Genomic DNA, 57,406 nt, shown 5'->3' with positions numbered 1-57,406 from the left:
CTCGTCCTCGCCCGGAATGGCCATGGCAATCTGGCCTTCAAGGTAGAAATGATCCTGCCCGCCGATCTCGACATGACCAGCCACCTTGCGCGGTGCTGCAGCGAGCCCAGCTTCCACGTCGCCGCGCTCAAGCTTGAGCGGTTCGGCAACCAGCTTACCACCGGCTTGCTGCGCCTCGCGAACGGTGTTGATGAAGGGGAGATCCTTGTATTCTACCTTGGCGAGGTGTGCCGCCCGACGCGCCTGGCCGCGCGTTTCGGCGAGGACCGCAAACAGCGGTTGGCCCCAGAAATGCACCTTGCCCACGGCAAAGATCGGCTCGTCATGCTTGTGGCTGGGGCTGACGTCGTTTTCTCCGGGAATGTCCTCGGCGGTGAGGATGCCGATGACGCCCGGCGCGGCGCGAACAGCGGAAAAGTCGATCCCCACGATCTCGGCATGCGCTCTTGCCGAGAGCGCTAGATAGGCGTGCATGGTGCTCGCCGGCTCGATCATGTCGTCGATATATTCGGCGACCCCGGCAACGTGTTTGGGCCCGCTATCATGCGGGATCGTGGTGTGGAGCGTTTGGAGGGTAATGGGCGGCTGGTGCTTGTTCATTCTGCAGCCTCCGATTCCTGAGACCTCATGGTGAGCTTGCCGAACCACAAGGTCGAGAACGCCAGTGTTGCGACGATATCGTCCTTCTGCGGGCTCAGGATGAGGTCTACTGAGCGAGACATTTTCATCAGGCTACCTCTCGCTTGAGCCGCTGCCCCTGCCCGACCGTTTCTAGATAGAACCGCTTGAGCAGGTTCTGCGCCGTCAGGAGACGGTATTCGGCCGAAGCGCGCATGTCGGAGATGGGCTGGTAATCCTCGGCAAAGGCTGCAATGGCGGCCTCTATCGTTGCTTGTATCCAGGGCTGCCCAACCAGGACCGCCTCAACCGCCCTGGCCCGCTTGGGCGTTGCCGCCATTCCGCCAAAGGCGATCCGCGCCGTGTCGACATTCCCGGCATCGTCTACAGATATCCTAAAGGCCCCGCACAGTGTCGATATATCCTCCTCGCGCCGCTTGGAAATCTTGTAGACGGCAAACTTCTCGCCAGCGGGCAAAAGAGGAATGGTGACGCTTTCCACGAACTCGCCGGGCTGGCGGTCCTGCTTGCCATAGGCGAGGAAATAGTCTTCCAGCTTGATCTCGCGACGATGCTCGCCTCGCCGCAAATGCAGCTTGGCGCCAAGCACGATCAATGGCGGTGGCGTATCCCCAATAGGCGAGCCATTGGCGATATTGCCACCGATGGTTCCCATGTTGCGGATCTGCTCGCCGGCGAGGCGGTTCCACAACTCGGCCATCGCAGGGAAATGCGTCGTGAGCGTCGGCAGCGCTTCCGAATAGGACACGCCGGCATAGAATTGCACTTCGCCGTCGTTCTCGGCAATGCGGCGCAGCTCGGGCAAATGGCCGATAAAGATCACCGGGCTGATCGTGCGCATGAACTTGGTGACCCACAGCCCCACATCGGTGGACCCGGCCACGATCGTCGCTTGTGGATTGGCTTCGTAAACGCGGGCGAAATCATCCAGGTTCGCCGGCACGATGATCTGGTCGCTGATTTCGACGCGCCGCCCATCGGTGATCGCCTTGATCTTTCCCTTGAGCGCAATGCGTTCGGCCCATAGCGGATCAGCCTGTGGCTGACCATAGGTGCCCATTGCCTTGCCCGCGCGAATGATCGGGGCATAGCCCGTGCAGCGGCAAAGATTGCCCTGAAGGGCCTTTTCGATCGCGGTTTGACTGGGCTCAGGGTTTCTCATCCAGAGCCCATAAAGGCTCATCACGAACCCTGGGGTGCAGAAGCCGCATTGCGAGCCATGGTGATCCACCATGGCCTGCTGCACGGGATGCAGGATCCCGTCCTTCCCGCGCAAATGCTCGATGGTGACGACGTGTGTGCCATGCAGGCTCCCCACGAAGCGGATGCAGGCTGTAACGGAGTCGTAGATGATCTCGTCGTCCATCAATCGCCCGACCAGAACGGTGCAGGCGCCGCAATCGCCCTCGGCGCAACCTTCCTTGGACCCGCGCAGGCGCCGCTCAAGGCGCAGCCAATCAAGCAGGGTCGTATCGGCCTTGATATCGGTAAGGGTGATTTCCTCGTCGTTGAGGATGAAGCGAATTGCGTTGGAAACTTCGGTCATGCCCTAGCTCCCCCGATAGGTGGAATAGGCAAAGGGGCTGACAAGGAGCGGCACATGATAGTGCTTGTCTTCAGCTATAGTGAAGCGGATCGGCACGACATCGAGAAACTGCGCTTCAAGCTCTACGCCCAACCGCTCGAAATACTGCCCCACGTGAAAATGGATCTCGAACTCGCCATGCTGGAATTGCCCTTCATCGAGCAGCGGCTGGTCCACCCTCCCGTCGGCGTTTGTATAGCTATCGGTGATATGGTGCGTGTGGTCGCCATGCACGAACAGCAATTCGATCCGCATGCCCCGTGCCGGCTTGCCGTGCATCGTATCGAGGACGTGGGTGGTGAGGCGCGCGCCTGCCGCCATTCGTAGCTGCTCCGTGTATTTGTCCCCCATTTGGAGACTAGCGCATCACGGCTGGAGCGCAATGCTCATTTTTTACCAAATGGTCCATTTTTGTGCATCTTGATCGCACTGCCTCTCTCCATAATATGGCGCGATCGCCAAACCCAAGGGAAAACCTGATGCGCTACCCCCGCGACATGCACGGCTACGGCCCAACGCCGCCCCATGCGAACTGGCCCGGCGGCGCCCATGTGGCGGTGCAGTTCGTGCTCAACTACGAAGAGGGTGGCGAGAACAACATCCTGCATGGCGATGCGGCGTCGGAAGCCTTCCTGGTGGATGTTCTGGGCGCAGCGCCCTGGCCGGGCCAGCGCCACGCCAATGTGGAATCCATGTATGAGTACGGGGCGCGCGCGGGCTTCTGGCGACTGCATCGGCTGTTCACCCAAAGCGAAGTGCCGGTAACGGTTTATGCCGTGGCGACAGCCCTGATGCGGGCGCCCGCGCAGCTGGCGGCCATGCAGGACGCTGGCTGGGAAATCGCGAGCCATGGCCTCAAGTGGGTGCAGCACAAGGACATGCCGCCCGAGGAGGAGCGCGCCCAGATCGCCGAGGCTATCCGCCTCCACACCATTGCCACAGGCGAGCGGCCACGCGGCTGGTACACCGGACGCTCATCGCTCAACACGATCGAGCTGGTCTGCGAAGCCGGGGGGTTCAGCTATATCTCGGACTCCTATGACGACGACCTGCCCTATTGGCGCGTCCACAACGGCCAGCCAAACCTCATCATTCCCTATTCGCTGTCCACCAATGACATGCGCTTTGTCACCGGACCCGGCTTCGACAATGGGGAAGAATATTTCCAGTTTCTGAAGGACAGCTTCGATTGCCTTTATGCCGAAGGGCAGGCCGGCGCGCCCAAGATGATGTCACTAGGTCTTCATTGCCGCCTGGTGGGCCAGCCAGGCCGCTTTCAGGGGCTCAAGAAGTTCGTCGAGTACATCAAGGGTTTCGAGAAGGTCTGGATTCCCACGCGCCTGCAGATTGCCGAGCATTGGGCACGCGAGCACCCATACAGAGCGCCGGAGGTGCGCCCACATTTGCTAGGCAAGGAAGAGTTTGTCCATCGTTATGGCTCGATCTTCGAGCATTCCCCCTGGATCGCCGAGCGCGCCTGGGAAGGGGAACTGGGCCCGGCCAACGACACTGCCGTGGGTCTCCACTTTGCCCTGCGCACCCAGTTCCGCATGGCCAGCGACGAGGAACGCCTGGGCGTGCTGCGCGCCCATCCTGATCTTGCCGGCAAACTCGCCGCCGCCAAGCGCCTGACCGAAGCCTCCACGGCGGAACAAGCCTCGGCTGGCCTGGATGCGCTGACCGACAGGGAGCGAGATCAGTTCGAAAAGCTCAATACAGCCTATGTGGAAAAATTCGGCTTCCCCTTCATCATCGCCGTGCGCGACAACACCAAGGCCTCGATCCTCCAGGCCTTCGAAACGCGGCTCGGCAATTCGGCTGACGAGGAATTGGCCACCGCCAGTGCGCAGGTGGAGCGGATCGCCCTTCTGCGGCTACAGGTTTTGCTGGACTAGGCTGTTCCCACTCGCCAAAATGGTCACCTTCGGGCTAGACTCGAAGGTTCTCCCCTTCACCAGTAGCAGGATAGAGCAGAGCCCTCGGGTCAAGCCCGAGGGTGACTTGTTGTGCTTGTGGCGATCATACATACATGTCCTGCCGCAGATTGATCCCGTGCTCGACATAAACCTTCATGGCGCACAGCATCTGCGTCCAGCCTGAGCAATTCCCTACGCATCCCTTGAAGCCGCCGGGCGTATCGTGCCACCCCGTTTCGTGGATGGACACCAGCGTCCGGCCATCCTCGAGCGGGCTGAAGGTCATGGTGACCGTGGTCTGATAGCCCACGCCCTCCATCTTGCCCTCCCCTTCATTGGCTTCCCAGCGCAACACAATCTTTCGATCCTGCTCTACCTCGACCACATCGACCGGGAAGGCACCGGGAAAATCGGCAAAATCCCAAGTCACAACGGACCCGGTTTCGAGCCGCCCCTTGGCGCCTCCCGTTGTGAAATAGCTAGACAGCTTGGCCGGATCGGCCACCGCTTCGAAAACCTCATGCACCGGCTTGGCGATCCGTCCGCTCACCGTGAACTCATATGCCATTTGCATCTCCCTTGCGCTTGACCCCTTCAGCCATATGTTATAAGATCATAACATGTCAAGCGATGATCAAGACGACCTCGTGTTCAAGGCCCTGAGCCACCGCTCCCGCCGCCAATTGCTGGACCTCCTCAAAGGCGAACCGCGCACCACGGGCATGCTGTGCGCCCTCCTGCCCGAGCTTGATCGTTGCACCGTGATGCAGCATCTGAGCGTTCTGGAGCAGGCCGGACTGATCATCGTTGAACGGCGCGGACGCGAGCGTTGGAACCATCTCGACGCCCTGCCCATCCAGGCCATTCACGAGCGCTGGATCGGCCCCTATGCAGCCTATGCCTCCATGATGCTGAGCAAGCTCAAGCGCGAGGTAGAAAAAGCGCCAGAACACTAGCTTCTCGAATCGCTTTTGCGGCTCCGATGAACTGCGCTATCTCTGCAGCAGTTCATGCTCTGCGCGTCAGGAGACCGATGTCCAACTCCCTCTATGCCCGCCCCGCTGCCGGTCTGCCCGGGCAGATGCAGCTCCACACTGGTCGCGCTGTATTTACCGAGGCTTACGCCTTGATCCCGCGCGGCGTGATGACCGACATCGTCACCAGTTATTTGCCCCATTGGAACCAGACCCGCGCCTGGGTCATCGCGCGTCCCATGTCGGGCTTTGCCGAGACCTTTTCGCAGTACATCGTGGAAGTAGCGCCCGGCGGCGGCAGCATGCGACCCGAGCCTGATGCGGGCGCCGAAGGGGTTTTGTTTGTTGTGGAGGGGCAGGCAACGCTGACCCTCGAAGGACAAACTCACCTGCTGCACGAAGGCGGCTATGCCTTCCTGCCGCCTGGTTCGGGCTGGAGCCTTCACAACAAGAGCACGGCGCCGGTGCGCTTCCACTGGGTGCGCAAACGCTACGAGGCCGCCGAGGGCATCGCTGCGCCCACCGCCTTCGTCACCAATGAACAGGACCAGCCCATACGCTGGATGCCGGGCACATCGGACCGCTGGGGCACGACGCGCTTTGTGGAGCCTGACGACCTCAGGCACGACATGCACGTAAACATCGTCACGCTTGAGCCCGGCGCCGTGATCCCTTTCGAGGAAACCCACGTCATGGAGCATGGCCTTTACGTGCTCGAGGGCAAGGCTGTTTATCGCCTCAATCGGGACTGGGTCGAAGTGGAGCCGGGCGATTTCATGTGGCTGCGCGCCTTCTGCCCCCAGGCTTGTTACGCCGGGCCGGAGCGGTTTCGCTACCTGCTCTACAAGGACGTCAACCGCCACATGAAATTCCTGCCATGAGCACGATCCTGATTGAGCCGTTGACCCCCGAGGCCTTTGCTCCATTTGGGCAGGTCATCCAGATGGAAGGCGCGCACCATTACCCTATCAACAACGGCATGACCGAGCGCTACCATGATCTGGCCAAGGTCGAATTGGGCGGCGTGCATGCCAGGCCCCTCATCTCCATTTTCCGCGGTCAGCCCTATGAACTTCCCTTGACACTCAAACTGGTCGAGCGTCATCCCCTGGGCAGTCAGGCTTTCTACCCCCTCAGCAACCTGCCGTTCCTGGTGACCGTGGCGTCCGACCTCTCCGGCGTTCCCGAAACCCCACGGGCCTTCCTCACCGCGCCGCGCCAGGGGGTCAACATCGCCATGAACATTTGGCACGGCGTGCTCACGCCCCTGCACGAGGTCAGCGACTTCCTGGTGGTCGATCGCGGAGGCGACGGCAACAATCTTGAAGAGCATCATTTCGACGTGCCTCACATCGTCATGATGCAGTAATCACTGCCGAACGGCCGACTCGCCTCCGTCATCAAGCTGCGCTATCCTCCTCTTGCGGCAGGAGGAAACCCATGTTCACCAGATTGGTGTTGGCAGCCATTGCCGTATTCACTTTCGCCGCTCCCGCTCTGGCGGCGGACGTCACCTTCCGTGGCGAGGTCCACTATGACGAGCGCCGTAGCGTGCCGCCCGAAGCGAAGCTGTGGGTGAGCCTTGTCTCCTTGCCGAGCGGCGCCACCATCGCCAGCGCTTCCGCACCGATCGGCAAGGCCGCTCAACCCGCACTTGCCTACACGCTAAACGTTCGCAGCAAGATTGTGGAGCAAGGCGGATCATTCGGTTTGCTGGCGCAGATCCGCTCAGGATACCGTGTCATCTTCCGCAGCCAAAGCCCCGTGCCGGTAAACCTCACCGAACTCAAAGACACGCCGCTCACCGTGCGCTACTCACCCGATCCTGCGCCGACTGCACAATTGGGCGCGGAGATCGTCCCGCCTCTTCTTGATACGCTCTGGACCGTTGCCAGCATTGGGGGCACGCCTGTTCTGGACGAAACCAAGGTCACCTTCGCCATAGCGGCCGATTATCGCGCGGGCGGCCATGGCGGGTGCAACAACTACTTCACCGAAGCCAGCTTTGCCGACCAGCCACTGAGTTTCGGGCCCGTGGTCGGCACCCGGATGGCTTGCGCCGACAATGTCATGAAACAGGAAACGGCACTCTTTGCTGCGTTGGAAACGACAGCCAATTATCGGCAGACCGGCGACTCCCTTCAACTGCTCGACGCTGCCGGCATTGCCTTGATCGAACTTGTGCGCAGCCGCTGACCTATTGTTTGCTTTCTGGCATCGCGCCGCCTCCCGTTCGCAACATGGCAGCCTTGCTGAACCAATACCCGACCCACGCGTTGAGCGTCTGGAATTAGTCCAAGCGCAGGTCTCCCGATGTCCGAAATCGATGCCGTTTCCTCCCACGCCATACCGCAATTGGCGATCTTCACCGATTTCGACGGCACATTGGTGGAACTGGCAGAAAGACCCGACGATATCGAAGTGCCGCAAAGCCTTGCAGCCGAACTCGAACGGGCAGCGCGTGAATTGGACTCGGCTTTTGCCGTCATCACGGGCCGGGAGATCGCCGATATCGACCGCTTCTTGGCGCCGCTTCACCTGCCGGTTGCCGGTGCCCATGGCACGCAGCGACGCCGCGCCGATGGCTTCGTCGAAACCATTGATCCTGCCGTCATGCAGGGCGCCGAGGCAATTGCCCACAGCATCGAGCACGTGGTTCATGCTCATCCTGGCCTCATCATGGAAGCCAAGGAAGGCGCCGTCGCTCTCCATTTCCGCCAAGCCCCGGAGCTTGAAGAAACTGCCCGCTCGGCCATGGAGGAAGCGCTCAACAATGTTGCCGATTTCACCCTTGTGCCCGGCAAGATGGTGTTCGAAGCTCGTCCGAGCGGCGTAAACAAGGGCGACGCCTTGCGTGCCTTCATGCGCGAAGAACCGTTCCTGGGTCGCACGCCGATCTTTATTGGCGACGACACCACCGATGAAGACGCCTTTATTGCCGCGCAGGAATTGGGCGGCGTCGGCATCAAGCTCGGCGAAGGCGACACGGCTGCGCGCATGCGCATTGCCAATGTCGCGTCCGTACATGCCTTGATCAAGGGCTTGGGAGATATTGCAGCACGCGATCGCGAGCTGGCACAAACACACTAGCAAAAAGCCGGGGGGCATATTCAGTTGAGCAGGCTAATCGTTGTATCGAACCGCACGCCAGGCAAGGGTCCAGCGGCGGGCGGCTTGGCCGTCGCCCTGCGCAAGACCCTGGCCGAGCGCGAAGGCTTTTGGTTCGGCTGGTCTGGCAAGCTCGTGGAAACACCGGCCAAGGAAGCGCGCTTCGACGACGTCGATGGCCTGTCCGTTGCCCAGATCGATCTCAACCGCGATGATCATCAGGCCTATTATGCCGGCTTCTCCAATTCCATCCTCTGGCCTTCCTTTCATCTTCGGCTCGATCTCGCGACCATCGAGGGGCATTGGTATGAAGGCTATCGGCGTGTAAACGCGCAATTCGCCCGCTCCCTCCTGCCCCTGATCAAGCCTGGCGACATCATCTGGGTGCATGACTACCACCTGATCCCGCTCGCAAGTGAGCTGCGCGCTTTGGGCGTGCGCAACCGCATCGGCTTCTATCTCCATATCCCCTTCCCCACGCTAGATGCGCTTTATGCCATCCCAAACCATCAGCAACTGATGCAGGATCTGTCGCGCTATGATCTGATCGGCATGCAGGCGCAGCGCGATATCTCTGCGTTCAACGAGTTTGTCGAACACCACTCGCCGCCCGATCTCGCCGGCAATGAACCCCAGTTCATCGATTTTGGCCGCACTGAAGTAGCCGCTTTCCCCATCGGCTCGGATCCCGAAGCCTTTGCGAAACTGGCGGTGAGCTCCGCGGCGACCAAAATGATCAAGCGGATGGAGCCGGTTCTGGGCAAGCAAACCTTGATCCTTGGTGTGGACCGGCTCGATTATTCCAAGGGACTGCCGCAGCGCGTGGAAGCCTATGAAAAGCTCCTCGCCAATGATGCGCGCTTCCGGCGCAATGTTCATATGCTGCAGGTCGCGCCACCTTCGCGTGACAGCATCAAGGAATACCAGGAAATCAGCGAAACGCTGGACGCCATGTGTGGTCGCGTAATGGGTCGCTTTGCCGAGCCCGACTGGTCGCCCCTGACCTATGTCAAGCGTGCCTACGGCCAGGCAAGCCTCGCAGGGCTCTATCGGCTGGCCAAGGTGGGGCTCGTTACGCCCCTGCGCGACGGCATGAATCTGGTTGCGCATGAATATGTCGGCTCGCAGGATCCGAAGGACCCTGGCGTTCTGGTGCTGTCGCGCTTTGCTGGCGCAGCGGAGATTTTCGATACTGCCCTTCTGGTCAATCCCTTCGACACCGACGAGACCGCCGAAGCCCTGCGCATGGCGCTCGACATGCCGCTCGATGAGCGCATTTCACGCTGGCAGTCGCTGATGGAGGCTGCGCGCAAGCACAGCGTGGAAAATTGGTCCAAGAGCTTCCTTGATCGCCTGACCCCATCCACTCCTCCTAAAGCGAGTACCAGGGATTTTCTTTATCTCGCCTCGGTCGCCTAGCTGATCCAGGGGCTGCCCGCCCCCGAAAGCAAGGCAACCACTAGCGCATTGGTGGGGGTGGGAATTGCGTGCTTTTGGCCCAGGCGCACAATGACCCCGTTGCGAGCATCAAGTTCCATGGAGCGGCCGGCCAATCGATCGGCATACATGGAATTACCCGCGCCTTCCGGTGCCTTTCGAGCACCCTCTACCACCGCCTCCACGATGGCGTCATCGAGATAGGCTCCCTCTGCGCGCCCCACATGAACGCATTCGGTAACAAGACCCCGCACCATCGCCTCGATCTCCGCCGACCAGACTGGCCCCGTCGACCGCATCAGCAGGGTGGAAACCGCCCCTGCGCAGTTAAGGCACAGCTTGCGCCAGGCTCGCGTTGTCCAGTCCCGGACGGCAGAAACATCGACGGGGCAATGGGTGAAGAGCGCTACGAAATCAGCGCCATTCTGCCCTTCCGGCACCACGATCCAGCCTAGCCGCTGCTGAACCATCTCTCCCGGTGCCAGGCGTGAAGCGGGAATATCCGCAATGGCCGGCACGATCACCGCCTCGGGCAAGAGGCTAGCAAAGCGCGCCACATGCTCCACCCCGTTCTGCAAGACAGCGACGCGGGTTTGGGCACCCACAAGTGCCTGCAACCAGGGCTCAAGGGAGGGCACATCATAGGTTTTGGTGGCGACAATGACCCAGTCCACTGCCTGCACTGCGTTTGCCGACGTGGCGATCGCAGGAATTGCAGTCAGCTCGCCAACAGGCGTTTGCACACGCAAGGATTGAAACGGCGTACGTACGCAAAGCGTGATGTCATGGCCGGGATTTTGCGCCAACCACGCCGCGATCGTGCCGCCCAGCGCTCCCGGTCCGATGATCGCGATAGATGCCATGCACTCCCCCAAACAAAAAGGCGGCCACCAGGGCCGCCTTTTTCTTATCGTGCAAACAAGGCCTAGGCTACGCGACCGCGCTGCCGATCGGCATTGGACCGCCCGCCGGTGCGCAACGCATCCTTTTGCGCCTTGCCCCAGCGCTGCTTGGGCTTGCCTGCGCCGTCAGCGACCTTGGGCGCCATGGGCTTACCGGTTTCCAGATCCCGGCGAACGCCGCGCGGGGCCTGACCTTCCGGACGGGTCCGCCCTTCAGCAGCTGGACGCGTGCGTGGCGCATCCGATGGCTGATGGTGCGGCTGGCTCTTGGGCGCGCCTTCCTTGCCGAACTCTGCAAAAGGTCGGCGCTCGGCAGGCGAGCGACGATCAACTTGCGTGCGCGGATTCTTGGCCGAGCGCGGGCCTGGGCGGCCATTGCCGGACTTCTTGTAAGCCGAGCGCGGCGCTTCAACCACGCCCGTGTCGTTGGCTAGGTGCAGATCGCCCGACACTGGGAGGGTGCGCCGGATCAGCCGTTCCACATCGCGCAGCTTGCCACGCTCCGTGCCATCGCACAGCGTAATGGCAAAGCCCGAAGCGCCGTTACGGCCGGTTCGGCCGATACGATGCACATAGTTTTCCGGATCGTCCGGCAGTTCATAGTTCACCACATGGGTGATGCCGGGCACGTCGATGCCGCGCGCCGCAATATCGGTAGCCACCAGGATCCGCACATCGCCCGTGGCAAAGCCCTTGAGCGCCGCCTGACGCGCATTCTGCGACTTGTTGCCGTGGATAGCAGCAGCCTTGTGGCCGTCGATCTCGAGGTTCTTGGCAACGCGATCGGCACCGTGCTTGGTGCGCGCAAAGATGATCACGCGCTCCATCTTTTCGGTTTCGCTGGCCAGCAATTCATTGAGCACGCCGCGCTTGGCCTTCGCGCCCGACAGGATCACGCGCTGGTCGATCTTGACCACGGTGGAACCAGCGACGGACGCATCCACGCGCACGGGCTCGTTAAGAAGGCTTTTGGCGAGATCAGCGACTTCAGGCGCCATCGTAGCCGAGAACATCATGGTCTGGCGCTTGAAGCCGATTGCCTTGGCAATGGCACGCACCGGAGCAATAAAGCCCATGTCGAGCATGCGGTCCGCTTCATCGAGCACGAGCCAGCGCGTTTCGTTGAGGCGGATCTTGCCGTCGTCCATCAGATCCTTGAGACGGCCGGGCGTTGCGACAGTGATGTCGACGCCACGCTCAAGCTTTTTGACCTGATGATAGCGCGAGACGCCGCCCAGGAGCAGGACCGTATCGAGCTTCATCTTGGAGCCGGCAAATTTGCGAATGGCTTCGTCGATCTGCACGGCCAGTTCGCGCGTAGGCGCCAAAATCAGCGCCCGCGTGGTCAGCGGCCGGGGACGACCGGTGAGGCCCAGAATGCCGGCCAGGATCGGCAGGCCAAAGGCTGCGGTCTTGCCCGAGCCGGTCTGGGCAATGCCCATCATATCGCGACCTTCCATCAGCTTTGGAATAGCCTGCGACTGAATCTTGGTGGGCTCGGTGAACCCGCCAGCGGTGAGGCTGTCGGTAAGGACAGAGGGAAGACCAAGAGAGATAAAATTGTTCAAGTTCAGTTCTTTCTGCGCCCAAAGGCGCTGCGACGCGCGCAGGACGATGCAGCGCGCATGACGCCGACCCAAACGCGGGCGAGCGCATCAACAGGTGCAATCGGGCGATAAAAGGGATATCGCGCGGGTGCTGGCTTGAACCTGGACAACAGTTTCCAGGCTGACTTCGCCGCTCACCGCTTGGGATAAGAAGAGAAGTCCGTCACCAAAGTCCTGGCGCCAGCGGATCCCCAAAAGGTCCATGCGCCGGTGACGATGCCCCTATGTGGGCGAGCTTCGGCAGTTTTGCAAGGTAAATCCGGAAGGCCGAGTGCATGAGGGGGATGCATCTGTCACCAACCACAAGACGTCACCCTTGGGCTTGACCCGAGGGCTCTGCACTTAACAGCGCTGGTTGAAAGTGGAGACCTCTGGGGTCAAGCCCGAGGTTGATGACCTATGGCTGGAACGCAATAGCTAGCTCAGCCGTCAAATCCCCCCATACCAGTCATAACCCGTATCTTCCCAATACCCGCCCCTGCCGCGGCCGAACCCCTCAAGGCTATCCACCAATTCCACCGTATGAAGATATTTGGGCTGTTTATACCCCAGCGCCCGCTCGATCCGCAGCCGGACCGGCGCTCCATTGGCGACCGGCAGCGGCTGGTCATTGAGCCCATAGCTCAGGATGGACTGGGGGTGATAGGCATCCACCAGATCCGAGCTGGTATAATACAGGATGTCGCCCGATATCGTGCGCTGGATATTGTCGAAGCAATGGTAGACAGCATAGCGCGCACCCGGCTTCACCCTGGCCATGTCAAGGATCGGCCCCAAAGGCGTGCCCGTCCATTTGGCGATGCAGCTCCACCCTTCCACGCAATCGTGGCGAGTGATCTGGGAGCGCGCTGGCATATTGCGCAGTTCATCTAGCGAAAAGCTCACTTCCCGCTCCACCATGCCCTTGACGGTAAAGCGATAGGGAACGAAGTCCTGCGCCCGCAGGAACTGGTATTCAGGCGTAGTGGGATCGGTTGAGCCATTGGGTCGCTGCCCCTGGCGGATCTCGCTGGCGGAATATTCCCGCGCCAGCGTCTGCTCGCCAATCAGCGCCCGCTGCGCCTGGTAGGTCAGCACATTGGCCCGTTCCACCACCTGCCGGATAGGGTTGCTCTGGTCGGCCAGGAAGTTGAACTGGTCACACCCGGCGAGAACGAGGCCAGACCCGGCCACCACTGAGCTGCGAAGAAAATTGCGACGCGTAATAAGCTTGCTCATGGCTTGTCTCCCTCTCCGGTCGGCGTTCCCGGGCTCGCCCGATACCAGCCGGTGATCATGGAACGCAGCTCGTTGATCGGCCCGGCGGCAATCACCATGAGAACGTGGACGACAAAGAAAGCGACCAACAGCAGCATGACGATGAAGTGGATCGTCCGCGCCGTTTGCCGACCGCCAAACAGATCCAGCATCCAGGGTGCCGAAGCATTTACACCCGGGCTCATGGTCAAGCCGGTCAGCACGATCAGCGGAAAAAGAACAAAGAAGACCACGAAATAGCTAAGCTTTTGCAGTGGTCCATAACTGCGCCCGTGCTTGAGGCGAAAGCGCGCGTGAGCCGCGATATCGCTCGGCAGCGCCTTGAGATCGGCAGGACGCGGAACGACATCCCGCCGCAAATGCCCATTGACCAGGCTTGCCACGAACCACACCAGCATGGTCCCCACAAACACCCAGGCAAAAAAGAAGTGGACCACCCGCCCGGTTGCTAAGTCGCGGTATCCCGGGATCGTGAGCGCGCCTGGAAAGGCGGTGAACACCGGGCGCTCCTTAGGCCCGCTGACCCCAAGCACGCCCGTCGTGTCGAATGTTTGCCCAAACAGCGTGATCCTGCCGCGCGGCCCGGCATCGGTGTTGAAGGCGCCTATTCGAAGAATGGAATTATCGTACTCGAACCCGGACTCCTGTCCGAGGTAGAGCGCAGGGTGGGCATTGAATATCTGCAGCCCCGTCAGCAGCAAAAAGAACAGGCAAATCACCCAGAGCCAATGGGTAATCCGCGTCCAGATCGACTGCCGGTAGATCAGCGGCCCCTGGCTGCCCGGCAGGCTCTTGATATCCGTCATTGCTTCTTCCGCCCTGCGATACCGCACTGTTCCAAGCTACGGTATCGCGAGCAGGAATGGCTCACCATCACCGATATATTATTGCCGGTGATGGCTGAGCATGCCGGCGCTACTCGTCGCGCGCGGCCCAGTTGATCCCCCGGCGCAGGATCGTTGCCATTTCGCGGTTCTCGAATTCCTTGGCCTGGTGGCCCAGCGTTGAGTGGAACACCCGCCCCTTGCCATGCTGGCGCTTCCAAACCACTGGCATCTTCACGCCGTTGATCCAGGAGGCATGCTCGCCGGTAAAGGTCGTGGTCGCCAGCACATGGTTGGATGGGTCCACATGCATGTAATATTGCTCGGACGTATAGGGGAACGACTTGATCCCCGCCATGACCGGATCGAGCGGATCAGCGACATCGACCGTGTAATCGATGATATTGCCGGGATGCGCCACCCATTGGCCGCCCACCATGAACTGGTAATCCACCGAGTCGCGGAACGCATCGCTCATGCCGCCATGGTGACCGGCAAGACCTACGCCGTTCTCCACCGCCTTGGTGAGGTTTTCGACCTCGGCTTTTTCGATCTTGCTCATCGTAAAGATCGGAACGATCAAGGACAGATCATGGATGGACGGATCAGCAAATGCGCTGGTTTCGGTCGCCATGCGCACAGAAAAGCCATCCTCGTGCAGCCAGCGGCGATAAATGGCGGCGCATTCTTCTGGGTCATGCCCCGACCAGCCGCCATAAACAATCAATGCACTTTTCAAGGCTCAAACCCCCCGCAAATCAAACGGGCGGAGATTACCCGTTTGTGCCGCCAAGGGAACCCCGGCGATGCAATTAAGCCCAAAAGCCGTCTCGCGGATCATCAATCGTCTCCAGGCATGGGCAAGAGCCCGACGCGGCGCTTTTCACTGCAACAAAGAACTGGTTAACTGCCCTTGTTCTCTGCCGGCTGCTGCCGGTCAAAAGACCTGGCGGCGCAAACAACCAAGACGACCAGCACAAGGGATAAAGGGATGAAAAGTCTTCTTCTGGGCGCCACCGCGCTGACGCTTTGCGCCGCGATGTCGAGCGCGGCCTATGCCGAGTTCACGCTCAACATCCTCCACATCAATGATTTCCATTCCCGCTTCGATCCAATTACCGGGACCGACAGCAATTGCGATGCCGAAACGGATGCAGCCGGCGAGTGTTTCGGCGGCATTGCGCGCCTGAAAACCATTATTGACGACACGCGCGCCAAATATGAAGCGGGCAATTCCCTGCTCCTGTCGGCTGGCGACAATTTCCAGGGCTCGCTCTATTACACCACCTACAAGTCCAAGGTCGTTTCCGACTTCTTCAACCAGATGGGCTTCGATGTCGTCGCCACCGGAAATCACGAATTCGATGACGGTCCCGAAGAATTCATGAAGTTCATTGAAGCGGCCGAATTCCCCATCATCGGCGGCAATTTTGACGTCTCCCGCGATCCAAACCTCAAGGGCAAGATCAAGGGCTCCATCGTGGTGGAAGTCGGCGGCGAAAAGATCGGCATTATCGGCGCCACCACCGAGGATACGCCTGACATCGCCTCGCCGGGCCCCCATGTGGAATTCACCGATGTGATTCAATATGTGCGCGGCGCCTCCGAAGCGCTCGAGGCCGCTGGCGTCAACAAGATCATCCTCCTTTCCCACATTGGCTACACGGTGGATCTGGAAGTCGCCGCGGCGCTGCCGCTCGTTGACGTGATCGTGGGTGGCCATAGCCACACTCTGCTTTCCAACACAGCAGAAGGCGCCGCCGGCCCCTATCCCACCATGGTCACCAATCCCGATGGAATTGAAGTGCCCGTGGTCCAGGCCAATCAATATGGCAAATATCTCGGCGATATCGCCATCACCTGGGACGACAATGGCGTGGTGACATCGGCGGAAGGCGAACCCTTCCTGATCGACGCCTCCGTCGAGGGCAACGAAGGCTTCAAGGGCCAACTCGCTGAACTTGCTGCCCCTATCGAAGAGGCCATGGGTGAAGTGATCGGCACCACCACGGCTGCAATCGACGGTTCGCGCGAAACCTGCCGCGCCGTGGAATGCCAGATGGGCAATCTCGTTGCCGAAGCCATGCTGGCCCGCGCCAAGGACCAGGGCGCAACCATTGCCATCCAGAACGGTGGTGGCCTGCGCGCTTCGATCGACGCGGGCGAAATCACCAAGGGCGAAGTGATCACCGTCCTGCCCTTCTCCAACACGCTGGCAACCGTGCAGATCTCGGGTGCCGACGTCATCGAAGCGCTGGAAAACGGCGTCAGCGATGTGGAAAATGCCGCCGGCCGCTTCCCGCAGGTGGCGGGGCTGAAATACTCCTACACGCTTTCCAAGCCCGCCGGTGAACGCGTCAGCGACGTCATGGTCGGCTCTGGCGACAGCTTCGAGCCTATCGACCAAGAGGCCACCTACACCATCGTCACCAACAACTACAATCGCGGCGGCGGCGACGGCTACGAGACTTTCGCCAGCGGCGAAAACGCCTACGACTTTGGCCCGCCGCTCGAGGAAGTGCTGGCCGATTATATTGCGAGCATGGGCGGCGAATACACGCCCTTCACGGATGGCCGTATCACCGTAATCGAGTAATCGACAAAGGGCGCCCACCGGGCGCCCTTTTCCCATCCACTATCACCAGACGACCTCATGGTGAGCCCGTCGAACCATGCGGCTGGACAAATGGAGGTCTGCGCTAAACTAAGCCCGGCTTCTCGCCATCTGGCCCCAGGCGAGCAGGATGATGACCGCGCCCACAATCGACGCAATGAACCCCGCCCCGTCACCGGCCTCGTACCAACCCACCGCCTGCCCCAGCCAGGTTGCGAGCACCGAGCCAACAATGCCCAGTACGGTCGTGAGGATGAATCCGCTCGGCTTGTGCTTGCCCGGCGTAATCCACTTGGCAATAAGCCCCGCAAAGAACCCGATAATAATGGCCCAGACGATACCCATGGCGTGACGCTCCTTTTCGCTAGGCCATAGATTGCTACGGCAGGAGGCTCTTGCAAGGTCTTGCGCCACCAACACGAAGCCAGTCGCGCAACAAAAAGGCCCGCATTGCTTCGAGCCTCTTCAAACCCGGCTCAAACCGCGTGTTCGAGCCCGTCGCGATCCGTTACCAGTGACAGGTCCAGCACTTTCTGGATATTGGTGGCGTGCCGGAAGCTGGGCTCCAGATTCTTTCCAGCGCGAAAGGCCTCCACAAAGCGCATGTAATTGGTTGGCACCGGATCCACCGGAACCTCCGTCCATGTGCCGGTTTCCGCATCAGCTCCGAGGCAGGTGCGCAACTGCGACCAATCATGGCGATGCTGCACCTCGACCGAGCCCAGCTCGCCATAAACCCGCAGCCGCAACTCGTTGAAGTGCCCCGTTGCCCAGCGCGTCGCGTGGATCACGCCCAGGGCGCCATTCTCAAGCTGCGCCGTCATGGCAAAGCTGTCATTGGCGTCGAGTTCATATTCCCCGATCCGGTTATTCTCCGCCTTCTCGAAGGTATGAAGCCGACAGAACACCTTGGAAAAGTCGCTCCCCGCGCCATAGGCGGCAAAATCGAGAATATGCACGCCGATGTCGCCCAGCACGCCATTTGAGCCATGCTTTTTGCTCAGGCGCCAAAGCCATTGCGATTCCGTGCGCCAATCGCCCCAAGCCTTGCTCACCAGCCAGCTCTGCAGATAGCTCGCCTCGAAATGCTTGACCTTGCCCACCTGCCCCGACTGCACGATCTCGCGCGCCTTCTGCAGCTGGCTCACATTGCGGTAGGTGAGGTTAACCATGTTGATCAGACCCATAGCTTCCGCCGTCTCGGTCATCTCCATGGCTTTGGCGTGGTCGGTTGCCAGAGGCTTTTCACAGAACACATGCTTGCCCGCGCGCAGTGCCGCCATGGTGGTCGCATGGTGAATGGAATCAGGAGTCACGTTGGCCACCCCGTCAAACTCGCCCCAGGCAAGCGCGGCATCGAGCGAGCCGAAGCCGCGCTCGATATTGTGCGTTGCGTTGAACGCTTCCACGCGCGCTGGATCAACGTCCACGCCCGCGACGACCGATACACCCTCGATGGCCGAAAAGTGCTTGGCATGTTGGTTGGCCATGCCGCCGGTTCCCAGAATAAGGATCCGCATATTATTTTTCCCATGCGGCACCTGCCGGTCCGCGCTAGATGATCTGTTGGTGTTGGATGTTCGGCCTCATCCTGAGCCTGTCGAAGCCAAGGAGCCTGGCAAGATCGTGCCCAAACCCCATGGTTCAACAAGCTCACCATGAGGTTTGGAGAGCAGGGAGCCTAGCGGAACCCCTCTTGGCGCCCGTGATGCAGCTTCGGGCCGCGCTCTTCGATCTTTTCGAGCGCCTCGTCAACAGGCACATTGGGTGCCTCGAGCAATTGTGGGAATTGGTTGGCATTATAGGCCCAGTTCACCGCATTGCGCAGCACCAAACCGACCGTATCATTGTGGTAGGTCGGGTAGGTTTCGTGGCCCGGCCGGAAGTAGAAGATATTGCCCGCACCCCGACGGTATGTCAGGCCCGAGCGGAACACTTCCCCACCCTGGAACCAGGACACGAACACCGTTTCAAGCGGCTCGGGCACTGAGAAAGGTTCGCCATACATTTCTTCCATTTCGAGCTCGAAATAGGGCGGCAGGCCCTGGGCAATGGGATGTCCCGGATTGGTGACCCATAGCCGCTCGCGCTCCCCTGCTTCGCGCCAGTTCAGTCCGCAGGGTGCGCCCATCAGGCGCTTGAAGATCTTGGAGAAGTGCCCCGAATGGAGAACGATCAGCCCCATGCCTTCCCATACGCGCTTGGCAATGCGCTCGACGACCTCGTCCTCGACCTGACCATGCGCCGCGTGACCCCACCAGATCAGCACATCGGTTTGTGCCAGCGCTTCTTTAGTGCAACCGTGCTCGGGCTCCTGCAAGGTCGTGGTCTTCGTTACGATATTGCTGTCGCTCTGGAGGAGCTTGGCAATCTGGTTGTGCATGCCTTCGGGATAGTTCTCGGCCACAACTCTGTTTTTCTGCTCGTGGACGTTTTCGCCCCAGATCAGGGTACGGATCGGCATTATGGTCTCCTGGGATTTGGCAGCCGCGGCAATTGGAGCAAGGCCAATCGACGCGGCAAACTGCTGAAACGGCACCTCTGCGACGCATCTCTTGCGGCCTTTGATCACGTCAAAGGCGGTTGGTCAAAAACTTGATCGGCGGAGCCGGTTGCGGAACAATTCCACAGCCGGCTCAGGGGAAGGAGCGCAATTTCGGCAAGGCTGCCCTGCAGCTCAGGCGATGGGCTTTCCAGCGGCGTTGAAGCGGTGGATCTTGTCGTTCATGGGCGAAATCTGCACCACATCGCCGCTTCTGTAGGTGTTGGAGCCATCCAGCCGCACCACAACAGGCTCTTCGGTGCCCATTTCAAGATAAACATAGCTGTCGGCGCCCAGATTCTCGGTGTGGATCACCGTTCCGCTCCAAACCCCATTTTCGGGCACAATGGTGATGTGCTCGCCGCGTATGCCCAGGATTTCGGCATTGAACGCCTCGGCGCGCTCGCCCCCAATGAAATTCATCTTGGGTGAACCGATAAAGCCGGCAACAAACACCGAATTGGGCTTTTCATAAAGCTCCATGGGCGTGCCCACCTGCTCCACCAGCCCATCGCGCAACACGCAGATGCGGTCGGCCAGGGTCATGGCTTCCACCTGGTCATGCGTCACATAGATCATGGTGACGTTGTTCATTTCCTCGTGGAGCTTGGCGATCTCGATCCGGGTCGCCACCCGCAAGGCGGCGTCGAGGTTCGACAGTGGCTCGTCGAACAGGAACACCTTGGGGTCGCGCGTAATCGCCCGTCCGATGGCAACACGCTGGCGCTGCCCGCCCGAAAGCTGCTTGGGCAAACGATCGAGATATTGCCGGATTTGCAGCATGTCGGCGGCCTTTTCCACGCGCCGCCGGATCTCGTCCTTACTCTGGCCCTTCTCCAGCGTCAGCCCGAACGCCATGTTGTCGTAGACGCTCATGTGCGGATAAAGCGCATAGGACTGGAACACCATGGCGATGCCGCGCTTGGATGGCGCCAGGGAGTTGACCACCTTGCCGTCAAACAGCATCTCGCCCGAGGTGATATCCTCCAGCCCCGAGATCAGGCGCAGCAGGGTGGACTTGCCACACCCCGAAGGCCCCACGAACACCATGAATTCGCCCTTGCGGACCTCGAGGTCCACGCCCTTGATCACCTCGACCGCGCCAAAGGCCTTGCGGACGTTGCGAAGCTCGATGCTTGCCATTTCTTTGCTCCTTAGCCTTTGACGCCGCCGGCCGTCAGACCAGACACAATCTTGCGCTGGAAAACCAGAACCAGCACAACGAGCGGCACGGTCACGATCACCGATGCGGCCATGATGATGCCCCAGGGAATTTCATACTGCGAACCGCCCGACAGCAGCGCGATGGCGACAGGAACCGTGCGGGTCTGGTTTGATACCGTGAAGGTCAGCGCGAACAGGAACTCGTTCCAGGCGCCGATAAAAGCCAGGAGCCCCGTGGTCACCAGCGCAGGCCACATTAGTGGCATGAACACGCGGGTGATGATGACCCATGGGCTCGCCCCATCCACGATCGCCGCTTCCTCGATTTCCACCGGCAAGTCGCGCATAAACGTGGTCAGGACCCAAACGGTGAAGGGCAAGGTGAAGATCGTATAGGAAAAGATCAGCGCCCAAGGTGTGTTGTAGATCCCCAGAAACCGGATCACTTCGAACAGGCCAGCCAGCACGGCGATCTGCGGGAACATGGAGACGGCAAGGATTGTCATCAGCAGCAGCCCGCGCCCCCTGAACCGCACCCGACTTAGGGCAAAGCTCGCCGTTACCGCCAGGAAAAGCGCCAGCAGCACCGTAACGGATGCCACGAAAACCGAGTTCAACAAATTGCGCGGGAACGAGCCCTGGTTGAAGACGGATTCGTAGTTGGCGAGGCTGAACGAGGTCGGCCAGTAATTGATGCGAAACAGATCTGTTCCGGTCTCCAGGCTCGTCAGGATCGCGTAATAGAACGGGAATACCGAGACGAGGACGATGAACACCACCAGCGCATAGAACAAGACGCGCTTGGTGACTTTCCAAAGGTCGAAGGTCGCAGTCATCAGCGGGCTCCCCCGTCAAAATTGACCTTGCCGAGCCAGATATAGATGATGGTGAACAGCGCGATCAGCAGGAACAGCAGCGTTGACTGCGTCGACCCTTCGGCGAAATTGTCGAACTGGAAGAGGTTCTCCTGCGCCAGCACCGACATTGTCTTGGTCGCCGCAGAATTGGGCGTCAGCACATAGATCAAATCAAAGATACGCAAGGCATCCAGCACACGGAAGATGATCGCCACCATCAGCGCAGGCCGCACCAGCGGCAGGGTAATGCGGAAGAACTGCTTGATCGGATGTACGCCGTCGATATTGGCCGCCTCATAGATGTCCTTGGGGATCATCTGCAGCCCCGCCAAGATCAGCAGCGCCATGAAGGGCGTGGTTTTCCAGATATCCACCACCAGAACCGCAGTCATGGCCGTATCGGGTGAAGCCGTCCAGGCCACTGGCGCCGCCAGCAAGCCCAGCCGCATGCCTAAATCGTTGAGAATGCCGAATTGGTCGTTCAGCATCCAGCTCCACATGCGTGCTGAAACGATCGTCGGAATGGCCCATGGGATCAGGATGGCCGCACGCACAATGCCGCGCCCCCGGAACTCGGCGTTCAGCACCAGAGCCACGATCATGCCCAAAATGGTTTCCCAAAGCACTGACCAGAAGGCAAAGCGCACCGTATTCCAGACGGCATTCCACCAGTCAGGATCCGCCAGCACACCGCGATAAATCGTGCGCCCACTCTCCAGCGTGCGGATCTGCAGGTAATTGGCAAAGCCGACCCATTCGGCGCCATAAAGATTGTTGAGCTTCACATCGGTGAAGGAGAAGTAGATCGAGCGCGCCAGCGGCCAACCGGCAACCACGGCAAGCGCAATCATCATCGGCAGCAGGAACCAGCGTGCAGCGCGAACGCGCTGCTGCATCAATTCGGACCGCCCCTGCCTCTGCGCAACCGCCGGCATTTTGAGCGCTTCGGTCGTCATGCAGCTTCCCCCTGATGTCTGATTTTTTTTGGGATGCGGACGGCAGCCGCCCGCATCCCTGTTGCCAATAAAGCCGGACGGCTTAGTTCAGCAGGTCTTCGAGGTCGACTTCGAGCAGCTCAAGGTTCTCGGCGGCCGAACCATTGCCCGAAAGCGTGTTGTGGACGGCACTCCAGAACAGCGAGGAAGCCTCGTTGTAATTGGCCTGCGCCGGAGCCGAAGGACGCGGCACGGCAGACTGGAAGATTTCTTCCCAGGCGGCCATGAACGGGGCAGCTTCAAGCACTTCGGCATCCTGGTAGAGCGCCTGGATGGATGGAAGGTTGTTCTGCTGGATGGCGCGGCGCTTTTGCGACTCCGCGGAACCCAGGAACAGGGCCAGCTCGGTTGCAGCATCGGGCTCAGGCGAATATTTCGAAACGGCATAGTTCCAGCCGCCCAGCGTACCCGATGGCTTTGCGCCCTCGCCTTCACCGGCTGGAAGCGGCGCCACGTCGAACTTGCCCTTCACGGCCGAGTCGTCGCTGTTGGACAGCGCATAGGCATAGGGCCAGTTGCGCATGAACACGGCATTGCCCAGCTGCCAAACGCCGCGGCTTTCTTCTTCCATATAGGCAAGGTTGCCTTCAGGCGAGATCGTGCCGATCCAGCTTGCGGCTTCTTCCAGCGCCGCCACGGCCTGCGGATTGTTGATCGAGATCGTGCCATCGGCTTCGATGATCTGGCCGCCACCATAGGAGTTGACCCATTCCAGGGCGTTACAGGTCAGCCCTTCATAGGCATTGCCCTGGAACACGAAGCCCCAAAGGTCGGTAGCGCCTTCAGCGCGCTCGGCATCCATGATTTCCTGAGCGGTGGCATGCAGTTCCGACCAGGTCTTTGGCACTTCCTTGCCGTGCTTTTCCAGCAGATCCTTGCGATAGAACAGGGCTGGCGCGTCGGTATAGCCGGGGATGGCGACCAGCTTGCCCTCAACGGTCTGGGATTCGATAATGGATGGGTAATGCTCGTCGATCACATCCGCTGCAGCCTCGCTCAAATCGAGGAACTGATCGGCAAGCTGCGGCGCCCAGATCACGTCGGTTGTATAAACGTCGATGTCGGCATTGCCTGCTGCCAGCCACAGCCGATACTGGCCGAACTGGTCGCTCGTGGACGATGGCATTGGCACGATGGTCACGGTGTGGCCAGTCTGCTCGGTGAAAATGTCGAGCTCGGACTGCAGGAATGCCAGGCCCGTCCCCGTGTCACCCGAAACGATCGACAGCTCGGCCGCCTGGGCAGCGCCCGCAACCAGCGTGACGCTCGTCAAGAGACCGGCGAGCAGCTTGTTGATTTTCATTAGATATCCTCCCGAATGAACCATTTACGGGGAGACACAAAGTCCGGCCTGCGCAGCAATGCGCATAGCCCGGATCGTCCGCCTCCCTAAAGCACCAGCACTGGCGGCTGTTCCGCCGGTTTCCAAAGCGCTTTGAAGGAAATGGAAACAGAGCGCCCCATTTCTGTCAAGCTGGGACACCAGAGATTCTTAATAACTCGGCACACGCTGTGGAGAATGATCTTTTTCTGCAATGCCTTAGGATCTTTCCGCGCCCAAATGAGTTAATTTTGCCCCCTATCGCCTGAGGTACGCACCTCACTTCGGAGCTCGCTCATTTCCGCTCTTGCATGAAAATTTGAAATCGCTTTGAATACTGCCGGAGGAGGGTGCAGGAACGCCAAAAAAGGCGGCCTGCTTGCCCGGAAAAGTGGTCGGCACAGCGCGTGCAGCTTCGTTGCACGACATTATGCAATCGTGCCTGCACCACTCGGGGGGACTGAACACGGCCATGAGACTGAAGGATCTGGCCCAACATTTGGGCCTGTCGCAAACCACTGTCAGTCGCGCGCTCAATGGCTACCCCGAAGTCAACGAGGCAACCCGCCGTCGTGTCGCGGAAACCGCCGAGCGCCTGGGCTATCGTCCTCATGCCAGCGCCCTGCGCCTGGCCACTGGGCGCTCGGGCGCCGTAGGCGTTGTTCTGCGTGGCGCCCATGAACTTGGCCCACATATGAGCGAGTTTCTCGCCGGTCTCGGCAGCAGGCTGGGCGAGCAGGAAGTCGATATCGTCGTCACCATCGTGGAAAGCTATGCCGACGAAATCGCCGCCTATCGCCGGGCCGCATCGAGCCAGAAGGTGGACGCGGTTATCCTTCATTCCCCCACGGTCAACGACGAGCGCGCCGCGCTTTTGTCCGAACTCAAAATCCCCTTCGTGCTGCATGGCCGCACCAACATCAACGCCCCCGTCGCCTGGCTCGACATCGATAATACCGGCGCCATGGAGCGCGCCACCACTCACCTGCTCGATCTCGGCCACCGCCGGATCGCCCTGCTCAACGGCGTCAAGGGCCGCACCTTTTCCGAGCACCGCGAGATCGGCTACCTTGCGGCTCTCTCCTCACGCGGCATCCCCTTTGATCCCGCGCTTATGGCCAATAGCCTCTTCACCGACGAAGCCGCCTTCCGCCTCGCCCAGGCGATGCTGGAGATCCGCCCCGCCCCTACGGCATTCCTTGCCGGCTCCATGATGACCGCCCTGGGCGTCTTCCGGGCCATTCGCCAGGCCGGGCTCACCATGGGGCGCGACGTTTCCGTCATCGCCCATGACGACGTCTTCCCTTATCTGAACGCGGACAACATGTTTCCCACCATGTCCACCACCCGCTCCTCCATCCGCCAGGCCGGCGCCCGGTTGGCCGAGCTGACGCTCCAGATCCTCGCGGGCAAACCAGCCGAGCAGATCGGCGAACTCTGGCCCGTGGAACTGATTCTGCGCGAAAGTTCCGGCCCTGCCCCAAAAGGCCAGACCGCCGCCTAGCGCATCCCAAGCCCTTGCACGCAGCGCCACTTTCCCATCCCAGCGCGCGATCTTGCGGCGCGATCCGAGCGCCGCCCCAACACGGGCACACCTGCAGAGCCCTGGCTCAACCATGCGACGAATGCCCCTCCCCCACCGCATGTTTGACTATCCCGCCCCACCACTTCATCCTGTCGCCATCACCCAAGGAGTCGCGCCGTGGATAATCCCTTTGTCACCACTGAGTGGCTGGCCGCTCACCTCGATGACCCCGATGTCGTCATCCTCGATGGCAGCTGGCACATGCCCAACGCCGCCCGCAATGCGCAGGCCGAATACCTTGCCGGCCACATTCCCGGCGCTGTCTTCTTCGACATCGACGGCATAGCCGATACCAGTTCCGAGCTGCCCCACATGCTGCCCGCGCCCGCCGATTTCGCGCGCATGGTCGGTGCCCTGGGCATCAGCGAAGCCATGACCATCGTCGTTTATGACGAACTCGGGCTCTTTTCCGCGCCTCGCGTCTGGTGGACATTTCGCGCCATGGGCGCGCCCGATGTGCGCATCCTGGCAGGCGGCGGCCCCAAATGGCGCGCCGAGCGCCGCCCGACGGAACCCGGCCTTGTTACGCGCGAGCGCCAGGTTTTCACGCCACAGTTCAACCCGACCCTTGTTGCCGATTTCGAACGCGTCCGCGACAGCAGCAGGGATGCTGCCGCCCAGATTGCCGATGCGCGCCCCGCTCCGCGTTTTCACGCCGAAGTGCCCGAACCCCGCGCGGGGCTGCGCGGCGGCCATATCCCGGGGAGCCTCAACGTGCCTGTCTCGCTGCTGACCGAAGCGGGCGAAATGCGCTCGCCCGAACAACTCCGCCAGCTCCTCAGTGACCGTGGCGTCAAGCTCGATCAGCCCATCATCACCTCCTGCGGCTCGGGCATCACGGCATCCACCCTCGCCCTGGCGCTGGAGCTTGCCGGCGCTCGCGATGTCGCTGTCTATGATGGGTCCTGGACCGAATGGGGCGGCCGCCCCGATGCGGAGATATCGTCGTAAATTTATCGTGCCTTACAAGATTGTAAGATGCACCGGAAACTGTCGCTGGTAGAGTCGCAAACGCATGCACCGGCACTGTCGGCAGCTGGTGATCCACATTCGAGGTTGGGCGTTTGATACGACAAATACTGGCGTCGCTGATTGTTCTGGCGGCTGCAGCAGCGGCCTGGGTCTTTTTCGTGCCCGGCTCAACCGCCACTCTGGCGAGCTATGGCATTTCCCTGCCTTTTGGTCCTGAACCCGGCGCCCAGGCCCAGGCCGGTCCCGGCGGACCTGGGGGTCGTCCGGGGGGACGTGGTGGCGGGCGCCAAACCAATGTCGTGACCACCCCTGTCACCTTGGCCACCATCAATGCCGACCTGCAAGCCGTGGGCGAAGCGCGCGCTGCCAATTCAGTCACCGTAACCTCGCCATCGGGCGGCACGCTGGAAGAAGTCCTCGTGCGTCCTGGGCAGGTGATCGAGGCTGGTGCCGTGATTGCACGGCTCGATGCCGATGCCGAACAGCTCGACTATGACCGTGCCAAGCTTGCGGCCGACGACGCCAATGCGACCCTCACCCGCACGGAAAGCCTTGCCGGCTCCAGCCTTGTTGCCACCACAGCCCTGACCGCTGCACAGCTGGCCGCCAACAATGCCAATCTCGAACTGCGCACGGCTGAAGTCGCCCTGGAGCGCCGCACCATTTCCAGCCCCATCGATGGCACGGTCGGCCTCATCAAGGTGACACCCGGCAATTACGTAGCCGCACAGACCGCCGTCACCACGATCGATGATAGCTCCTCCATCCTGGTCGATTTCTTTGTGCCCGAGCGCTACGCCGCTGGCGTCGCGCCCGGCGCCTCCGTCACCGTTTCGGCCGTCGCCATTCCGGGCAGCCGCTTCAACGGCGAGGTCGTTGCCGTCGACAATCGGCTGGACCCGGCCAGCCGTACCCTGCAGGTGCAGGCCGAAATCCCTAATGAGCGCAACCAGCTGCGCGCCGGCATGTCCTTCTCGGTTGCCCTCAGCTTCCCGGGCGAGCAATACCCGGCCGTTAATCCGCTCGCGATCCTGTGGTCGGCCGAAGGCTCTTATGTCTGGAAATATGAGGACGGCAAGGCCACCAAGGTGATGGCCGAGATCGTCCAGCGCAACAGCGATGGGGTGCTGGTGCGGGCCGATCTGGCGCCCGGCGATCCCATTATCACCGAAGGCATTCTGCAGCTGAGTGAAGGCGCCGAGGTAACCCTTCTTTCCGGGCCTGACGGCAGCACCCGGGCCGCCCAAGCCAATCCCTGACCGGAGCAAACCGCATGTCGATCGCGCAGAAAAACGAACGCGGCGGAACCCTGGCGGGGCTCTTCGTGCGGCGCCCGATTATGGCCGTGGTGGTCAACGCCTTGATCGTCGTTGCGGGACTTGCTGCTCTGCTTGGCGCCGAAGTGCGCGAACTGCCCAGCGTCGAACAACCGGTGCTCTCCATCTCCACGAGCTTCACCGGCGCCGCCGCCGAAACCGTCGACCGTGAAGTCACCGCGATTGTTGAAGGCGGCGTCGCGCGCGTCCAGGGCGTTGCCGCCATCTCCTCCTCTTCCTCCACCGGCCAGAGCCGCGTGACACTGGAATTCACCGACGGCACCAATATCGACACGGCCACCTCCGACGTGCGCGATGCGCTGAGCCGCGTCACCCGCAATCTGCCCGACGGCGCCGATGCGCCCACCATCTTCAAGGCCGACAGCAACGCCCAGGCGGTAATGCAGCTCGCCGTCACCTCCAACACAATGCCCATGGGTCAGCTTAGCGAGATCGTCGAAGACGTCATCTCCGAGCGCCTCGCCGCCGTTGAAGGCGTTGCGGAAGTGCAGGTTTATGGCACTAGCGATCGCTCCTTCGAAATAGACGTCGATCCCGTCAAGCTCGCGAGCCTTGGCTTGACCGTCGCCGACATTCGCAATGCCCTGGCCACCATCGCCTTTGACACTCCGGCAGGCTCCATCAACGGTCCCAACCAGAACATCACTGTTCGCGCCATCTCCGAAGTCACCACGCCCGAGGATTTCGAGCGCATCATCATCAACGGCAAGACCCTCCTGGGCGATGTCGCCACCGTCGTTTTCGACGCCGCCGCCAGCACTTCAGCGCTCCGCTCAGACGGTGCCCCTGGTATTGGCCTCGGCATTGTGCGCCAGGCCCAGTCCAACACCATCGAGATTTCTCAAGGCGTCCACGCTGCCGTCGAAGCGCTCAACCAGACTTTGCCCGAAGGCGTCAACATCAAGGTTTCCAGCGACGATGCCGTCTTCATCGACGGCGCCCTTCATGAGGTCGAAATCGCGCTGATCGTCTCGCTCGTCGTCGTGGTCGGGGTTATCTACCTGTTCCTGCTCGATTGGCGCGCCATCATCGTCCCCGCCCTGTCCATGCCCATCGCCCTCCTCGGCGCCGTGGCCGGCATCTACCTGGCTGGCTTTTCCCTTAACATTATCACCCTCCTGGCCCTGGTGCTCGCAACAGGCCTGGTGGTCGATGACGCTATTGTGGTGCTCGAAAACATTGTTCGCCGCAAAGCCCTGGGCGCCGGCCCTCGCGCGGCCGCGGTCCTGGGCACCCAGGAAGTGTTTTTTGCCGTTGTCGCAACCACGCTGACGCTGGCTGCCGTCTTCGTCCCCCTTTCATTCCTGGGCGGACAAACCGGCCGCCTGTTCCGCGAGTTCGGCTTCACGCTTGCCATTGCGGTCCTTCTCTCCTCCGTCGTCGCCCTTTCAATGGGTCCCATGATCGCCTCGCGCCTCCTCAAACAGGGTGGCGCGCAAGAAACCGGCGGCATCTTTGGCGCCATCGGCCGCTTCTTTGCCGCCATCTACCGCCACACCCTGCGCATCGCACTCCGCAATCCTTTTGTGGTGATCCTGATCGCGCTGCTGTTCGCCGGCTCGTCCTATTTCGTCTATGGCAATCTGCGCCAGGAAATCACCCCGCCCGAAGATCGCTCGCAGATCTCTCTCAGCGTGCGCGCGCCCAGCACAGCCAGCCTCGACTATATCCGCACGCAGCTGACCACAGTTGAATCCATGCTGCAGCCTTTCGTGGATAGCGGCGAGGTCGAGTCCATCTTTGTCCTCTCCGGCTGGGGCTCGGGGGGCTCCCTTACCCTCACCCTTGCCCCTTGGGGCGAGCGGGAGCGCACTCAGCAGCAGATCGCCAGCGACATCACCGCCCTCATGGCCCAGGTGCCTGCCGTGCGCGCCAGCGTGCGCCAGGGCAATTCTCTTGGCATTCGCGGCGGCGGCTCGGGCCTCCAGTTCGGCGTCGTCGGCCCTGACTATGACGTGCTTGCCGAAACCGCGCAGGTCATTGCCGACAGGCTCGATGAAGATGGACGCTATGGCCGCGTTACCGTTGATTATGATACCACCCAGCCCCAGCTTACCCTCACCGTCGATCGTGCCAAGGCCGACGATCTGGGCATCGATATCAACGGCCTTGCCACCACCATGCAGGCCATGATCGACGGCACCGAGATCGGCAACGTCTTCATCAACGATTCCAGCTACACCGTGCGCATGGTCTCAACCAGCAATCCGGTGAATGACCCGCGCGATCTGGAATCCCTGTTCGTGCGAACCGGTGACGGGCGCTTCGTGCCCATGTCCACCATCGCCACCATCACCGAATCAGCCGTCCCCCCGTCCCTGCGTCGCGAAGAACAGCGCCGCTCGGTCCCGGTCTCGGCCAGCCTCGAGGATGGCCAGCTTGCCCTGGGCGACGCTTATGCGCAAATGCTTGAGATCGCTCGGCCCCTTCTGCCGCAAGGCATCTCCATCATTCCCCTTGCCGAAGCCAAGACGCTGGGCGAAGCCAGCAATGGCCTTTTCATCACCTTCGGCTTTGCGCTCGTCATCATCCTGCTTGTGCTCGCCGCACAATTCGAAAGCGTCTGGAGCGCCATTATCGTCATGACCACCGTGCCCTTCGGTGTCGCGGCGGCGCTTTATGCCCTCCTCTTCACCGGCGGGAGCCTCAACATCTATAGCCAGATCGGCCTTGTTCTGGTGGTCGGCATCATGGCCAAGAACGGCATCCTGATCGTGGAGTTTGCCAACCAACTCCGCGACCAGGGCCGTTCCGTATCCGAGGCGATCGAGGAAGCCTCCAACATTCGCCTCCGTCCGGTAATGATGACCATGATCGCGACCATATTGGGCGGCCTGCCCCTGGTCCTTGCCAGTGGCGCCGGTGCCGAAGCTCGCTCGGCCCTGGGTTGGGTCATGGTAGGAGGCCTGAGCTTTGCCGCCGTTTCCACGCTCTATCTCACCCCGGTTGCCTATCTGCTTCTGGCCCGCTTCTCCAAGCCCAAGGCCGAAGAAGAGGCGCGCCTCGAACGCGAACTCGATGCCGCCAACGGCCTGCCAACGCCCGCCGAATAGCTGGACGCCTCCAGCCGGATAAGGCTTGTTGCACCTCCCGTGAAACAGCCATACTTGGCCTGGAGGTGTCAGCCATGCTGATCCGCGAAGGCGATCAAAGAGACTTTTCCATCGACATCCGCCTCGCGACCCTGCTCGCGGGCGTGGCCGGTGCGCTGAACGCCGCAGGCTTCCAGGCCGGCGGCCTGTTCTCGGCCAACATGACCGGCAATGTGTCAGCCCTTTCCGATCATCTGGGCCTTGGCAATTGGGGCATTGCGGCGCTGTTCGGCGCGCTGATCCTGGCCTTCATCACCGGCGCTTTCGTGTCCGGGCTTCTGATCGAATTCGGCCGCCGGCGTGGCGTGCGCGCCATCTATGCGTTCAGCATCACCGTCGAGGCCATTCTTCTGCTCCTGCTCGGCGCCCTGCGCATCGTCTTTCCCGATTTGGGCGCCGGCCATTTGGTGCTGGGCCTGAGCTTTATCATGGGCCTGCAAAACGCTGCCACCACCCGCATCTCCAATGCCCGCGTTCGCACCACCCATGTCTCGGGCATGGCGACCGACATTGGCCTCGGGCTCGCGGCGCTCCTGGGCGCCGGCACGGATCGGGAAAATGCCCTTGTCCGCCTGCGCCTCTATACCCAGACGATCATTGCCTTCTTCCTTGGAGGCATCCTTGGCGCCGTGCTCTATCTTTCCATCGGAGGCTATGTGCTTGTGATCACCGCCGCCATCCTCTTTGCCGTCGCCCTGCCCGAGGTCCGGCGCGCCCGCTCATCCTGATCTCCAACAAAAAAGGCGGCCGAGTTTCCCCGGCGGCCCAAACCCGCTAATGGAGCACTTATCCCCGCTCACTAACCTGCCCCGCCATCGGTTGGTCTTGGTCGCCGCTTCACGGCATTCTCAAAAACCGCTTCGGGTCACTTGGGCTATTGGTGCTGCCGTCAGCCATGAGCCCTCGCGCTGACCGCTTTAATGCGGCTGCGCCTCCCTATGAGAAGGCCCGCCCCCATAGGGCAGGCCATAAGACCGGATGGGGCCAGGACCTAGGCTGCGCCACCGCCCTCTTCCTCTTCGAAAGTCACCGCCACATCGCCATTCGCCGACAGGCGCACCTGATTGCCTTCGACATCGGCCACAAGGCCTAGTGAGATATAGTGATGGTGGCCCTCATGTGAGCCCTCACCGCTGTCTTTCTTGGTCAGTTTGATCCGGTCGCCTTCCACTTTATCCACGGTGCCGACATGAACGCCGTCGGCGCCGATGACCTCGGCATGTTCCTTGATCTGCTGCGAAATGGACATGGTCGTCTCCTGTTGAGTGGAGCCATAACGCACAAGGGCAATTTTTGCTGCGTTGGACCCCGCAGGACGGCGAATCCAAATAAAAAGGCCGCCGAGTTTCCCCGGCGGCCTGTTCGGTGAACCCGATGTTTTTATGCGCGGTTCTTGTTGTAGAGGTCGAAGAACACGGCCGCGAGCAGCACCACGCCCTTGATCATCTGCTGCAGGTCGATGTTGATGCCCATGATGGACATGCCATTGTTCATCACGCCCAAAATGAACGCGCCGATCACGGCGCCGGCCACGGCACCAACGCCGCCCAGCGCCGAAGCCCCGCCAATGAACACAGCCGCGATCACGTCGAGCTCCAGCCCCTGGCCGGCCTTGGGCGTCGCCGAATTGAGGCGCGCCGCATAGATCATGCCGGCCAGAGCAGCCAGAGCGCCCATGATGGCGAACACATAGAACGTCAGCCGTTCGGTCTTGATGCCCGAAAGCGCTGCCGCCTTGAGATTGCCGCCCAGCGCATAGATGCGACGGCCAAAGGTCATGCGCTTGGTGATGAACACAAATAGCGCAATCAGCAGCGCCATCACGACGAGTACGTTGGGCAGGCCGCGATAGGAGGCCAGCATATAGGAGAAGAACAGCACCAGCGCCGCGATCACCAGATTCTTGACCACGAACAGGCTGAACGGCTCGGTTTCATAGCCGCGCGCCTTGCGGCGGGCCCGGCCACGAATGGCAAAGAATACCATGGCGACAACGGCAGCAATGGCGATAACGGCCGTGGTCGTGTGGAGCACCACGGGCTGCACGCCTTCGCTGGCAGCAACCAATGTGGTGGGCCCGATGACGTCAGGGATAAAGCCGGCGGACAGCAGCTGGAACTCGGCGGGGAATGGACCAACCGACTTGCCGGCTAGGATCGCGAGGGACAGCCCCTTGAAGATCAGCATGCCGGCCAGCGTCACAATAAAGGACGGGATCTTGTGATAGGCGATAAGGTAGCCCTGCGCCGCGCCAATGGCGGCACCCACCACAAGGCAGATCGCGCCCGCCACAAATGGATTGGCGAGGAACGCCAATTCGGGAGGGAAGCGCCATCCCACCATCAGCATGGCGGCCAGAGCACCCACGAACCCCGATACCGAGCCCACGGAAAGGTCGATATGGCCGGCCACGATCACCAGCAACATGCCCAGCGCCATCACGATGATGTAGCTGTTCTGCAGGATGATGTTGGTCAGATTCACCGGCTTGAACAGAACGCCATTGGTGAAATACTGGAAAAACAGCATGATCAGGATCAGCGCGAGCAGGAGCCCGTAATCGCGCATATTGGCCTTGAGTGCGCCAAGGACCGTCAGCTGCTGGACGTTGACTGGCTGGCCAGTCGCTGTGATGCCCGGCTGGGCGGTGTCGGTGGTCATGATGCCTTCCCTTCAGCGCGAACAATGGCGCGCATGATTTTTTCCTGGCTCGCTTCGCTGGTCGGCATTTCGCCCACGATGCGGCCTTCGTTCATTACATAGACGCGGTCGGTAATGCCCAGCAATTCCGGCATTTCCGATGAAATCACCAGCACGGCTTTGCCCTGGGCGGCCAGCTGGTTGATGATGGTGTAGATTTCGTACTTGGCGCCGACATCGATGCCGCGCGTCGGTTCATCCAAGATCAGCACATCGGGGTTGGCAAACAGCCATTTGCTCAGCACCACCTTTTGCTGGTTCCCGCCGCTAAGATTACCCGTGACCTGATAAACGCTGGATGAGCGGATATTGGTCTTCTTGCGGTATTCGTTGGCGACGTCCATCTCGGTCATGTCGTCGATCACGCCGACTTTGGAAATGCCCTTGAGATTGGCAATCGTGGTGTTGTGTTTGATGTGGTCGATCAGGTTCAGCCCGAAAGTCTTCCGGTCTTCCGTCGCATAGGCAATGCCATGCGCTACGGCCCGCTCGACGGTGGAAGGGTCGATCTTCTTGCCATGCAGAAACACTTCGCCGCTGATCTTTTGCCCATAGGAACGGCCAAAGACGCTCATGGCGAATTCGGTGCGGCCCGAACCCATGAGCCCCGCAATACCAACCACCTCGCCCTTGCGGATTGAGATGTTGAGATCCTTGATCACCTGGCGGTCGCGATGCTGGGGATGGAACACGTTCCAGTTCTTGACCTCGAACACCACCTCCCCAATCTGCGGTTCGCGGCTGGGATAGCGGTCATCGAGCGAACGGCCCACCATCAGGGTAATGATGCGGTCCTCGGAAATCTCTTCCTTGTTCAGCGTCTCGATCGAGCGCCCGTCGCGGATCACCGTGATTCGGTCGGCCACACGCGAAATCTCGTTGAGCTTGTGCGAGATTAGGATCGAGGTGATCCCTTGCGTGCGGAACTCCATAAGGAGGTCGAGCAGTGCCTGGCTGTCCTTTTCGGAAAGCGAAGCAGTGGGCTCGTCCAGGATCAGCAGCTTGACTTCCTTGCTCAGCGCCTTGGCAATTTCCACCAATTGCTGCTTGCCCACGCCGATATTGGTCACCAGCGTATTGGGATCTTCCGCAAGGCCGACCATGCGCAACAGCTTGCGTGCGCCGTCTCGTGTCTCGTCCCAGTCGATCACCCCGCCCTTGGCCTGTTCATTGCCCAGGAATATGTTTTCGGCAATCGACAGGAGCGGCACCAGCGCCAGCTCCTGGTGAATGATAACGATGCCCTTGTGTTCGCTGTCGCGGATGGATTTGAAGTGCTGCTCTTCCCCTTTAAAGAGAATCTGCCCTTCATAGCTGCCATGGGGATAAACCCCGCTCAGCACTTTCATCAGCGTCGACTTGCCGGCGCCGTTTTCCCCTACGATGGCGTGGATTTCGCCTTGGCGGACAGTGAGGTTCACGTCCGACAGCGCCTTCACGCCCGGGAAGGTCTTGGTGATGCCGCGCATCTCCAGAATTGTTTCGCTCATCTTTTCTCGCTCTGATGGGCGCCTCGGGCAAACAGCAAAAACCCGTTTGCCCGATTAGCCGGCCCGCTGGCACTTTTGCGCCATAAAGCCTAAGGGCCCCGCGTTATCGCGAAGCCCCGCTTTGGTCCAGTACTTACTGTAGATCAGATTCCTTGATGTAACCGGAATCGACCACCAGTTCCTTGTAATTGGTCGCATCGACCTCATAGGGGGTCAGCAGCAGCGACGGAACAGTCTTGACGCCGTTCTCGTAGGTCGTGGTGTCGAGGCCTACAGGCTCGCCGCCTTCAAGCACCGTGTCCACCAGATCGGCCGTTACGCGAGCCAGCTCGCGCGTGTCCTTGTAGACGGTGGAATATTGCTCGCCGGCAATGATCGCCTTGATCGATGGGATTTCAGCGTCCTGGCCGGAGATGATCGGGTAGTCGAGGTCGCCCGAGCCATAGCCAATGCCCTTGAGCGAGGACAGGATACCGCGGGCAACGCCGTCATTTGGTGCAAGCACGGCATCAACCTGGCTGCCGTCCGAGTAGAAGGCGGACAGGAGGTTGTCCATGCGGGCCTGGGCGGTTGCACCGTCCCAACGCAGCGTGCCAACCGTATCCATGCCCATCTGGCCGGACTTGACCACCAGCACACCCTCATCGATCAGGGGCTGCAGAACGCTCATGGCGCCATCATAAAAGAAGAAGGCGTTGTTGTCGTCGGGCGAACCGCCGAACAGCTCGATGTTGAAAGGCCCCTTGTTCTCGGGATAGCCCAGACCCTTTAGGATCGAATTAGCCTGCAGCACGCCAACCTGGAAATTGTCGAACGTGGTGTAGTAATCGACGTTCTCGGTGTCGCGGATCAGGCGGTCATAGGCGATCACCTTGATGTCCGCAGCGCCGGCCTGCTCCAGGGCTGCGCTCAGCGTGGTGCCATCGAGCGCGGCAATGATCAGGGCCTTGGAGCCCTTGGTGATCATGTTTTCGATCTGGGCCAGCTGGTTTGGAATGTCGTCGCCGGCATATTGCAGGTCAACGGTGTAGCCCTTGGCTTCCAGCGCAGACTTGAGCTCGGCGCCATCCGAGTTCCAGCGCAGCGTGGTCTGCTCTGGCATGGCAATGCCGATCGTGCCCTTGTCCTGGGCAAAGGCCGATGCCGATGCGCCCAGCGCGAGGCTGCCGGCGAGAACCGACCATGCCAGTGATTTCAGTAAGTTCATTCTGGTCTCCCTTCAGAGTGCTCTGGCAGGGATGAGTGCAGACTGCCGCGCCACAATCGTGCCGGCAGTCCCAACAAGGGGGTCACCGACGATGATTGCAGATCTGAAGCGGTAGCGTGCGGCGATTGAACGCCTTGGCCCTCCCAAGCCAGTCTGCGCAGAATAGGAGAAGCGTGCGGCGCCCGCAAGCAAATTGAGGTACGTGCATCGGAACCGCTCGGCATGGTGAATACGGCTGGTTTACTTACCCATCTGCCGTAACCGGACGCCCTGATCTTGCGATCGAAACGATCCATGCCCTTTGGGATGCTCCCTAAAGCAGAAGGGCCCCGCTTTGCAGCGAGGCCCCATGATCAATTCTTATTGGATGTCTTCTGGCTTGAGGTAGCCCGAGTCGATCACCAGTTCCTGGTAGTTGGTGGCATCCACTTCATAGGGGGTCAGCAGGATCGAGGGCACGACCTTGACGCCATTGTCATAGGTGGTGGTGTCCAGGCCTTCTGGCGTACCGCCCGTCAGCAGCGTGTCGACCAGTTCAGCGGTCTTGGCAGCCAGCTCGCGGGTGTCCTTGTAGATGGTGGAATACTGCTCGCCGGCAATGATGGCCTTGACCGATGGAGCTTCGGCGTCCTGGCCGGTGATGATCGGCCACTGCAGATCGCCCGAGCCATAGCCAACGCCGCGGAGCGAGGAGATGATGCCGCGCGACAGGCCATCATAGGGCGCCAGCACGCCATGCACGACCGAGCCGTCCGAGTAGTTGGCCGACAAGATATTGTCCATGCGAGCCTGTGCAACGGCACCGTCCCAACGCAGCGTACCGACGGTGTCCATGCCCTGCTGGCCGGACTTGATCACGATGTCGCCAGCGTCGATCATGGGCTGCAGCACGCTCATGGCGCCGTCATAGAAGAAGAAGGCGTTGTTGTCGTCGGGCGAGCCGCCAAACAGTTCAACATTCCATGGCTTGCCATCGGGGAAGCGCTCGTTGAGGCCCTTCACCAGCGAATTGGCCTGCAGCACGCCGACCTGGAAATTGTCAAACGTGGTGTAGAGGTCGACATTGCCGCTTTCGCGGATCAGGCGGTCATAGGCAATGACCTTGATGCCAGCATCGGCGGCCTGCTGCAGCACGGCGCTGAGCGTGGTGCCATCGACCGAAGCGATAACCAGGGCCTGGGAGCCCTTGGTGACCATGTTCTCGACCTGGGCGAGCTGGTTCGGGATGTCGTCTTCTGCGTACTGCAGGTCGACAGTGTAGCCCTTGGCTTCCAGAGCCGACTTGAGCTCGTTACCGTCCGAGATCCAGCGCAGCGAGGACTGCGTCGGCATGGCAATGCCGATGGCACCCTTGTCCTGGGCATAAACTGCGGTGGAAGCGGTCAGCGCCATGGCGCTAACTGCCAGCACGGTGGCAAGCGTCTTGATAATCTTCACGTCTCGACTCCCTTATATATTCGAGGTCATAAAGCTTTGATGGTCAAACAGGGGAGAGACTGCGGCAGCTTGGCCCTAAGACCCTTCGCCACGAAAAGCCCGCGACGCCTGCCGGCGCACGCTGTCAGCTGATCTGGCAAGAAGTGCATGAAACCAACGGCGCATGCCGTCAGGGCCCTCCCAAGCCCATGCGGCGGAAGCTAGGATAATCGGCTATGGCTGTAAAGCTGGTTTGTAGCTGCACCCAGGCGAGAGCGCACAAACCCCTTGCGGCTCCGGGGCCCATCCCGAATAATTCCGCTGGCATGATTAGGACAGGATGAATGGCGCCAAGACTAGACCCTTCGGGCAATCGCCTGGACGATGCCGCCCGCGCCGGCTGGCTTTACTATGTGGCTGGCAATACCCAGGAGGAAATCGCCGCCAAACTCGGCATTTCGCGCCAGTCCGCCCAGCGTCTTGTGTCCCTTTCCGTCAGCGAGGGCCTGATCAAGGTGCGGCTCGATCATCCGATCGGGCGCTGCATGGATCTGGCCAGTCGCCTCAAGACCAAGTTCGCGCTCGACCTTGTGGAAGTGGTACCCTCCGATCCCACCAGCACCTCCACCACAATCGGGCTGGCCGAAGCCGCCGCTGCCGAAATCGAGCGCTGGCTCAAACGTGTCGATCCCATCGTCATGGCCATCGGCACCGGCCGCACCCTCAAGGCCGCCGTGGAACAGCTGATGCCCATGGACGCCTCGCGCCACAAGGTGGTCTCCCTCACGGGCAATATCTCGCCCGATGGCTCGGCGGCCTACTACAACGTCATCTTCAACATTGCCGACACGGTGAAGGCCCGCAGCTTTCCCATGCCCCTGCCGGTCATGGCCTCCTCGGCCCGTGAGCGCGAACTGCTTCACGCCCAGCCCATGATCCGCGAAACGCTCCAGCTCGCGGCCCAGGCCCATGTTACCTTTGTTGGCCTGGGGGATATCGGCCCCGAGGCGCCCCTGTTCGTTGACGGTTTCATCACCGAAGCCGAACTCGAGGCACTCCAGAAGGCGGGCGCCGTGGGCGAAATCTGCGGCTGGAGCTTTGATGCCGATGGCCGCTGGATCGATGGCCCCATCAACGAGCGCGTCGCCTCCGCCCCCATCCCCTCCCCGGAACGCTCCCAAATCGTTGCCATTGCCATGGGCAGCCGCAAACTCCCCGGTATGCGCGCGGTTCTCCACCGGCGGCTCGTCAACGGCATCATCACCGACGAAACATCGGCTGAACGCCTGCTCGACACGGCCTGATCAACAGAACCCATAACAGCCACATGCCGCAAGGGGCGCATGGCCCCCTTGACACCCGCGCATAACTGGTGAGTATTTGCTCATCACCGTGACAAATGCCCGTCATGGTCCTTGGGAGGTAATACATGAAACTCACACCCATTCTCGTGGGCGCGTTCACCCTTGCGCTGGCCACTTCCGCCTCGGCGCAGACGCTCACCATCGCAACCGTCAACAATGGCGACATGGTCCGCATGCAGGCCCTGTCCCCCGCCTTCACCGAAGAAACCGGCATCGAGCTCAACTGGGTCGTGCTGGAAGAAAACACCCTTCGCCAGAACGTCACCACCGACATCGCCACCAATGGCGGCCAGTATGACATCATGACCATCGGCACCTATGAGGCTCCGATCTGGGCCAAGCAGGGCTGGCTGAAGCCCCTGGACGCCCTTGCCGCCGATGCCGAATACGACGTCGACGACATCCTGCCCCCCATCCGGGAGGGCCTTTCCTTCGAAGGCAAGCTCTATGCAGCGCCCTTCTATGGCGAAAGCTCCTTCATCATGTACCGCAAGGACCTGATGGAAAAAGCGGGCCTCGAAATGCCCGAAGCGCCCACCTGGGAGTTCATCGGCGAGGCCGCCCGCGCTATGACCGATCGCTCTGCCGACATCAACGGCATCTGCCTGCGCGGCAAGGCCGGCTGGGGCGAAAACATGGCGTTCCTAACGGCCATGTCCAATTCGTTCGGCGCCCGCTGGTTCGATGAAAACTGGGTGCCCCAGTTCAACACACCCGAGTGGAAGAACACGCTCGACACTTACCTGTCGCTTATGGCCGATGCTGGCCCCTCGGGCGCCTCGTCCAACGGCTTCAACGAAAACCTCACCCTGTTCCAGCAGGGCAAGTGCGGCATGTGGATCGACGCCACCGTCGCGGCGTCCTTTGTGACCAATCCCGAAGATTCCACTGTCGCCGACCAGGTCGGCTTTGCCCTTGCGCCCGACAATGGCTTGGGCAAGCGCGGCAACTGGCTCTGGGCATGGTCGCTCGCCATTCCCAACAGCTCGCAGAATGCCGAAGCTGCCGAGCAGTTCATCAACTGGGCCACCAACAAGGACTACCTTGCCCTCGTTGCCGAACAGGAAGGCTGGGCAAACGTACCGCCGGGCACCCGCACCTCGCTCTATGAGAACGCGGAATACCAGGCTGCCGCGCCTTTCGCTCAGATGACGCTCGATTCCATCAACGCCGCCAGCCCCGCTGAACCCACCGTTCAGCCCGTGCCCTATACTGGCGTGCAGTTCGTCGCCATCCCCGAGTTCGCTGGCATCGCCACCAATATCGGCCAGCTCTTCTCGGCAGCCCTTGCCGGGCAAATGTCCGCTGACGACGCCCTAGCCCAAGCCCAGGACGCCGCCACCCGCGACATGACCCGCGCTGGGTATATTAAGTAAGTCTTCTCCCGAAGACGTGCCGCTCGGTCGATGATCTCAAATCTCCGCCGGGCGGTTCTTGGATCGGGCACTCAGCCTGATCTGAGACCTCATGGTGAGCCTGTCGAACCACGAGGTCGGGCTTACCAGCCGTGCCACGACCTCGTCCTTCGACAGGCTCAGGATGAGGTCTGATCGAACATCGCACATGCTTGTCAAAGCTTGAGATCAGCAACATGGCTACCGCCCAAACTCGCACCCTGTCCCGCGTCATGATGGCTCCGGCCGTCCTGGTCCTGCTGATCTGGATGATCGTCCCACTGGTCATGACCCTGTGGTTCTCGTTCCAGAACTATTCGCTTATCAACCCGATGATGACGGGCTTTGCCGGCTGGGCGAACTACCTCTACGTCATCGGGGATCCAAGCTTCACCCAATCCCTGGTCAATACCCTGATCCTGGTCGGCGGCGTCCTTGCCATCACCGTGATCGGGGGCACGCTCCTGGCGCTTCTTCTTGACCAGCCCATCTGGGGCCAGGGCATATTGCGCATCATCGTCATCTCGCCCTTTTTCGTTATGCCGCCGGTGGCGGCCCTGATCTGGAAAAACGGCTTCATGCATCCCGGCTACGGCATGCTCGGGCATCTCTGGAAGTTCTTTGGCCTCCAGCCCGTGGACTGGTTCAACCAATACCCGCTGTTTTCCGTCATCGTGATCGTTGCCTGGCAATGGCTGCCTTTTGCGACCCTGATCCTTTTGACCGCTCTCCAGTCGCTCTCCGAAGAACAGCGCGAGGCCGCGGAAATGGATGGCGCCAACGCCGTCAACCGTTTCCGCTACATCATCCTGCCGCACATGGCCCGCGCGATCACCATCGTGATCCTGATCCAGACCATATTCCTGCTCGGTATCTTCGCAGAGATCCGCGTCACTACGGGCGGCGGCCCGGGCTACGCCTCGACCAACCTCACCTTCCTCGTTTTCCGCACCGGCATCCTGAGCAATGACATTGGCGCGGGTTCCGCCGGCGGCGTGGTCGCCGTCATCCTCGCCAACATCGTCGCCATCTTCCTGATGCGCGCGGTAGGAAAGAACCTCGATGCTTGAGCTTGGCAACACCCCCACCCCAGCCCTCCCCGCAAGGGGGAGGGTGATCTCCACTCCGTGGCACTATGCTGCCACAGCCACGAAGTTCACCTTCCCCCTTGCGGGGGAGGCCAGGAGGGGGGCCTCTCTCCCCGCGCTCCACCCAGCGGAGATTCACTAAATGGCCCGCACCGTCCCCACCTCAACCCGCATCGGCTTCACCGCCCTGGCCTGGATCATCGCGCTGATCCTCTTCTCGCCAATCCTGTGGGTGCTGCTCACTGCCTTCAAGACCGAAGCCGAGGCCATAGCCAATACGCCGACCTTCTTTCCGCAGAACTTCACGCTGGAGAATTTCGGCGCCGTCCAAGCCCGCTCGGACTATATCAAGCACGCCACCAACTCGATCATCGTTTCGGTGGGCTCAACCCTGATCGGCCTCATCATCGGCATTCCCGCCGCCTGGGCCATGGCCTTTGCGCCAACCAAGCGCACCAAGGACGTCCTGATGTGGATGCTCTCCACCAAGATGATGCCGGCCGTGGGCGTGCTGATCCCGATCTACTTGATCTTCCGCGATTTGCGCCTGCTCGACACGGTGCATGGCCTCACCATCATCATGACGCTGATCAATCTGCCGATCATCATCTGGATGCTCTACACCTACTTCAAGGAAATCCCGGTCGATATCCTGGAAGCCTCGCGCATGGATGGCGCGGAACTGTGGAACGAGATCGTCCACGTGCTCGTCCCCATGGCCGTCCCCGGCATCGCCTCCACGCTCCTGCTCAACGTGATCCTCGCCTGGAACGAAGCCTTCTGGACCATCACCCTAACCTCGGGCCGCGCCGGCACGCTCACGGCCTTCATCTCCTCCTTCTCATCACCCCAGGGCCTCTTCCTCGCCAAACTCTCCGCCGCCTCGCTCCTCGCGATCGCGCCCATCCTCCTCATGGGCTGGTTCAGCCAGAAACAACTCGTCCGCGGCCTGACCTTCGGAGCGGTCAAGTGATGCCGAGCACTTACACCCCAGTAGACCTCATGGTGAGCCTGTCGAACCACGAGGTCGTGCCACCTGCACAACAGCCGCGCACAAAGGACCACTGAAATGGGCTCCATATCCCTCCAGAACGTCAAGAAGTCCTTCGGCGAAGTCGAGATCATTCCCGACATCACCCTCGACATCAAGGAAGGCGAATTTGTCGTCTTTGTCGGCCCTTCAGGCTGCGGCAAGTCCACCCTGCTGCGCCTGATCGCCGGGCTCGAAGACACTACCAGCGGCACCATCCTGCTTGATGGCCAGGACATGACCAAGGCGCCCCCCGCCCGGCGCGGCCTTGCCATGGTGTTCCAGTCCTATGCGCTCTACCCGCACATGACCGTGCGCGACAACATCGCCTTCCCGCTGAAGATGGCCAAGGCATCCAAGGAAGAGATCGACCGAAAGGTCGAATATGCCGCCCGCACCCTCAACCTTTCGAGCTATCTGGACCGCCGCCCCCGCGCCCTGTCCGGCGGTCAGCGCCAGCGCGTCGCCATCGGTCGTGCCATCGTGCGCGAGCCCAAGGCGTTCCTGTTCGACGAACCGCTGTCCAACCTCGACGCGGCCCTGCGCGTCAACATGCGCCTTGAAATCACCGAACTGCACCAACAGCTCAAAACTACCATGATCTACGTGACCCACGATCAGGTCGAAGCCATGACCATGGCCGACCGCATCGTGGTGCTCAATGCCGGCAATGTAGAACAGTTCGGCTCTCCACTCGACCTCTACAAAAAGCCGGCCAACCGCTTCGTTGCCGGTTTCATCGGTTCGCCCCGCATGAACTTCATCGATGGCCCCGAAGCCGCCCGCTACAACGCCCACTCCATTGGCGTACGCCCCGAGCATTTCACCATCGCAACAACGCCAGGTTCCGGTACCTGGAAAGGCAAGGTCGGCGTCGCCGAACAACTCGGCTCCGACACTTTCCTCCACGTCCACGTCGATGGCCTCACCCTGATGACCATCCGCACCGATGGCGAACAAACCTTCAACCATGGCGACGACGTCTATCTCACGCCCGACCCAACCCGCATCTACCGCTTTGACGCTGCGGGAAAGGCGATCTGAAGCCAGACCTTGCAGTCGACACCCTCCCCCTTGCGGGGCTTGGAAGCGACCCGCAGGGATAAATTGCTCCGGTGGAGCAATTTAAGTGAACAAGGCCATGAGGCTATGCCGAATGGCTGCATCAAGGGTGGGGGTGGGTTAGCCCTAATCTTCCGACTTAGAACACCACAACATCGCCCATGATCGAGGGGCCATCATGACCACCAAACTCTCCGCCGCCGCCCTCCCAACCCTCACCACCGCCGCGATCCCGGCCTACGATCGCTCCACCCTCACCCCAGGCATCGTCCACATTGGTGTCGGCAATTTCCACCGCGCCCACCAGGCGGTGTATCTCGATGACCTCTTCGCCACCGGCACCGACCACGATTGGGCCCTGATCGGCGCAGGCGTGCGCCCTGCCGACGAAGCCATGCGGCAAAAGCTGCAGGCGCAGGACTGGCTCACCACTGTCGTGGAACAGGAAGCCGACGCCTCCACCGCCCGCGTTACCGGCGCCATGATCGACTACCTTCAACCAGGCGACAGCGAAGCCGTCATTGCCCAGCTGGCCGACCCCGCCATTCGCATCGTCTCCCTCACCATCACCGAAGGCGGTTATTTCATCGATCCTGCTTCCCAGAAGTTCGACCCAGCCCACCCCGAGATCGCCTATGACGCGGCTCATCGAGACGCACCCAAAACGGCATTCGGCCTGATCCTGGCCGGCCTCGAGCGCCGCCGCCGCGCCGGCATCGCCCCCTTCACAATCATGTCTTGCGACAACATCCCCGGGAATGGCCACGTCACCCAAAACGCCGTAGTCGGCCTCGCCCGGCTGATCGACCCTAGTCTTGCCCAATGGGTCAGCGAAAACGTCGCCTTCCCCAATGGCATGGTCGACCGCATCACCCCCGCGACTTCCGAACGCGAAATCGCGCTCCTTCGAGAATATTTCGGCATCGAGGACAATTTGCCCGTTTTCTGCGAAAGCTTCCGCCAATGGGTGCTGGAAGACAATTTCCCGGCCGGCCGCCCGGCGCTCGAAAAAGCCGGCGTCCAGTTCGTCCCGGACGTCGCGCCCTACGAGCACATGAAAATCCGTATCCTCAATGGCGGCCACGCCACCATTGCCTACCCTGCGGGGCTGCTCGACATCCACTTCGTCCATGAAGCCATGGAGCACCCCTTGGTCGGCGCCTTCCTTGCCAAGGTCGAGCGCGAGGAAATCATCCCCGTCGTGCCCCCGGTTCCCGACACCAATCTGGATGATTACTTCCAGCTTTGCGAGCGCCGCTTCAGCAATCCCAAGATCGGCGACACCATCCGGCGCCTTGCCCTCGATGGCTCCAATCGCCAGCCCAAATTCATTATTCCATCCGCACTCGATCGCGCTCAACGTCAACAGTCTGTTAACGGATTGTCACTCGTTTCAGCCCTGTGGTGCCGCTATTGCTATGGCCAAACCGACTCCGGAAAACCCATAGAACCCAACGATCCCAACTGGGATCGCCTCACCGCACAAGCCAAACGCGCCCGGGAAAATCCCCAAGCCTGGCTGGACATGCGGGACATCTATGGCGACCTCGCCAACATGCCCACCTTCACCCAAGCCTTCTCCTATTGGCTGAATAGCCTTTGGGAACATGGCACTAGCGCAACCCTGGAGCGCTATCTTTCCGACCGGTAGAAACACAAGACAATCTCTCCACCTCCATATCCGCGCTGCTATTTTCAACCATAGGCACCGGCTGCCTGATCGGTTAGGGTCCCTTCGGACCAAAAAGAAGGCGCTTCTGGTTTGACGCAAAGCCTCGTGGTGGCAGTGGATGTGGGCACGGGGAGTGCGCGGGCCGGCGTCTTGACGCCTGCCGGCACCCTGCTGGGTCGTGCTGAGCACCCCATCGCCATGAACCGCGCCGACGCCAATCACGCCGAGCACGACAGCGAGCAGATCTGGCAAGCTGTCTGCGCCGCCATACGCTCCGCCATGTCCTCGGCCAGCGCCGGGCCCGAACAAGTCGTCGGCCTGAGCTTTGACGCCACCTGTTCCCTGGTGATCCGCGCGCCCGATGGCACGCCGGTGACCGTCTCCTCCAATAGGGAGGATCGCTGGGACACCATCGTCTGGCTCGATCATCGCGCCCTCGCCGAAGCCGATGAATGCACCCGCGCCGGCCATCGCGTGCTCAACTATGTCGGTGGCGTCATGTCGCCGGAAATGGAAGTGCCCAAGCTCATGTGGCTCAAGCGCCATATGCCCAAAAGCTGGGCCCGCGCTGGCATGATGTTCGACCTGGCTGATTTCCTCACCTGGAAGGCCACAGGGTCGCTCTGCCGCTCGCAATCCACCCTGACTTGCAAATGGACCTATCTCGCCCATACCAACCCCGCTTGGCAGCAGGATCTTTTCGAGCTCGTCGGCCTTGATGACCTCCTCCAAAAAGCCGCTCTTCCCGAACGCGCCAGCCCGGTGGGCACCAATCTGGGCCCCATCACCGCCTCGGCTGCCGCCGATCTTGGCCTCACCACCAACTGCCACATTGGCGCCGGCTTGATCGACGCACATGCGGGCGCCTTGGGGGTCCTTGGCGCATTCACCTCCGACATTTCCACAATCGACCGGCACCTCGCCCTGATCGCCGGAACCTCCTCCTGCGTCATGGCCCTTTCAGCCGAGGATCGGCCGATAAACGGCGTCTGGGAGCCCTATTTCGGCGCTGTCCTACCCGGTTCCTGGCTCAACGAAGGCGGTCAATCCGCCACCGGCGCCCTTCTTGACCACATCATCCGCTGCCATCGCGCAGGCGGCGAGCCCACACCCGAAAAGCACCGCGACATTGCCGACCGGATCAACCGGCTCCGCCGGGCCGATGGGTGGCAATTGGGGCAACGTATTCACGTACTCCCCGATTTCCACGGCAATCGCTCGCCTCTCGCCGATCCTTCGGCCGTGGGTGTGATTTCGGGCTTAACCCTGGACAGCGACTTCGATTCCCTTTGCCGCCTTTATTGGCGCACCTGCGTTGGGATCGCCCTTGGCGTGCGCCACATCCTTGAAACCCTCAACACCCGCGGCTACGCCATCGACACGCTCCATATAACCGGCGGGCACACCAAAAATCCCGTGCTGATGGAGCTTTACGCGGACGCCACCAACTGCACAGTCGTGGTCCCCTCCACCAGGGATGCAACCCTTCTGGGCACCGGCATGGTCGCTGCCACAGCTGCTGGCCTCTACCCCAGCCTCGACGCCGCCTGCACTGCCATGCAGCAGGGCGGCCAGCAATATCCTCCCAACCCCGCCGCACGAGCGCAGTTCGACAAGGACTACCGCATCTTCCTCGAAATGCACCGCCACCGCCAAGCCATCGACGCCATGACCTGAAACGATCCTAGCTCCCCACCGATTGAACGCCCACCTATCCGGCGCCCACAAACCCCGCTAAGCTCACAGCCCGAAGCCACATCGTGGCCGAACAAGCGAGCGACGCCTGCGTATGTCGATCAAAGCTGCCGTTTATCACCTCACGCATTACAAATACGACCGTCCGGTCTACCTGCAGCCCCAGATCATCCGGCTGCAGCCAGCGCCCCACAGCAAAACCAAGGTCCTGAGCCACTCGCTCCGGGTCTCCCCGTCCCAGCACTTCGTCAATGTGCAGCAGGACCCCTATGGCAATTTCCTGACGCGCTTCGTCTTTCCCGAGCCCGTAACCGAGCTCAAGATCGAAGTCGACCTTGTAGCCGACATGACGGTCTACAACCCGTTCGACTTCTTTGTGGAAGAGTCAGCCGAGATCTGGCCCTTCCAATATCCCGAAGACATCCGCGCCGATCTCGCCATCTATATGCAGCCCGAGCCTGTCGGGCCGCTGCTGCAGCAATTCCTCGACGGTATCGATAAGACGCCCACCAACACGGTCAACTTCGTCACCGCCATCAACGCCTCCATCCAGCAGCACGTCGCCTATATCGTGCGCATGGAAACCGGCGTCTGGACGCCCGAGGAAACGCTGGGCAACGCCAAGGGATCGTGCCGCGACTCGAGCTGGCTCCTGGTGCAAACCCTTCGCAATCTGGGCTTTGCCGCCCGCTTTGTGTCCGGCTACCTCATCCAGCTCAAGCCCGACGTGGTTTCCCTGGATGGCCCCGCCGGCACTGATCACGACTTCACCGATCTGCACGCCTGGTGCGAGGTTTACCTGCCCGGCGCCGGCTGGATTGGCTTTGACCCGACCTCGGGCCTGCTGACCGGCGAAAGCCATGTGCCTCTTGCCGCCACTCCCCACTATCGCAACGCCGCCCCAATCTCGGGTTTCGCCTCCTATGCCGAGGTCGACTTCGCCTTCGACATGCGCGTCGATCGCGTTGCCGAGCACCCGCGCATCACCAAGCCCTTCTCGGACCAGAGCTGGGACGAACTCAATGCGCTGGGCCACCAGATTGACCAGGTTCTGAGCGAAAACGACGTCCGCCTCACCATGGGTGGCGAGCCCACTTTCGTGTCGATCGACGATTTCGAAGCCGACGAATGGAACACCGGCGCCGTGGGGCCCACCAAGCGCGCTTTGGCCGACGATTTGATCCGCCGCCTGCGCACCCGCTTTGCCCCCAATGGCATGCTCCACTATGGCCAGGGCAAGTGGTATCCCGGCGAAACCCTGCCCCGCTGGACCTTCTCCCTTTACTGGCGCCTTGACGGCAAGCCAGTCTGGTCCGATGAAAAGCTGATCGCCCGCGAAGGCGTAAAGACCACGGCTACCAACGAGGACGCCCGCCGCTTCATTGCTGCTTTCGCCCGCAACCTTGGCCTCACCGGCGAAACCATCGCTGAAGCCTATGAGGATCCAGGCGAATGGCTCCTCAAGGAAGCCAATCTGCCGTCCAATGTGGACCCTGCAAACAGCGAGTTGGCCGATCCCGAAGCCCGCTCGCGCATGGCCAAGGTATTCGAACGGGGCCTCACCAATCCCACCGGCTATGTGTTGCCCGTGCAGCGCTGGAACGCTGCGGCATCGAGCCCCTGGTTGACGGAAAAATGGAAGACGCGCCGCGGCAAGCTCTTTCTCGCGCCCGGTGATAGCCCAGCCGGCTATCGTCTGCCGCTGAGCGCCCTCAAGCACCTCAAGCCCACCGAATACCCCCACGTCGTGGCTCAGGACCCGGGCGCCCCCCGCTTGCCCCTGCCCGAACCCACCGAAATGCTGTCGCGCCATACGCCCGGTCTTGCTGCCGATCCGCGCGGGCAGGTCGCCGCCTCCTTCACCGCCGCCACCGAGCAGCAGGATCGCACCGAACAGGAAATCAGCGAGATCGAAGGCGAGGTGCGCACCGCGGTCACGGCCGAAGTCCGCGACCACCGCCTCTGCGTCTTCCTGCCACCGGTGGAAAAGCTCGAGGACTATCTCGAACTCGTCGCCGCCACGGAAGCCGCTGCCCACGAGATCGGCCAGCCGGTCCACCTCGAAGGCTATTCTCCGCCCCATGATCCGCGCCTCAACGTCATCCGCGTAGCGCCCGACCCGGGCGTCATCGAAGTCAACATCCACCCAGCGTCCAGCTGGGATGATTGCGTGGCAACCACCACCGCCATCTACGAAGAGGCCCGCCTTTCGCGCCTTGGCGCCGACAAATTCGTGATCGACGGCCGCCACACCGGCACCGGCGGCGGCAATCACGTGGTTGTCGGTGGCGCCACGCCGCACGACAGCCCGTTCCTGCGCCGCCCCGACCTGCTCAAATCGCTGGTGCTTCATTGGCAGCGCCATCCATCCATGAGCTATCTGTTCTCGGGGCTCTTTATTGGCCCCACCAGCCAGGCGCCCCGCTTCGACGAGGCGCGCCACGACAGCCTTTACGAGCTCGAAATCGCCATGGCGCAGGTGCCCAACCCTGCCTCCGGAGAGCCTGCGCCTCTGCCCTGGCTCGTCGACCGTCTTTTCCGCAATCTTCTCACCGACGTCACGGGCAACACCCACCGCTCCGAAATCTGCATCGACAAGCTCTATTCGCCCGACGGACCCACTGGCCGGCTTGGCCTTGTAGAATTCCGCGGTTTCGAAATGCCGCCTAATGCGCGCATGTCGCTAGCCCAGCAGGTGCTGATCCGCGCCCTTATCGCGCGCTATTGGACCAACCCGCTCGAAGGCCCCTTCACCCGCTGGGGAACTACGCTGCACGACCGCTTCATGCTGCCCGCCTATGTCTGGCAGGACTTTCTGGACGTCCTTGCCGATCTTGAGCGCCACGGCTTCAAGCTTGACCCTGCCTGGTTCGCGGCCCAGCTCGAATTCCGCTTCCCGTTCTGCGGTGAGGTCGAGTACGAGGGCGTCAAACTCGAACTCCGCCAGGCGCTTGAGCCTTGGCACGTCATGGGCGAACAGGGCGCCATTGGCGGCACTGTTCGGTTCGTCGACTCCTCGGTCGAACGCCTTCAGGTCAAGCTCGAAGGGCTCAACCCCGACCGCTATGCCGTCACCTGCAACCAGCGCAAAGTTCCGCTAAGGGCAACACCCATCAAGGGCACAGCTGTTGCGGGCGTCCGCTACAAGGCCTGGCAACCCGCCTCTGGCCTTCATCCAACCCTGCCTGTGAATGCCCCTCTGATCTTCGACATCTACGACACTTGGACCGGCCGCCCTGTTGGGGGCTGCGTCTACCATGTGGCTCATCCGGGCGGACGCAACTACGAAACCTTCCCCGTCAATGGCAATGAGGCCGAGGCCCGGCGCCTCGCACGCTTCGTAGGGCAGAACTACACGGCCGGCGGCTTCAACCTGCGCGAGGAAAGGCCCGCCGACGAGTTCCCCCTAACGCTTGACCTGCGCCGTCCCCCGCGCTTCTGGTAGCCAACGGAAACAGCTTATCCCAACGCCATTCGTCGGCCGTGCCAGCACTGTTGCTCACATTGCTGCGCCTGACCTTTCAAAGCGCGCTAGTCCGTGAACCTCGTGCGCTTCAACTAGGCAAGGCAGAATTGTGGCGCCGGCGGAACCAAATACATGGAGCTTCCGTTTCTTGGATGCGCTGCACAGCGCAGGTAATCAGCAGAAAGACAGCCTTCTGTCTGCCTGCTGAAACAAGCAGAGGCTGTCATGACCCACATGGAAATCAAGGCGTTGGAACATGCTGGCCGCACCTCCATGGTGTGGACCGAAGGCTATGATGGCGAAAGCCATTACGGCGCTGTTCTCAAGGCACTCGCGCCAGCGCTGTTCATCCTCGTGGTCGCAACTGCCCTCATGCTGGCCATTCTCTAGACTACCCGAACAAAGCGTCACAAAAACAAAAAGGAGACCGCCATGGGTCTCGGTACAATCCTCATCATCATCCTTATCCTTCTGCTGATCGGCGCGCTGCCTAACTGGGGCTATTCGCGTAGCTTCGGCTACGGCCCCTCCGGTATTTTGGGCGTGATCCTCATCATCGTCCTGATCCTGGTATTGATGGGCCGGATCTAGTTCCCCAATCAAGATCGGCGCAAAATTCCCCCTCAAGGATCAATCATTGCGCCCGCGGGCATCAAAGGTCGCCCCGCCTTAGCCCGCACCCTCTCGCCCCACCACGCCCGGCGTGCTGGGGCGTCTTTCTTTGAAGACCCGGAACTTCGCTGAACCATCAGCGTTTTTCGGGCATGGCTAGGAGAGCGTCACATGGCTACAACACCTGATCTTGCACCAAATTCACCCAAGACTGCCGCAGCGGCGAACCGTGCATCGGCCGAAATCCGCCAGGAACAGCTGGAACTGCAAATTGCGCAGCTGCAGGCGGACCTCAAGGGCATCGCAGCCACCCTTGCCAAGCTCAGCAGTGACAAGGTCAACGAAGCAAAGGATGTCGCTAAGGGCGAGGCCCTCAATCTTCAGCGTAAGGGTCAAAGCGTTCTGGATGACGTTCAGGATCAGGCTGAAGAGATCGAACAGCAGCTCAAGGATCGCATTCGCGAAAAGCCCTTGACCGCTGTCGCGAGCGCCCTGGGTATCGGGTATATTCTGGCTTTGCTGTCCCGGCGCTAAGCCATGAACCTATTGGTGCCTCTAGCCGCCCTGCTTGGCTTTGAAGCAGATGCGGTAAAGGAGCGTTTCAAGCGCACCCTTATGGGCAATGCCATCATGGCCATGTTGGCCGTGATCGGCGTTTGCTTTCTTCTTGTCGCAGCCTTCTTTGCCCTGAGCGCTGCCATAGGCCCGATCTATGCGGCCCTGGTTCTTGCAGGGGTGTTTCTCCTTGCTGCCTTTGCGGTGCATCTCACCCTGCGGGCAAGCGCCGTACGCGAGCACCGCGCTGCTCTCGAGAAACGCCGCTCCAGCGAAGCCGGGGCATTTGCCACAACGGCAGCCCTGACAGCCCTGCCAGTTGTTCTCAAATCACCAGCAATCAGGACCCTATTCCTGCCGGCTGCGGTGGTAGCAGCGATAGTGCTGCTGGGGAGCAGGCGAAAGCCTTAGCTGCCTCACGCCGCCGGCAACGGCAGCCAGACTTCTGTAACCACGCCATCCGGCTCAAAATTGAGCGCAACCTTGCTGTCCAAAACCTTGGCAAGGCTGCGCTCGATTAGCTTGGTACCCAGGCCCTGCTCTTCCGGCGGCTTGACCTTGGGCCCGCCGATCTCCTGCCAGCGCAACGCCAGACCACGCTCCGGCGCATTCCGGATCTGCCACTCAATACGCACAATGCCGCCTTCTGCGGACCAGGCGCCATACCGATAAGCATTGGTGGTTAGTTCATGCAGGATCAATCCAAGCCCCAGCGCATGATCGGCCGGAAGCGCAACATCCTCCCCCTTGACCTCGGCGCGGTCCGGCTTGGTCAGGAATTTCGGACCCAGTTGCGAGGCAATCACCTCATAAAGATGAACGCCTGACCAGTCCCGATCAGCTAAAAGGACATGCGCATCCGAAATGGTCCGGAGGCGCCCAGAAAACGCCTCGATAAACGCCTTGGGGTCTGGGTTCTGCCGGATCGTCTGGCGCGCAACGGACTGGATCATCGCCAGCGTATTCTTGACGCGGTGGTTCAACTCGCGCAGCAGCAAGCGCGTATGTTCCGCCGTATGCTTGCTTTCGCTTACATCGATGCTGGCGCCCATCATGATCAGCGGATTGCCGCCTGCATCGCGCTGGTAAACGCGCCCCCGCATGCTCAACCAGCGCCCGGTGTCACCTACCCGCGCTTCTGCGCTGTAGTCGACGCCATCCAAAAGGCTAGCGCGCAGACCATCTTCCACCTTTGATCGATCGGCCTGATGAACCGCGGCCAAAATCTGTTCGGCGCGCACCGTGCCGACCTCAGGCAATTCATACATGCGCCGGAACATGTCGTTGCAGGCAATCTCGCCGCTATGGAGGTCCCAAACCCAGCTCCCAACCTTGCCAGCTTCGAGTGTCAGCGCATGGCGCCATTCCTCTCGCTTGAGGGCTGCAGCCGTTCGCGCTCGCACCAGCGCCTCGTCCTTGAGTGCGAACAAGGATGAGGCAAGCTCGGCGAAGTCCCGTAGCTGCGCTAGAAGTTCGGGATCGACAGCATCCCGCTCCCGAGTATCCAGCACGCAGATCGAACCGATTTTCTGCCCCGCACGCACAATCGGCGCGCCGGCATAGAAACGGATAAATGGCGTCTGGGTGACGAGGGGACTGCCGCGGAACCGCGGGTCCTGCTGGGCATCGAGCACCACAAGAAGGTCCTGCCCAGGCAGCGCAATCGTATGTTCACAAAACGAAATGCTCGTTTCGGTGCTATCTATGGCTAACGGGCCGAAATGGCCACGAAACCATTGCCGCTCCTTGCCAACAAGCGTGACCAAACCAAACGGGGTGTCAAACAGGGCGGCAGCCATGCGGCTCAGCCGGTCGAAATCAACGTCCGCGTCGCCCGCAATCATCTGGGACTCCGGAAGCGCACCAAGCCGCGCTGGATCGTTGACGATCTCCTGAACCCCGTCGAACAGCGGGGGTATCATTTCTTTCACGGGTAGTCCTGACGCAAACTCAGCACGTGCGATTTATACATGACGCGGTCGATGGCAAACGGCAGGTGAAAGCGAAAAGTTCCACAAGATCAGCCTTCCTTTCCAGCTAGGGTTTGGGGCAGGATAACCTTGAGCGCTCGCGGGTGCACCTGGAGCGTCACCGTCCTTTCGAGCCTGATCAATTCACCATCGAGAACCGCTCGCAAACCGCGGCGGTGCCTGGGGAAATGAAGAGTGATCTGCGGTGTCGTCCTTTGCGTCACCATATCGCTTGAGAGCCAACGCCCAAGCAGCACATCGCTCCACAGCCTGACCAGCGCCGCAGCCGACAATGGCTCCGCAACGTACACGCCCAGAAGCCCGCTATCGAGCTCGTCGGCATGAGGGATATGGCCTTGCCCAAAAGGATTGTTGGAGATGGCGATGCCCGAGACACGTCGGCGTTCCAGCCGTCCCAAGGTGCGCAGTTCGGCTTCGAAATTGGGCGGATCGGCCGCGGCAATGGCGATCGATCGCAGGCCTGCAAGCATTTTCCCGACGCGGCCTTTGAAACTCATGCCGTTTCGCGTCCGCACCAGTTGGGCATGGAGGCCCACGCTGAAATGGTGCACGAAAGGGCGCCCATTTGCACTGGCAATATCCACCGCCTCGACATGTCCAATGGCAATGGCCTTGAATGCATCCGGCACCGATAACGGCACCTGGAGCGCCCGGGCAAAAAGGTTCATCGTGCCGGCGGGCACGACACCCAGCGGCACCCCCGCTCCAAACGCGACCGCGGCTGCCGCCGAAATCGTGCCGTCTCCGCCGGCCGCGATCAGCCCGTCAATTCCGCGCGAACTTGCCGCCTGCCGCAAATGCATCCCGATGTGTTTGCCCGAAACGACACGGCAGTCGATTGTGTGCCCCTGCGCCCCAAAGATACCCCGCGCCTGCTCGCACAACGCCCCCACATCCATGGTCCTGAGCGTTCCGCCACCCCTGTTCAGAACAGCAATGAAATGCAACTGGGCCTCGCTTCACCGCTGCTCACGCAAGCTTCTTGCTGTCCAACCCTGGCAAGGGAATCTTGACCAGCAATCCACCCGAAGGGCGCGGCTCAAATTGAGGAACGCCTCCAAATTGACCGGACAATTGGCGAATGATCACCGTTCCCAATCCATTCTCGCCCGCAGCGTGATCAGCCGGCAACCCGATGCCATTGTCCCAGACGGAGAGCGTCGGCACATCATCAACGCGCTTGAGCTGCACCTCTATCTTGCCTTCTGTTCCTTCGGGGAAGGCATGCTTGATGGCGTTGGTCACCAACTCGCTCAGCAGAATGCCCAATGTGGTCGCGTCCCGAGCGCCGATGACAATGGGGTCGATCTGCCCGGATAGGCTGATCCGGTTGCTGCTCGAAATCGTGGTCGATAAATCCTCAAGCACGGCATCAAGGAAGTCGTCGGCGCTTGCTGTTTCCATGTCCTGGCCAAGACGCAGCCGCCGATGGGCAGCCGCTATGGCATGCACCCGCGCACGCGCCGACTCCAGCGCTGCCTGCACTTCCTTGGAATTGCTGCGCAACAATTGCAGCCCCAGAAGCGAACTCACCGTGGCCAGCGAATTTCCGATCCGGTGGCTCGTATCCTGCAAAAGCGTTTCGACGCGCTGCCGCTCATGTTCGGCATGCTGGCGTGCCTCTTCCAGCGCCTGGGTCCGCTCCCTGACGCGCTTGTCCAGCACTTCGTTTTCACTGAGCAATGCGGAACGCGTCTGCGAAAGTGCGCTCACCTGTTGCTGGGTGCGCGAAAACAGCACATAGGCCAAAAGCACTGCCGCGGCCAAGGACAGGACAATGGCGCCCACCAGCCACCGGCCCCATTGATTAACCGCCTTGTTGCGGTCCAGCAGAACCGTATTCTCTTGATCTATGAACTGCTCCAATGAGCGACGCAGATCATTGAGCATCTGCACTTCGCTGCCCGACTGCACCCGTCGCCGAGCCTCTTGCAAGTCACCGCTTTCCACCAGATCAAGCGTGCGCTGCAGCTCTGCAAGCGCCGCACCAATGGTCCCGGACATGGAAGCAAGGCTCCGGGACTGTTCGAAACTGTCGTTGGTGAGAGCCATCAGGGAGGCCAGCCGCGTCTGCACCGCAGCAGTAGCGCGATGATAGGGCTCAAAATAGGATGCATCACCCGTTAGCACATAGCTGCGCTGGCTGCTCTGGGCTTCGCTGAGGGCAATGGTCAGCTCGCGCGCCTGGTTGCGCACTTCATAGCTGTGGGCCACATCGGCATTCTGCCGGTCGATGCCTTGCACCAGCACCAGGGCGGCGATGGCCGCCAGGATCACCAGAACCAGGGAAAGAAGCACGCCGCCACGAGAACCAAGCGCCCTGTCGACCGCTATAATGCGCCTTGTGCTGCTGTTATCGGCGATGCTCATGCGTTCCCATATTATCTACCCGCAAGGGGCACATCTTCGTTCGACCGGCTCTATATGAGTGGCCGCTTATGTGCGGGCAGTCCATCCCAATCGGCCAGCCTCATCAGACCTTCCACGTCCAAAACCTCGCACGCACGATCAAGCCAGCGGATTAGCTGGCGATCGGCCAGTTTGCGCAAGGTCTTGTTGGTATGAACGATCGAAAGCCCAAGCGTATCCGCAACATGCTGCTGATTTATCGGCAAATACAATGTTTTTGCGAGAGAACCGCCCACAGACACGGCGCGCTGATGTAGAAACGCGATCAGATAAGCCGCCCTCTCCATGGCCGTGCGGCGCCCCAGGCTCAACAAATGCTCGTCCAGCATGCGCTCTTCGCTTGCTGCGAGCCAGGTCACGTCAAAGCCAAGGCCGGGGTGGTTTGCAAACAGCTCATCGAGACGGCTGCGCTGGAAGACGCACAGAACAAGCGGAGACAAGGCTTCCACCGAATGTTCCATCTCGCCGATAATGGATCCCTGCAGCCCCAGGAGATCCCCCGGCAGCAGGTAGTTCAGTATCTGCCGGCGCCCGTCGGGAAGCAGCTTGTAGCGGAACGCCCAGCCCGAGAGCAGCGTGTAAAGGTTCTCGCTGTGCTTTCCCTCAGCCAGAATCGTCGTCCCTGCTTCGGCAACAATCTCGCCGGCCTTGAAGGAAGACACGAAATGCAGCTCTTCTGGTCCGAAAGCGCGAAAGCCCGGCATGACCCGCAAGGGACATTGCTCGCAAGGAATACGGCGCCCGGAACTAGGAAGAACAAGACTCAATTGGCAATCGCAACGCTGGAGAACTATCCAGCCAACATTATCAGACCGCTGTCCTTCCAGCACATGTCAAACTTAAATGACGGTGCAATAATCTGGGTCCATTAGAGGGTAACCGTGCGGAACCCTATATGCTCAATGGAACGACCGTCCTCGTTGTCGAGGAAGAATTTCTGATCGCCCTCGACATTCAACGCATGCTTGAAAATCTGGGTGCAGGCCAGGTCCTGTTCGCCAGGAATGCCGAGGAAGCGCACGCCATGGAGGCCTACTGGCCCGATGTCCACCTCGCCATCGTCGAGATTGCGCTTGAGCAGCGGCGGCCATTGCACTTGATCGATAGTCTCACCCGGAGCGGCATTCCCGTTGTGATCTGTTCGGCTGACACGGGCTTGCGCCACGGCGTTGCGCAGTTCGCTTTTTTGCCGGTCCTTACAAAGCCAATGGCGGAAACCGATATGGTCTCCGCCATCAACCAGGTCTTTGATCCCGCCAGCTAGAACGAGTGGTTGGACGTAGTGACTTGGGCTGAAACAGCGTCCGGCCCATAATCCGCTTCGCCACTGATCTTGAGCAGGTCCTGCAAACGCGTCCGGGCGCGGCTCACACGGCTCTTCATGGTGCCCACGGCGCAATCGCAGATGTCCGCGGCTTCCTCATAGGAAAAGCCCGAAGCGCCAATCAGGATCACAGCCTCGCGCTGGTCATCCGGCAATTGGCTTAAGGCTTTCTTGAAGTCCTGCATGTCCATCGAGCCATATTG

53 protein-coding genes (2 of these 53 running past the window's edge) are annotated in these 57,406 nt (G+C 60.9%); 26 read left to right on the top strand and 27 right to left on the bottom strand.

Annotated elements, in window-relative coordinates; translation table 11 throughout:
• The 4 genes in view from xdhB to uraH are tightly spaced (at most 3 nt apart) and all read right to left on the bottom strand, a layout consistent with a single transcriptional unit that may run on beyond the window.
• Positions 1 to 600: the beginning of a xanthine dehydrogenase molybdopterin binding subunit gene (xdhB, locus tag DDE77_RS08835; protein ID WP_108397093.1), read on the bottom strand. It extends 1,731 nt beyond the left edge of the window; only the first 600 of its 2,331 coding nucleotides appear in the window; its start codon is at positions 598 to 600; its stop codon lies beyond the left edge, outside the window.
• Positions 597 to 728, bottom strand: coding sequence for a hypothetical protein (locus DDE77_RS20065; protein WP_281261296.1), 132 nt, complete (start codon positions 726 to 728; stop codon positions 597 to 599). Before DDE77_RS20065 ends, xdhB begins: the two co-directional genes overlap by 4 nt.
• A complete protein-coding gene (xdhA, locus tag DDE77_RS08830; RefSeq protein ID WP_108397092.1) occupies positions 728 to 2,185 on the bottom strand; it encodes a xanthine dehydrogenase small subunit in 1,458 nt (485 codons plus the stop codon). Before xdhA ends, DDE77_RS20065 begins: the two co-directional genes overlap by 1 nt.
• A 3-nt stretch (positions 2,186 to 2,188) precedes the next feature.
• Positions 2,189 to 2,545, bottom strand: coding sequence for a hydroxyisourate hydrolase (gene uraH / locus DDE77_RS08825; protein ID WP_108397091.1), 357 nt, complete (start codon positions 2,543 to 2,545; stop codon positions 2,189 to 2,191).
• 158 nt (positions 2,546 to 2,703) lie between these two features.
• On the opposite strand from uraH, the gene puuE reads away from it, so the two are divergent.
• Positions 2,704 to 4,119 carry an allantoinase PuuE gene (gene puuE, locus DDE77_RS08820; RefSeq protein WP_108397239.1) on the top strand — a complete coding sequence of 472 codons (1,416 nt, stop codon included), beginning with the start codon at positions 2,704 to 2,706 and terminating at the stop codon, positions 4,117 to 4,119.
• A gap of 124 nt (positions 4,120 to 4,243) precedes the next feature.
• Here the strand turns inward: puuE and DDE77_RS08815 are convergent, their stop codons facing one another.
• On the bottom strand, positions 4,244 to 4,708 hold the full coding sequence (locus tag DDE77_RS08815; protein WP_108397238.1) for an SRPBCC family protein: 465 nt from the start codon (positions 4,706 to 4,708) through the stop codon (positions 4,244 to 4,246).
• A 52-nt stretch (positions 4,709 to 4,760) separates the two neighbouring features.
• Here DDE77_RS08815 and DDE77_RS08810 point away from each other — a divergent pair, with 52 nt between their 5' ends.
• From DDE77_RS08810 to DDE77_RS08785, 6 genes are all read left to right on the top strand, one after another.
• Positions 4,761 to 5,096 carry an ArsR/SmtB family transcription factor gene (locus DDE77_RS08810; RefSeq protein WP_108397090.1) on the top strand — a complete coding sequence of 112 codons (336 nt, stop codon included), beginning with the start codon at positions 4,761 to 4,763 and terminating at the stop codon, positions 5,094 to 5,096.
• A gap of 77 nt (positions 5,097 to 5,173) precedes the next feature.
• Positions 5,174 to 5,995, top strand: coding sequence for a bifunctional allantoicase/(S)-ureidoglycine aminohydrolase (locus DDE77_RS08805; RefSeq protein WP_108397089.1), 822 nt, complete (start codon positions 5,174 to 5,176; stop codon positions 5,993 to 5,995).
• Entirely contained in the window at positions 5,992 to 6,483 is a 492-nt protein-coding gene (locus DDE77_RS08800) for an ureidoglycolate lyase (protein WP_108397088.1), read from the top strand. The genes DDE77_RS08805 and DDE77_RS08800 overlap by 4 nt, the downstream gene beginning before the upstream one ends.
• 71 nt (positions 6,484 to 6,554) lie before the next feature.
• Entirely contained in the window at positions 6,555 to 7,310 is a 756-nt protein-coding gene (locus DDE77_RS08795) for an META domain-containing protein (RefSeq protein ID WP_108397087.1), read from the top strand.
• Positions 7,311 to 7,427: 117 nt separating this feature from the next.
• Positions 7,428 to 8,204: a trehalose-phosphatase gene (gene otsB / locus DDE77_RS08790; protein WP_108397086.1), complete on the top strand. Its 777-nt coding sequence runs from the start codon at positions 7,428 to 7,430 to the stop codon at positions 8,202 to 8,204.
• A gap of 24 nt (positions 8,205 to 8,228) precedes the next feature.
• Positions 8,229 to 9,641: an alpha,alpha-trehalose-phosphate synthase (UDP-forming) gene (locus tag DDE77_RS08785; protein ID WP_108397085.1), complete on the top strand. Its 1,413-nt coding sequence runs from the start codon at positions 8,229 to 8,231 to the stop codon at positions 9,639 to 9,641.
• Here the strand turns inward: DDE77_RS08785 and DDE77_RS08780 are convergent.
• From DDE77_RS08780 to DDE77_RS08760, 5 genes are all read right to left on the bottom strand, one after another.
• Positions 9,638 to 10,522, bottom strand: coding sequence for a 2-dehydropantoate 2-reductase (locus DDE77_RS08780; protein WP_108397084.1), 885 nt, complete (start codon positions 10,520 to 10,522; stop codon positions 9,638 to 9,640). The two genes, DDE77_RS08785 and DDE77_RS08780, sit on opposite strands and share 4 nt — an antisense overlap.
• A gap of 62 nt (positions 10,523 to 10,584) precedes the next feature.
• Entirely contained in the window at positions 10,585 to 12,129 is a 1,545-nt protein-coding gene (locus DDE77_RS08775; protein ID WP_245895143.1) for a DEAD/DEAH box helicase, read from the bottom strand.
• A gap of 468 nt (positions 12,130 to 12,597) precedes the next feature.
• Positions 12,598 to 13,386: a molybdopterin-dependent oxidoreductase gene (locus DDE77_RS08770; RefSeq protein WP_108397083.1), complete on the bottom strand. Its 789-nt coding sequence runs from the start codon at positions 13,384 to 13,386 to the stop codon at positions 12,598 to 12,600.
• Entirely contained in the window at positions 13,383 to 14,231 is an 849-nt protein-coding gene (locus DDE77_RS08765) for a cytochrome b/b6 domain-containing protein (RefSeq protein ID WP_108397082.1), read from the bottom strand. The genes DDE77_RS08770 and DDE77_RS08765 overlap by 4 nt, the downstream gene beginning before the upstream one ends.
• A gap of 109 nt (positions 14,232 to 14,340) precedes the next feature.
• A complete protein-coding gene (locus tag DDE77_RS08760; protein ID WP_108397081.1) occupies positions 14,341 to 14,988 on the bottom strand; it encodes a ThuA domain-containing protein in 648 nt (215 codons plus the stop codon).
• Positions 14,989 to 15,240: 252 nt separating this feature from the next.
• On the opposite strand from DDE77_RS08760, the gene DDE77_RS08755 reads away from it, so the two are divergent.
• The gene (locus tag DDE77_RS08755; protein WP_108397236.1) at positions 15,241 to 16,845 is read left to right on the top strand and encodes a bifunctional metallophosphatase/5'-nucleotidase; all 1,605 of its coding nucleotides are present in this window, start codon (positions 15,241 to 15,243) and stop codon (positions 16,843 to 16,845) included.
• 108 nt (positions 16,846 to 16,953) lie between these two features.
• Here the strand turns inward: DDE77_RS08755 and DDE77_RS08750 are convergent, their stop codons facing one another.
• From DDE77_RS08750 to DDE77_RS08720, 7 genes are all read right to left on the bottom strand, one after another.
• The gene (locus tag DDE77_RS08750) at positions 16,954 to 17,208 is read right to left on the bottom strand and encodes a GlsB/YeaQ/YmgE family stress response membrane protein (RefSeq protein WP_108397080.1); all 255 of its coding nucleotides are present in this window, start codon (positions 17,206 to 17,208) and stop codon (positions 16,954 to 16,956) included.
• Positions 17,209 to 17,339: 131 nt separating this feature from the next.
• Positions 17,340 to 18,383: a Gfo/Idh/MocA family protein gene (locus DDE77_RS08745; RefSeq protein ID WP_108397079.1), complete on the bottom strand. Its 1,044-nt coding sequence runs from the start codon at positions 18,381 to 18,383 to the stop codon at positions 17,340 to 17,342.
• A gap of 161 nt (positions 18,384 to 18,544) precedes the next feature.
• On the bottom strand, positions 18,545 to 19,327 hold the full coding sequence (locus DDE77_RS08740; protein WP_108397235.1) for a ThuA domain-containing protein: 783 nt from the start codon (positions 19,325 to 19,327) through the stop codon (positions 18,545 to 18,547).
• Positions 19,328 to 19,540: 213 nt separating this feature from the next.
• Positions 19,541 to 20,548, bottom strand: a complete 1,008-nt coding sequence (locus DDE77_RS08735; RefSeq protein ID WP_108397078.1) for an ABC transporter ATP-binding protein — start codon at positions 20,546 to 20,548, stop codon at positions 19,541 to 19,543.
• Positions 20,549 to 20,559: 11 nt separating this feature from the next.
• Positions 20,560 to 21,405: a carbohydrate ABC transporter permease gene (locus DDE77_RS08730; protein ID WP_108397077.1), complete on the bottom strand. Its 846-nt coding sequence runs from the start codon at positions 21,403 to 21,405 to the stop codon at positions 20,560 to 20,562.
• Complete coding sequence (locus tag DDE77_RS08725) at positions 21,405 to 22,382, bottom strand: carbohydrate ABC transporter permease (protein WP_108397076.1); 978 nt, start codon at positions 22,380 to 22,382, stop codon at positions 21,405 to 21,407. Before DDE77_RS08725 ends, DDE77_RS08730 begins: the two co-directional genes overlap by 1 nt.
• Positions 22,383 to 22,464: 82 nt before the next feature.
• Complete coding sequence (locus tag DDE77_RS08720; RefSeq protein WP_108397075.1) at positions 22,465 to 23,724, bottom strand: ABC transporter substrate-binding protein; 1,260 nt, start codon at positions 23,722 to 23,724, stop codon at positions 22,465 to 22,467.
• A gap of 490 nt (positions 23,725 to 24,214) precedes the next feature.
• On the opposite strand from DDE77_RS08720, the gene DDE77_RS08715 reads away from it, so the two are divergent.
• From DDE77_RS08715 to DDE77_RS08695, 5 genes are all read left to right on the top strand, one after another.
• Positions 24,215 to 25,246: a substrate-binding domain-containing protein gene (locus DDE77_RS08715; RefSeq protein WP_108397074.1), complete on the top strand. Its 1,032-nt coding sequence runs from the start codon at positions 24,215 to 24,217 to the stop codon at positions 25,244 to 25,246.
• Between the two features lie 198 nt (positions 25,247 to 25,444).
• Positions 25,445 to 26,278 (top strand): 3-mercaptopyruvate sulfurtransferase, encoded by an 834-nt coding sequence (gene sseA, locus DDE77_RS08710; RefSeq protein WP_108397073.1) that lies wholly within the window; start codon positions 25,445 to 25,447, stop codon positions 26,276 to 26,278.
• Between the two features lie 113 nt (positions 26,279 to 26,391).
• Entirely contained in the window at positions 26,392 to 27,558 is a 1,167-nt protein-coding gene (locus DDE77_RS08705) for an efflux RND transporter periplasmic adaptor subunit (RefSeq protein ID WP_108397072.1), read from the top strand.
• Positions 27,559 to 27,572: 14 nt separating this feature from the next.
• Positions 27,573 to 30,689, top strand: coding sequence for an efflux RND transporter permease subunit (locus DDE77_RS08700; protein ID WP_108397071.1), 3,117 nt, complete (start codon positions 27,573 to 27,575; stop codon positions 30,687 to 30,689).
• A gap of 74 nt (positions 30,690 to 30,763) precedes the next feature.
• Positions 30,764 to 31,456 carry a YoaK family protein gene (locus DDE77_RS08695; RefSeq protein WP_108397070.1) on the top strand — a complete coding sequence of 231 codons (693 nt, stop codon included), beginning with the start codon at positions 30,764 to 30,766 and terminating at the stop codon, positions 31,454 to 31,456.
• A gap of 263 nt (positions 31,457 to 31,719) precedes the next feature.
• Here the strand turns inward: DDE77_RS08695 and DDE77_RS08690 are convergent, their stop codons facing one another.
• The 5 genes from DDE77_RS08690 to chvE (DDE77_RS08670) all read right to left on the bottom strand — a co-directional run bounded on the left by DDE77_RS08690 (position 31,720) and on the right by chvE (DDE77_RS08670) (position 37,562).
• A complete protein-coding gene (locus tag DDE77_RS08690; protein WP_108397069.1) occupies positions 31,720 to 31,977 on the bottom strand; it encodes a DUF2171 domain-containing protein in 258 nt (85 codons plus the stop codon).
• Positions 31,978 to 32,108: 131 nt separating this feature from the next.
• The gene (mmsB, locus tag DDE77_RS08685; RefSeq protein ID WP_108397068.1) at positions 32,109 to 33,389 is read right to left on the bottom strand and encodes a multiple monosaccharide ABC transporter permease; all 1,281 of its coding nucleotides are present in this window, start codon (positions 33,387 to 33,389) and stop codon (positions 32,109 to 32,111) included.
• Complete coding sequence (gene mmsA, locus DDE77_RS08680) at positions 33,386 to 34,918, bottom strand: multiple monosaccharide ABC transporter ATP-binding protein (RefSeq protein WP_108397067.1); 1,533 nt, start codon at positions 34,916 to 34,918, stop codon at positions 33,386 to 33,388. The genes mmsB and mmsA overlap by 4 nt, the downstream gene beginning before the upstream one ends.
• Before the next feature lie 133 nt (positions 34,919 to 35,051).
• Positions 35,052 to 36,125 (bottom strand): multiple monosaccharide ABC transporter substrate-binding protein, encoded by a 1,074-nt coding sequence (gene chvE / locus DDE77_RS08675; RefSeq protein ID WP_108397066.1) that lies wholly within the window; start codon positions 36,123 to 36,125, stop codon positions 35,052 to 35,054.
• Between the two features lie 360 nt (positions 36,126 to 36,485).
• Positions 36,486 to 37,562: a multiple monosaccharide ABC transporter substrate-binding protein gene (chvE, locus tag DDE77_RS08670; protein WP_108397065.1), complete on the bottom strand. Its 1,077-nt coding sequence runs from the start codon at positions 37,560 to 37,562 to the stop codon at positions 36,486 to 36,488.
• Between the two features lie 323 nt (positions 37,563 to 37,885).
• Here chvE (DDE77_RS08670) and DDE77_RS08665 point away from each other — a divergent pair, with 323 nt between their 5' ends.
• From DDE77_RS08665 to DDE77_RS08615, 12 genes are all read left to right on the top strand, one after another.
• Positions 37,886 to 38,845: a sugar-binding transcriptional regulator gene (locus DDE77_RS08665; protein ID WP_108397064.1), complete on the top strand. Its 960-nt coding sequence runs from the start codon at positions 37,886 to 37,888 to the stop codon at positions 38,843 to 38,845.
• A gap of 125 nt (positions 38,846 to 38,970) precedes the next feature.
• Entirely contained in the window at positions 38,971 to 40,281 is a 1,311-nt protein-coding gene (locus DDE77_RS08660; RefSeq protein WP_108397063.1) for an ABC transporter substrate-binding protein, read from the top strand.
• Positions 40,282 to 40,496: 215 nt separating this feature from the next.
• Positions 40,497 to 41,369, top strand: a complete 873-nt coding sequence (locus tag DDE77_RS08655) for a carbohydrate ABC transporter permease (protein ID WP_108397234.1) — start codon at positions 40,497 to 40,499, stop codon at positions 41,367 to 41,369.
• Between the two features lie 160 nt (positions 41,370 to 41,529).
• Complete coding sequence (locus DDE77_RS08650) at positions 41,530 to 42,360, top strand: carbohydrate ABC transporter permease (protein WP_108397062.1); 831 nt, start codon at positions 41,530 to 41,532, stop codon at positions 42,358 to 42,360.
• Positions 42,361 to 42,456: 96 nt separating this feature from the next.
• Positions 42,457 to 43,461 (top strand): ABC transporter ATP-binding protein, encoded by a 1,005-nt coding sequence (locus tag DDE77_RS08645; protein ID WP_108397061.1) that lies wholly within the window; start codon positions 42,457 to 42,459, stop codon positions 43,459 to 43,461.
• Between the two features lie 196 nt (positions 43,462 to 43,657).
• Positions 43,658 to 45,130, top strand: a complete 1,473-nt coding sequence (locus DDE77_RS08640; protein ID WP_108397060.1) for a mannitol dehydrogenase family protein — start codon at positions 43,658 to 43,660, stop codon at positions 45,128 to 45,130.
• A gap of 111 nt (positions 45,131 to 45,241) precedes the next feature.
• Positions 45,242 to 46,828: an FGGY-family carbohydrate kinase gene (locus DDE77_RS08635; RefSeq protein ID WP_108397059.1), complete on the top strand. Its 1,587-nt coding sequence runs from the start codon at positions 45,242 to 45,244 to the stop codon at positions 46,826 to 46,828.
• Between the two features lie 112 nt (positions 46,829 to 46,940).
• A complete protein-coding gene (locus DDE77_RS08630; RefSeq protein WP_108397058.1) occupies positions 46,941 to 50,291 on the top strand; it encodes a transglutaminase family protein in 3,351 nt (1,116 codons plus the stop codon).
• 246 nt (positions 50,292 to 50,537) lie between these two features.
• Positions 50,538 to 50,702 carry a hypothetical protein gene (locus DDE77_RS19425; RefSeq protein WP_157959739.1) on the top strand — a complete coding sequence of 55 codons (165 nt, stop codon included), beginning with the start codon at positions 50,538 to 50,540 and terminating at the stop codon, positions 50,700 to 50,702.
• 42 nt (positions 50,703 to 50,744) lie between these two features.
• Positions 50,745 to 50,903: a DUF3309 family protein gene (locus DDE77_RS08625; RefSeq protein ID WP_108397057.1), complete on the top strand. Its 159-nt coding sequence runs from the start codon at positions 50,745 to 50,747 to the stop codon at positions 50,901 to 50,903.
• Between the two features lie 192 nt (positions 50,904 to 51,095).
• Positions 51,096 to 51,458: an ElaB/YgaM/YqjD family protein gene (locus DDE77_RS08620; protein ID WP_108397056.1), complete on the top strand. Its 363-nt coding sequence runs from the start codon at positions 51,096 to 51,098 to the stop codon at positions 51,456 to 51,458.
• A gap of 3 nt (positions 51,459 to 51,461) precedes the next feature.
• Positions 51,462 to 51,890, top strand: a complete 429-nt coding sequence (locus tag DDE77_RS08615) for a hypothetical protein (protein ID WP_108397055.1) — start codon at positions 51,462 to 51,464, stop codon at positions 51,888 to 51,890.
• 5 nt (positions 51,891 to 51,895) lie between these two features.
• Here DDE77_RS08615 and DDE77_RS08610 read toward each other — a convergent pair whose 3' ends face one another.
• The 4 genes from DDE77_RS08610 to DDE77_RS08595 all read right to left on the bottom strand — a co-directional run bounded on the left by DDE77_RS08610 (position 51,896) and on the right by DDE77_RS08595 (position 56,646).
• Positions 51,896 to 53,401, bottom strand: a complete 1,506-nt coding sequence (locus DDE77_RS08610; protein ID WP_108397054.1) for a sensor histidine kinase — start codon at positions 53,399 to 53,401, stop codon at positions 51,896 to 51,898.
• A 98-nt stretch (positions 53,402 to 53,499) separates the two neighbouring features.
• Positions 53,500 to 54,417, bottom strand: a complete 918-nt coding sequence (locus DDE77_RS08605) for a diacylglycerol/lipid kinase family protein (RefSeq protein WP_108397053.1) — start codon at positions 54,415 to 54,417, stop codon at positions 53,500 to 53,502.
• A gap of 22 nt (positions 54,418 to 54,439) precedes the next feature.
• A complete protein-coding gene (locus DDE77_RS08600) occupies positions 54,440 to 55,840 on the bottom strand; it encodes a sensor histidine kinase (protein WP_108397052.1) in 1,401 nt (466 codons plus the stop codon).
• Positions 55,841 to 55,890: 50 nt separating this feature from the next.
• Complete coding sequence (locus DDE77_RS08595; protein ID WP_425430737.1) at positions 55,891 to 56,646, bottom strand: Crp/Fnr family transcriptional regulator; 756 nt, start codon at positions 56,644 to 56,646, stop codon at positions 55,891 to 55,893.
• 128 nt (positions 56,647 to 56,774) lie between these two features.
• Between DDE77_RS08595 and DDE77_RS08590 the strand changes: the two genes are divergently transcribed.
• Positions 56,775 to 57,143: a response regulator gene (locus DDE77_RS08590; protein WP_108397050.1), complete on the top strand. Its 369-nt coding sequence runs from the start codon at positions 56,775 to 56,777 to the stop codon at positions 57,141 to 57,143.
• On the opposite strand, the gene DDE77_RS08585 is transcribed toward DDE77_RS08590, so the two are convergent.
• Positions 57,140 to 57,406, bottom strand: the final stretch of a protein-coding gene (locus tag DDE77_RS08585; RefSeq protein ID WP_108397049.1) for an RNA polymerase sigma factor. Its footprint extends 288 nt past the window's final position; the window shows 267 of its 555 coding nt (coding positions 289–555); its start codon lies off the right edge, out of view; the stop codon is at positions 57,140 to 57,142. The two genes, DDE77_RS08590 and DDE77_RS08585, sit on opposite strands and share 4 nt — an antisense overlap.

Source organism: Devosia submarina (assembly GCF_003056345.1).
Taxonomy (GTDB): Bacteria; Pseudomonadota; Alphaproteobacteria; order Rhizobiales; family Devosiaceae; genus Devosia; species Devosia submarina.
Note: the sequence above shows the minus strand (reverse complement) of the source record. Positions and strands in the feature narration are given on the sequence as shown.

What these genes read in the sequence shown, in the direction of transcription:
- DDE77_RS08650 (WP_108397062.1), top strand. Translation starts at nt 41,530, where the DNA reads ATGGCCCGCACCGTCCCCACCTCAACCCGCATCGGCTTCACCGCCCTG.
- DDE77_RS08620 (WP_108397056.1), top strand. Translation starts at nt 51,096, where the DNA reads ATGGCTACAACACCTGATCTTGCACCAAATTCACCCAAGACTGCCGCA.
- DDE77_RS08725 (WP_108397076.1), bottom strand. Translation starts at nt 22,382, where the DNA reads ATGACGACCGAAGCGCTCAAAATGCCGGCGGTTGCGCAGAGGCAGGGG.
- DDE77_RS08615 (WP_108397055.1), top strand. Translation starts at nt 51,462, where the DNA reads ATGAACCTATTGGTGCCTCTAGCCGCCCTGCTTGGCTTTGAAGCAGAT.
- DDE77_RS08645 (WP_108397061.1), top strand. Translation starts at nt 42,457, where the DNA reads ATGGGCTCCATATCCCTCCAGAACGTCAAGAAGTCCTTCGGCGAAGTC.
- xdhA (WP_108397092.1), bottom strand. Translation starts at nt 2,185, where the DNA reads ATGACCGAAGTTTCCAACGCAATTCGCTTCATCCTCAACGACGAGGAA.
- DDE77_RS08600 (WP_108397052.1), bottom strand. Translation starts at nt 55,840, where the DNA reads ATGAGCATCGCCGATAACAGCAGCACAAGGCGCATTATAGCGGTCGAC.
- DDE77_RS08655 (WP_108397234.1), top strand. Translation starts at nt 40,497, where the DNA reads ATGGCTACCGCCCAAACTCGCACCCTGTCCCGCGTCATGATGGCTCCG.
- DDE77_RS08715 (WP_108397074.1), top strand. Translation starts at nt 24,215, where the DNA reads ATGAGACTGAAGGATCTGGCCCAACATTTGGGCCTGTCGCAAACCACT.
- mmsA (WP_108397067.1), bottom strand. Translation starts at nt 34,918, where the DNA reads ATGAGCGAAACAATTCTGGAGATGCGCGGCATCACCAAGACCTTCCCG.
- DDE77_RS08695 (WP_108397070.1), top strand. Translation starts at nt 30,764, where the DNA reads ATGCTGATCCGCGAAGGCGATCAAAGAGACTTTTCCATCGACATCCGC.
- DDE77_RS08815 (WP_108397238.1), bottom strand. Translation starts at nt 4,708, where the DNA reads ATGGCATATGAGTTCACGGTGAGCGGACGGATCGCCAAGCCGGTGCAT.
- DDE77_RS08690 (WP_108397069.1), bottom strand. Translation starts at nt 31,977, where the DNA reads ATGTCCATTTCGCAGCAGATCAAGGAACATGCCGAGGTCATCGGCGCC.
- mmsB (WP_108397068.1), bottom strand. Translation starts at nt 33,389, where the DNA reads ATGACCACCGACACCGCCCAGCCGGGCATCACAGCGACTGGCCAGCCA.
- DDE77_RS08810 (WP_108397090.1), top strand. Translation starts at nt 4,761, where the DNA reads ATGTCAAGCGATGATCAAGACGACCTCGTGTTCAAGGCCCTGAGCCAC.
- DDE77_RS19425 (WP_157959739.1), top strand. Translation starts at nt 50,538, where the DNA reads ATGACCCACATGGAAATCAAGGCGTTGGAACATGCTGGCCGCACCTCC.
- DDE77_RS08805 (WP_108397089.1), top strand. Translation starts at nt 5,174, where the DNA reads ATGTCCAACTCCCTCTATGCCCGCCCCGCTGCCGGTCTGCCCGGGCAG.
- DDE77_RS08750 (WP_108397080.1), bottom strand. Translation starts at nt 17,208, where the DNA reads ATGGGTATCGTCTGGGCCATTATTATCGGGTTCTTTGCGGGGCTTATT.
- chvE (WP_108397066.1), bottom strand. Translation starts at nt 36,125, where the DNA reads ATGAACTTACTGAAATCACTGGCATGGTCGGTTCTCGCCGGCAGCCTC.
- DDE77_RS08755 (WP_108397236.1), top strand. Translation starts at nt 15,241, where the DNA reads ATGAAAAGTCTTCTTCTGGGCGCCACCGCGCTGACGCTTTGCGCCGCG.
- DDE77_RS08625 (WP_108397057.1), top strand. Translation starts at nt 50,745, where the DNA reads ATGGGTCTCGGTACAATCCTCATCATCATCCTTATCCTTCTGCTGATC.
- DDE77_RS08630 (WP_108397058.1), top strand. Translation starts at nt 46,941, where the DNA reads ATGTCGATCAAAGCTGCCGTTTATCACCTCACGCATTACAAATACGAC.
- DDE77_RS08745 (WP_108397079.1), bottom strand. Translation starts at nt 18,383, where the DNA reads ATGCGGATCCTTATTCTGGGAACCGGCGGCATGGCCAACCAACATGCC.
- DDE77_RS08665 (WP_108397064.1), top strand. Translation starts at nt 37,886, where the DNA reads ATGGCGCCAAGACTAGACCCTTCGGGCAATCGCCTGGACGATGCCGCC.
- DDE77_RS08590 (WP_108397050.1), top strand. Translation starts at nt 56,775, where the DNA reads ATGCTCAATGGAACGACCGTCCTCGTTGTCGAGGAAGAATTTCTGATC.
- otsB (WP_108397086.1), top strand. Translation starts at nt 7,428, where the DNA reads ATGTCCGAAATCGATGCCGTTTCCTCCCACGCCATACCGCAATTGGCG.
- DDE77_RS08610 (WP_108397054.1), bottom strand. Translation starts at nt 53,401, where the DNA reads ATGATACCCCCGCTGTTCGACGGGGTTCAGGAGATCGTCAACGATCCA.
- DDE77_RS08700 (WP_108397071.1), top strand. Translation starts at nt 27,573, where the DNA reads ATGTCGATCGCGCAGAAAAACGAACGCGGCGGAACCCTGGCGGGGCTC.
- DDE77_RS08800 (WP_108397088.1), top strand. Translation starts at nt 5,992, where the DNA reads ATGAGCACGATCCTGATTGAGCCGTTGACCCCCGAGGCCTTTGCTCCA.
- DDE77_RS08730 (WP_108397077.1), bottom strand. Translation starts at nt 21,405, where the DNA reads ATGACTGCGACCTTCGACCTTTGGAAAGTCACCAAGCGCGTCTTGTTC.
- DDE77_RS20065 (WP_281261296.1), bottom strand. Translation starts at nt 728, where the DNA reads ATGAAAATGTCTCGCTCAGTAGACCTCATCCTGAGCCCGCAGAAGGAC.
- DDE77_RS08795 (WP_108397087.1), top strand. Translation starts at nt 6,555, where the DNA reads ATGTTCACCAGATTGGTGTTGGCAGCCATTGCCGTATTCACTTTCGCC.
- uraH (WP_108397091.1), bottom strand. Translation starts at nt 2,545, where the DNA reads ATGGCGGCAGGCGCGCGCCTCACCACCCACGTCCTCGATACGATGCAC.
- DDE77_RS08765 (WP_108397082.1), bottom strand. Translation starts at nt 14,231, where the DNA reads ATGACGGATATCAAGAGCCTGCCGGGCAGCCAGGGGCCGCTGATCTAC.
- DDE77_RS08640 (WP_108397060.1), top strand. Translation starts at nt 43,658, where the DNA reads ATGACCACCAAACTCTCCGCCGCCGCCCTCCCAACCCTCACCACCGCC.
- DDE77_RS08780 (WP_108397084.1), bottom strand. Translation starts at nt 10,522, where the DNA reads ATGGCATCTATCGCGATCATCGGACCGGGAGCGCTGGGCGGCACGATC.
- DDE77_RS08770 (WP_108397083.1), bottom strand. Translation starts at nt 13,386, where the DNA reads ATGAGCAAGCTTATTACGCGTCGCAATTTTCTTCGCAGCTCAGTGGTG.
- puuE (WP_108397239.1), top strand. Translation starts at nt 2,704, where the DNA reads ATGCGCTACCCCCGCGACATGCACGGCTACGGCCCAACGCCGCCCCAT.
- DDE77_RS08740 (WP_108397235.1), bottom strand. Translation starts at nt 19,327, where the DNA reads ATGCCGATCCGTACCCTGATCTGGGGCGAAAACGTCCACGAGCAGAAA.
- DDE77_RS08660 (WP_108397063.1), top strand. Translation starts at nt 38,971, where the DNA reads ATGAAACTCACACCCATTCTCGTGGGCGCGTTCACCCTTGCGCTGGCC.
- DDE77_RS08735 (WP_108397078.1), bottom strand. Translation starts at nt 20,548, where the DNA reads ATGGCAAGCATCGAGCTTCGCAACGTCCGCAAGGCCTTTGGCGCGGTC.
- DDE77_RS08720 (WP_108397075.1), bottom strand. Translation starts at nt 23,724, where the DNA reads ATGAAAATCAACAAGCTGCTCGCCGGTCTCTTGACGAGCGTCACGCTG.